This window comes from Paenibacillus guangzhouensis, assembly GCF_009363075.1.
Classification (GTDB): Bacteria; Bacillota; Bacilli; order Paenibacillales; family Paenibacillaceae; genus Paenibacillus_K; species Paenibacillus_K guangzhouensis.
In genome coordinates, this window is the sequence record NZ_CP045293.1 from 6,300,001 (window position 1) to 6,357,671 (window position 57,671).

The 57,671-nt window shown below is 50.4% G+C and carries 45 protein-coding genes, 2 rRNA genes and 3 riboswitches (2 of these 50 only partly in view); of the genes, 44 read left to right on the forward strand and 3 right to left on the reverse strand.

Annotated elements, in window-relative coordinates; translation table 11 throughout:
• From GCU39_RS28305 to GCU39_RS28415, 23 genes are all read left to right on the forward strand, one after another.
• Positions 1-992 (forward strand): 23S ribosomal RNA (locus tag GCU39_RS28305) (it extends 1,938 nt beyond the left edge of the window).
• Between the two features lie 139 nt (positions 993-1,131).
• Positions 1,132-1,248 (forward strand): 5S ribosomal RNA (gene rrf / locus GCU39_RS28310).
• Positions 1,249-1,709: 461 nt separating this feature from the next.
• A complete protein-coding gene (locus tag GCU39_RS28315) occupies positions 1,710-3,110 on the forward strand; it encodes an FGGY-family carbohydrate kinase (protein WP_152396536.1) in 1,401 nt (466 codons plus the stop codon).
• Between the two features lie 137 nt (positions 3,111-3,247).
• Positions 3,248-3,976 carry a response regulator transcription factor gene (locus GCU39_RS28320; protein WP_152396537.1) on the forward strand — a complete coding sequence of 243 codons (729 nt, stop codon included), beginning with the start codon at positions 3,248-3,250 and terminating at the stop codon, positions 3,974-3,976.
• Complete coding sequence (locus tag GCU39_RS28325; protein ID WP_193726665.1) at positions 3,973-5,088, forward strand: sensor histidine kinase; 1,116 nt, start codon at positions 3,973-3,975, stop codon at positions 5,086-5,088. The genes GCU39_RS28320 and GCU39_RS28325 overlap by 4 nt, the downstream gene beginning before the upstream one ends.
• A gap of 99 nt (positions 5,089-5,187) precedes the next feature.
• Positions 5,188-5,967 (forward strand): ABC transporter ATP-binding protein, encoded by a 780-nt coding sequence (locus GCU39_RS28330; protein WP_152396539.1) that lies wholly within the window; start codon positions 5,188-5,190, stop codon positions 5,965-5,967.
• A complete protein-coding gene (locus GCU39_RS28335; RefSeq protein WP_152396540.1) occupies positions 5,939-7,876 on the forward strand; it encodes an ABC transporter permease in 1,938 nt (645 codons plus the stop codon). The genes GCU39_RS28330 and GCU39_RS28335 overlap by 29 nt, the downstream gene beginning before the upstream one ends.
• Positions 7,877-7,919: 43 nt before the next feature.
• A complete protein-coding gene (locus GCU39_RS28340; RefSeq protein ID WP_152396541.1) occupies positions 7,920-8,201 on the forward strand; it encodes a DUF1294 domain-containing protein in 282 nt (93 codons plus the stop codon).
• A gap of 48 nt (positions 8,202-8,249) precedes the next feature.
• The gene (locus GCU39_RS28345) at positions 8,250-8,684 is read left to right on the forward strand and encodes a universal stress protein (protein WP_152396542.1); all 435 of its coding nucleotides are present in this window, start codon (positions 8,250-8,252) and stop codon (positions 8,682-8,684) included.
• Positions 8,685-9,164: 480 nt separating this feature from the next.
• Positions 9,165-11,312, forward strand: a complete 2,148-nt coding sequence (locus GCU39_RS28350) for a DNA topoisomerase III (RefSeq protein ID WP_152396543.1) — start codon at positions 9,165-9,167, stop codon at positions 11,310-11,312.
• 118 nt (positions 11,313-11,430) lie between these two features.
• Positions 11,431-11,531, forward strand: a riboswitch (purine riboswitch).
• A gap of 249 nt (positions 11,532-11,780) precedes the next feature.
• On the forward strand, positions 11,781-12,266 hold the full coding sequence (purE, locus tag GCU39_RS28355; RefSeq protein ID WP_152396544.1) for a 5-(carboxyamino)imidazole ribonucleotide mutase: 486 nt from the start codon (positions 11,781-11,783) through the stop codon (positions 12,264-12,266).
• The gene (purK, locus tag GCU39_RS28360) at positions 12,263-13,444 is read left to right on the forward strand and encodes a 5-(carboxyamino)imidazole ribonucleotide synthase (protein ID WP_152396545.1); all 1,182 of its coding nucleotides are present in this window, start codon (positions 12,263-12,265) and stop codon (positions 13,442-13,444) included. Before purE ends, purK begins: the two co-directional genes overlap by 4 nt.
• Positions 13,445-14,740, forward strand: coding sequence for an adenylosuccinate lyase (gene purB, locus GCU39_RS28365; RefSeq protein WP_152396546.1), 1,296 nt, complete (start codon positions 13,445-13,447; stop codon positions 14,738-14,740).
• Between the two features lie 24 nt (positions 14,741-14,764).
• Positions 14,765-15,646: a phosphoribosylaminoimidazolesuccinocarboxamide synthase gene (locus tag GCU39_RS28370; protein WP_152396547.1), complete on the forward strand. Its 882-nt coding sequence runs from the start codon at positions 14,765-14,767 to the stop codon at positions 15,644-15,646.
• Between the two features lie 800 nt (positions 15,647-16,446).
• Positions 16,447-16,692, forward strand: coding sequence for a phosphoribosylformylglycinamidine synthase subunit PurS (purS, locus tag GCU39_RS28375; protein WP_152396548.1), 246 nt, complete (start codon positions 16,447-16,449; stop codon positions 16,690-16,692).
• A 4-nt stretch (positions 16,693-16,696) separates the two neighbouring features.
• Positions 16,697-17,386, forward strand: coding sequence for a phosphoribosylformylglycinamidine synthase subunit PurQ (purQ, locus tag GCU39_RS28380; protein ID WP_152396549.1), 690 nt, complete (start codon positions 16,697-16,699; stop codon positions 17,384-17,386).
• Positions 17,364-19,607, forward strand: a complete 2,244-nt coding sequence (purL, locus tag GCU39_RS28385; RefSeq protein ID WP_152396550.1) for a phosphoribosylformylglycinamidine synthase subunit PurL — start codon at positions 17,364-17,366, stop codon at positions 19,605-19,607. The genes purQ and purL overlap by 23 nt, the downstream gene beginning before the upstream one ends.
• The gene (gene purF, locus GCU39_RS28390) at positions 19,592-21,088 is read left to right on the forward strand and encodes an amidophosphoribosyltransferase (RefSeq protein ID WP_152396551.1); all 1,497 of its coding nucleotides are present in this window, start codon (positions 19,592-19,594) and stop codon (positions 21,086-21,088) included. The genes purL and purF overlap by 16 nt, the downstream gene beginning before the upstream one ends.
• 59 nt (positions 21,089-21,147) lie before the next feature.
• Entirely contained in the window at positions 21,148-22,194 is a 1,047-nt protein-coding gene (gene purM / locus GCU39_RS28395) for a phosphoribosylformylglycinamidine cyclo-ligase (RefSeq protein ID WP_152397472.1), read from the forward strand.
• Positions 22,194-22,805 (forward strand): phosphoribosylglycinamide formyltransferase, encoded by a 612-nt coding sequence (purN, locus tag GCU39_RS28400; protein ID WP_152396552.1) that lies wholly within the window; start codon positions 22,194-22,196, stop codon positions 22,803-22,805. The genes purM and purN overlap by 1 nt, the downstream gene beginning before the upstream one ends.
• 17 nt (positions 22,806-22,822) lie before the next feature.
• Complete coding sequence (purH, locus tag GCU39_RS28405; protein ID WP_152396553.1) at positions 22,823-24,370, forward strand: bifunctional phosphoribosylaminoimidazolecarboxamide formyltransferase/IMP cyclohydrolase; 1,548 nt, start codon at positions 22,823-22,825, stop codon at positions 24,368-24,370.
• Between the two features lie 236 nt (positions 24,371-24,606).
• Positions 24,607-25,872, forward strand: a complete 1,266-nt coding sequence (gene purD / locus GCU39_RS28410; RefSeq protein ID WP_152396554.1) for a phosphoribosylamine--glycine ligase — start codon at positions 24,607-24,609, stop codon at positions 25,870-25,872.
• A 325-nt stretch (positions 25,873-26,197) separates the two neighbouring features.
• Positions 26,198-26,377 carry a hypothetical protein gene (locus tag GCU39_RS28415; protein WP_152396555.1) on the forward strand — a complete coding sequence of 60 codons (180 nt, stop codon included), beginning with the start codon at positions 26,198-26,200 and terminating at the stop codon, positions 26,375-26,377.
• A gap of 59 nt (positions 26,378-26,436) precedes the next feature.
• Here the strand turns inward: GCU39_RS28415 and GCU39_RS28420 are convergent, their stop codons facing one another.
• Positions 26,437-27,111 (reverse strand): phosphatase PAP2 family protein, encoded by a 675-nt coding sequence (locus GCU39_RS28420; protein ID WP_152396556.1) that lies wholly within the window; start codon positions 27,109-27,111, stop codon positions 26,437-26,439.
• A 234-nt stretch (positions 27,112-27,345) separates the two neighbouring features.
• Here GCU39_RS28420 and GCU39_RS28425 point away from each other — a divergent pair, with 234 nt between their 5' ends.
• Together GCU39_RS28425 and GCU39_RS28430 are read left to right on the forward strand one after the other, a co-directional pair.
• On the forward strand, positions 27,346-28,182 hold the full coding sequence (locus GCU39_RS28425) for an alpha/beta hydrolase (RefSeq protein ID WP_152396557.1): 837 nt from the start codon (positions 27,346-27,348) through the stop codon (positions 28,180-28,182).
• A 90-nt stretch (positions 28,183-28,272) separates the two neighbouring features.
• Positions 28,273-28,572: a hypothetical protein gene (locus GCU39_RS28430; RefSeq protein WP_152396558.1), complete on the forward strand. Its 300-nt coding sequence runs from the start codon at positions 28,273-28,275 to the stop codon at positions 28,570-28,572.
• A gap of 74 nt (positions 28,573-28,646) precedes the next feature.
• Here GCU39_RS28430 and GCU39_RS28435 read toward each other — a convergent pair whose 3' ends face one another.
• Positions 28,647-28,943: a DUF3784 domain-containing protein gene (locus GCU39_RS28435; protein ID WP_407671610.1), complete on the reverse strand. Its 297-nt coding sequence runs from the start codon at positions 28,941-28,943 to the stop codon at positions 28,647-28,649.
• Positions 28,944-29,127: 184 nt separating this feature from the next.
• Here GCU39_RS28435 and GCU39_RS28440 point away from each other — a divergent pair, with 184 nt between their 5' ends.
• On the forward strand, positions 29,128-31,476 hold the full coding sequence (locus tag GCU39_RS28440) for an S-layer homology domain-containing protein (protein WP_152396559.1): 2,349 nt from the start codon (positions 29,128-29,130) through the stop codon (positions 31,474-31,476).
• A gap of 60 nt (positions 31,477-31,536) precedes the next feature.
• Here the strand turns inward: GCU39_RS28440 and GCU39_RS28445 are convergent, their stop codons facing one another.
• Positions 31,537-32,040: a DoxX family membrane protein gene (locus GCU39_RS28445; protein WP_152396560.1), complete on the reverse strand. Its 504-nt coding sequence runs from the start codon at positions 32,038-32,040 to the stop codon at positions 31,537-31,539.
• Between the two features lie 257 nt (positions 32,041-32,297).
• Here GCU39_RS28445 and GCU39_RS28450 point away from each other — a divergent pair, with 257 nt between their 5' ends.
• From GCU39_RS28450 to kdpB, 18 genes are all read left to right on the forward strand, one after another.
• Entirely contained in the window at positions 32,298-33,404 is a 1,107-nt protein-coding gene (locus tag GCU39_RS28450; protein WP_227793365.1) for a DUF3048 domain-containing protein, read from the forward strand.
• 211 nt (positions 33,405-33,615) lie between these two features.
• Positions 33,616-34,227: a DUF47 domain-containing protein gene (locus tag GCU39_RS28455; protein WP_152396562.1), complete on the forward strand. Its 612-nt coding sequence runs from the start codon at positions 33,616-33,618 to the stop codon at positions 34,225-34,227.
• A 119-nt stretch (positions 34,228-34,346) separates the two neighbouring features.
• Entirely contained in the window at positions 34,347-35,351 is a 1,005-nt protein-coding gene (locus tag GCU39_RS28460; RefSeq protein ID WP_152397474.1) for an inorganic phosphate transporter, read from the forward strand.
• 133 nt (positions 35,352-35,484) lie between these two features.
• Positions 35,485-36,804, forward strand: a complete 1,320-nt coding sequence (locus GCU39_RS28465; RefSeq protein ID WP_152396563.1) for a hypothetical protein — start codon at positions 35,485-35,487, stop codon at positions 36,802-36,804.
• 98 nt (positions 36,805-36,902) lie between these two features.
• A complete protein-coding gene (locus GCU39_RS28470) occupies positions 36,903-37,919 on the forward strand; it encodes an NAD-dependent epimerase/dehydratase family protein (RefSeq protein ID WP_152396564.1) in 1,017 nt (338 codons plus the stop codon).
• Entirely contained in the window at positions 37,919-38,989 is a 1,071-nt protein-coding gene (locus GCU39_RS28475; RefSeq protein ID WP_193726666.1) for a dihydrodipicolinate synthase family protein, read from the forward strand. Before GCU39_RS28470 ends, GCU39_RS28475 begins: the two co-directional genes overlap by 1 nt.
• Complete coding sequence (locus GCU39_RS28480; RefSeq protein WP_227793366.1) at positions 38,937-39,914, forward strand: Gfo/Idh/MocA family protein; 978 nt, start codon at positions 38,937-38,939, stop codon at positions 39,912-39,914. Before GCU39_RS28475 ends, GCU39_RS28480 begins: the two co-directional genes overlap by 53 nt.
• 216 nt (positions 39,915-40,130) lie before the next feature.
• Positions 40,131-41,747, forward strand: coding sequence for an extracellular solute-binding protein (locus GCU39_RS28485; RefSeq protein ID WP_152396566.1), 1,617 nt, complete (start codon positions 40,131-40,133; stop codon positions 41,745-41,747).
• Between the two features lie 181 nt (positions 41,748-41,928).
• A complete protein-coding gene (locus GCU39_RS28490) occupies positions 41,929-42,813 on the forward strand; it encodes an ABC transporter permease (protein ID WP_227793670.1) in 885 nt (294 codons plus the stop codon).
• Positions 42,807-43,670: a carbohydrate ABC transporter permease gene (locus GCU39_RS28495; protein ID WP_152396568.1), complete on the forward strand. Its 864-nt coding sequence runs from the start codon at positions 42,807-42,809 to the stop codon at positions 43,668-43,670. Before GCU39_RS28490 ends, GCU39_RS28495 begins: the two co-directional genes overlap by 7 nt.
• 25 nt (positions 43,671-43,695) lie before the next feature.
• On the forward strand, positions 43,696-45,960 hold the full coding sequence (locus GCU39_RS28500) for a helix-turn-helix domain-containing protein (protein ID WP_152396569.1): 2,265 nt from the start codon (positions 43,696-43,698) through the stop codon (positions 45,958-45,960).
• Positions 45,961-45,977: 17 nt separating this feature from the next.
• Positions 45,978-46,973: a zinc-dependent alcohol dehydrogenase gene (locus GCU39_RS28505; protein WP_152397476.1), complete on the forward strand. Its 996-nt coding sequence runs from the start codon at positions 45,978-45,980 to the stop codon at positions 46,971-46,973.
• A 45-nt stretch (positions 46,974-47,018) separates the two neighbouring features.
• Positions 47,019-48,218 (forward strand): GNAT family N-acetyltransferase, encoded by a 1,200-nt coding sequence (locus GCU39_RS28510; RefSeq protein ID WP_193726667.1) that lies wholly within the window; start codon positions 47,019-47,021, stop codon positions 48,216-48,218.
• Between the two features lie 21 nt (positions 48,219-48,239).
• The gene (locus GCU39_RS28515) at positions 48,240-49,892 is read left to right on the forward strand and encodes an S-layer homology domain-containing protein (RefSeq protein ID WP_152396571.1); all 1,653 of its coding nucleotides are present in this window, start codon (positions 48,240-48,242) and stop codon (positions 49,890-49,892) included.
• Positions 49,893-49,908: 16 nt separating this feature from the next.
• A complete protein-coding gene (locus tag GCU39_RS28520) occupies positions 49,909-51,333 on the forward strand; it encodes a dockerin type I domain-containing protein (RefSeq protein WP_152396572.1) in 1,425 nt (474 codons plus the stop codon).
• Complete coding sequence (locus GCU39_RS28525) at positions 51,330-54,539, forward strand: cohesin domain-containing protein (RefSeq protein WP_152396573.1); 3,210 nt, start codon at positions 51,330-51,332, stop codon at positions 54,537-54,539. The genes GCU39_RS28520 and GCU39_RS28525 overlap by 4 nt, the downstream gene beginning before the upstream one ends.
• A 347-nt stretch (positions 54,540-54,886) precedes the next feature.
• Positions 54,887-55,074, forward strand: a riboswitch (cyclic di-AMP (ydaO/yuaA leader).
• 72 nt (positions 55,075-55,146) lie between these two features.
• A riboswitch (cyclic di-AMP (ydaO/yuaA leader) is annotated at positions 55,147-55,314 on the forward strand.
• A 337-nt stretch (positions 55,315-55,651) separates the two neighbouring features.
• A complete protein-coding gene (gene kdpA / locus GCU39_RS28530) occupies positions 55,652-57,331 on the forward strand; it encodes a potassium-transporting ATPase subunit KdpA (protein WP_152397477.1) in 1,680 nt (559 codons plus the stop codon).
• Positions 57,332-57,356: 25 nt separating this feature from the next.
• Positions 57,357-57,671, forward strand: the 5' end (the start) of a protein-coding gene (gene kdpB / locus GCU39_RS28535) for a potassium-transporting ATPase subunit KdpB (protein ID WP_152396574.1). The gene runs 1,725 nt beyond the window's last position; 315 of the gene's 2,040 nt are visible here — the first part of the coding sequence; its start codon is at positions 57,357-57,359; the stop codon falls past the right edge of the window.

Below are 57,671 nucleotides of genomic sequence, written 5' to 3' on the forward strand. Positions count from 1 at the left end.
AACGGCGGCCGTAACTATAACGGTCCTAAGGTAGCGAAATTCCTTGTCAGGTAAATTCTGACCCGCACGAATGGCGTAACGACTTGGGCGCTGTCTCAACGAGAGATCCGGTGAAATTTTAATACCTGTGAAGATGCAGGTTACCCGCGACAAGACGGAAAGACCCCATGGAGCTTTACTGCAGCTTGATATTGGACTTTGGTACGATCTGTACAGGATAGGTGGGAGCCTTAGAAGCCTGAGCGCCAGCTTAGGTGGAGGCGCCGTTGGGATACCACCCTGATCGTATCGGAGTTCTAACCTAGGACCGTGATCCGGTTCGGGGACAGTGTCAGGTGGGCAGTTTGACTGGGGCGGTCGCCTCCTAAAGAGTAACGGAGGCGCCCCAAGGTTCCCTCAGAATGGTTGGAAATCATTCGAAGAGTGCAAAGGCATAAGGGAGCTTGACTGCGAGACATACAGGTCGAGCAGGGACGAAAGTCGGGCTTAGTGATCCGGTGGTACCGCATGGAAGGGCCATCGCTCAACGGATAAAAGCTACCCTGGGGATAACAGGCTTATCTCCCCCAAGAGTCCACATCGACGGGGAGGTTTGGCACCTCGATGTCGGCTCATCGCATCCTGGGGCTGAAGTAGGTCCCAAGGGTTGGGCTGTTCGCCCATTAAAGCGGTACGCGAGCTGGGTTCAGAACGTCGTGAGACAGTTCGGTCCCTATCTGTCGTGGGCGTAGGAAATTTGAGAGGAGCTGTCCTTAGTACGAGAGGACCGGGATGGACGTACCGCTGGTGTACCAGTTGTTCCGCCAGGAGCACCGCTGGGTAGCCAAGTACGGACGGGATAAGCGCTGAAAGCATCTAAGCGTGAAGCCCCCCTCAAGATGAGATTTCCCAATTAGTAAGACCCCTTGAAGACGACGAGGTTGATAGGTTGGAGGTGGAAGCGCAGCAATGTGTGGAGCTGACCAATACTAATCGGTCGAGGGCTTATCCTAAAATCACCCCAAAAAGTGACGCGAGGCTTCGAAGGTAATTCCGATTACTTTTCGGGGACCCCGGTACTGAGTAAGGGATCTAATAACGCAAATTATTTCGCATCCGGTTTTCAGGGCTCAAAGCTCTGCTAGAAATTCGTTTGGTGTCGATGGCGGAGGGGTTCCACGCGTACCCATCCCGAACACGACCGTTAAGCCCTCTAGCGCCGATGGTACTTGGACCGCAGGGTCCTGGGAGAGTAGGACGATGCCAAGCAGCTAAGACCGCTGTTGAGACGCAGTTCTCGATAGCGGTCTTTTTTGTGTCCACATGTGAATATCTGAAGTGAAAAACGAGACGAAATGAGTTATCCCTTGTGGATAATGCATTTATAGTCTTCCATCCACAGCAATTTCGGAGAATAATCCACGTTTTGCTCCACAATTCATGATTTTTCCACAATTCGCACAAGTTATTATACACATATTCCTTGATTATCCACGGGTTCATCCACACATCCCACATAGCTTATTCACGTCCTGTGAATGGTGGCATTTTCATGCCTAATAATTATCCACAATTCATAAATGTTAGATTAAATGTGTCAAAACGAAAATATGAAGTGCATCTTCTTGTGATTTGCGATATTCTATTCTTATTGTGTTTAAAACCATACCGTTCGAAAGAGAGCAAATGATAAACATCCAGAATATGTAAATAATAACGAGGTGCATGACATGTTGATGATCGGGATTGATGTAGGAACAACGAACAGTAAAGTAGGGGTAATGGACGCCAAAGGACAAGTGCTAGCGATTGCGAGCCGTCCGACGATTTCATATACGCATGAAGAAGGATTCTCGTATTATGATCCAGAACAAATGTGGGATGATATTGCGAGTATGATTCAGGAAGTCACGAGCAAGGTCGATGCTGCTCAGATCGCTTCGATTGGGATTACGAGCATGGCGGAGAGCGGCCTAATCTTGAATGAATCCACAGGCAAACCCCAGTCGACATTTGTGCCGTGGTTCGATACGTGTTCTGGGGAACAAGCGCGCCATATCGCAGCAGAGTCGGACCCGTTAGAGCAATTCACGAAATCAGGTCTGAATCTGTCCTTCAAGCTGGGTCTAGCTAAAATTCTATGGGTCCGCAGTCGCAATCCCGAAGCGCTTGAACACGGAAAATGGCTGACCGTATCCGGCTATATCGCCTATCGCTTATCGGGCATCATGGCCTGCGACTATACCCTTGCTGCTCGTACGTATGCATTTGATATGAATACGAAATCGTGGGATCGTGCATTTATTGCGCATTTTGGCATCAACCCTGACTTATTCCCGGCACTGGTCCCAAGCGGTGAGCCTCTTGGCACTGTGATAGAGGAAGTACGTTCTCTGGGATTGCCTGATCATACGGTTGTTGCGATTGCAGGACATGATCATGTCAGTGCAGCGCTCGCTGTTGGCGCTATTGCATCAGGTGATGTATACAATTCCATGGGGACGGCTGAGACTTTAGTAGGGATTATCCCGGAGCGTAAGCTTGGAGCTGAGGAATATCATTCAGGATTGTCCTATGGCGTACATGCGGTACCTGGACAGCATTTCTGGATGGGCGGAAATTCATCTTCTGGTGGATCGGTTGAATGGATCCGGAAGGTTATCGGCGTCAATATATTAGACTACATGACGATGAAGAGCGAAGTCGCTTCTTGCTCACCGGGGCCGACAGGGATTCTCTATTACCCGTACCTCTCCGGCTGTGGGGCGCCGACACCCGACTCAGGGGCTAAGGCAGCATTTATCGGCTTATCCAAAAGCCATGGACGTCCGCAAATTCTCAAAGCTTTGTTGGAGGGGACGGCCTATCAGCAGGAATACATTCGCCGGAGCGCCGAACAAGTCACAGGTCAACACATTGAGCAAGTGCGCGTCATTGGCGGCGGGACACGTCTCGAGCCATGGATGCAGATTAAAGCAGCTGTATCCGGTGTCGAATTAATTTTGCCGGAGGTCGATGAAGCGGCTGTGGTCGGCGCAGCGATGATTGCTGCGATTGGCGCCAAGCAATATGCGAACGCGGCCCGAAGCGGTAGCTGCCATCCAGCATGCGGGGAACCTCAGACGTGTTAGCTACGCAGCGGAAGAGCATGAAGCTTATCAACAGTTCTATACTGATAAATTCGTTCCGATTCAACAAGCGTTACGAAGTTGGAAAATATAATAACAATAGTACAGCAGGATCACTGCAGAAAGAGGATGACACGAGGATGTATCGAATTCTCATTATTGAAGACGATGACAAAATTGCAGCCATTCTAAAACGAAATTTAGAGAAATATAACTACGAAGTGATTCGTGGAGAGAAATTTGATCAGGTGAAGCAGGAAGTGATCGAGCATGAGCCGCATCTTGTGCTCTTGGATATTAACTTGCCGCATTTCGATGGGTACTATTGGTGCCGTCAAATTCGGACGGTATCCAATGTGCCGATTATTTTCGTATCTGCGCGGACGAGCAATATGGAGCAGGTGATGGCAATCGAAAATGGCGGAGATGATTTTATCACCAAACCATTCGATCTGGATGTCGTTCAAGCCAAAATTAAAGGTACTTTGCGCAGAGTTTATGGAGAATACGCGCCTGCGCAGGCGGCAGAACAGGAGTCAGATGAGGACAAGCTTCAGCTTCACTACAAAGGTTTGCAGCTCGATCGGGGACGAAATGTCCTGTCTTGGAAGGATCACCGCACGGAATTGACCAAGAATGAGAGTCTGCTGCTGCAGCGTTTGTTATCCACGCCTGGGATCATTGTCAGCCGGGAAGAGTTATTAGAGCTCCTATGGGATGATGTGCAATTCGTCGATGATAATACGCTGTCGGTTAATGTGGGACGTGTTCGGAAGAAGCTCGAGGAATTAGGAATTACAAATGCCGTCGATACGATACGTGGACAAGGGTATCGGTTCGTACAAGAATGGGAGGGAACGCAGTCATGAAGCGCATGGTGCTGCAGGTTCTACGTTCCTATCTGAAAGACAGGGCCGTTCTCATTATTACGTATTACGTGGCGATTCTCCTTACTGTTATTTTAAGCTGGTTAGATATACTAGGTCAGGATCTCGGCTTCATGAAGCCGGAGAACCTGATCTATTTGCTTATTTTATCGACATTTGTGCTCAGTCTTGGACTGGCGTATGACTTCGTAAGGCAGTACAAATTTCTGATGACGATCTATCAAATGAGCAACAACGTGAATACAGACTTGCAAGAAGTGATCGGCATGGCTGCGGGGACGACTGAGGAACAGAAATGGACGCATGGGGCGCTCCACCAGCAATACCGCGCATATATGGATCAACTGAACGGGTTGCAGCTCAGTCAGGAACAGCAGCACCATTTCACCAACCAATGGGTACACCATATGAAGACGCCGGTCTCTGTGATTGATCTTCATCTTCAAGAGACGAAGAACAGTGATCAATTGGAGGAGATGAAGGCAGCCCTGTCGAGTATCCAAGAGGAAAACGAGCGAATACGCCTCGGTCTTGAGATGATGCTGCACACGGCTAGGCTCGATAAATTCGAGTTCGATCTTCATGTTCAGCGGATCGCTCTGATTGAAATGGTTCGGCAAGTGATCAATGAGCATAAGAAGGCATGTATCCATGGCGGGATTTTCCCGAAAATCGAATGTGAGGATCCGTTGATCGAAATCGAGACCGATGAGAAGTGGATGCGGTTTATTTTAAACCAATTAATTATCAACGCGGTTAAATATTCCAAACTAAAACCAGGGACGAAGCAGCTTACGATTCGAGTCGAATGCTCAGCAGACGGGGAAGAGACCATCGTCCAAGTCATCGATACGGGGATCGGGATTGCGGCACATGATTTACCTCGTGTGATTGAGCCGTTTTTTACAGGGGAGAATGGTAGAAAAGGACCGGAATCGACGGGCATGGGGTTATTCCTCGTCCATCAGGTGATCCAGAAGCTTGGCGCACAAATCGCATTCGATTCGATCGAAGGAGAAGGTACAACCGTCACCCTGCGGTTCCGCTCCACAGGAATCTTTCATGAAGTGTTGAAGAAACCAATCTTTCAATAATGTAAGCTATTCGGATTGAATATGAAAGATGGATCAATAGGTGAACAGGATTGTTGTCCATATAATAGGACACATAAGGGATGAATGGAGGGACAATTCATGACCGTGCTGCAAGCAGAGCAGTTATGCAAAATCTATGGTTCGAGCAAGAGCGTTCAATACCGCGCACTGAACAATTTCGGAATAAAGATCGAGGAAGGTGAGTTCGTCGGGGTTATGGGACCCTCGGGTAGCGGCAAAACAACACTCCTCAACATCCTCGCGACAATGGATAAGCCTACCTCGGGGCGGGTCTGGATTAATGGACAAGATCCAGCAACGCTCAGCAATAAACAATTAGCCTTATTCCGGCGCCGGGAGCTCGGATTTGTATTCCAAGATTTCAATCTGCTCGATACACTATCCATGAAGCAAAATATCATTCTGCCGCTTGCGCTCGAGAAGATGCCGGCGGCCGAGATTGATCAGCGGCTGCATGCGATTGCTGAGCTGCTCGGAATCGCTCCTATTCTCGATAAAAGAACATATGAAGTGTCCGGGGGGCAGAAACAGCGTGCGGCGATTGCGCGTGCGATGGTTCATACACCATCGCTTATTCTCGCCGATGAATTAACGGGGAATCTCGACTCCAAAGCGGCGAAAGATGTGATGGAGTCCCTGAAGGATGTCAATCAAAGGTTGCGCGCGACGATTTTGATGGTTACGCATGATCCTTTTGCAGCAAGTTATTGTGATCGGATTGTCTTCATTAAGGATGGGAGCTTCTTCTCTGAAATTCGTCGCGGTTCGAATCGCCCTGCGTTCTTCCAGCAGATTCTGGATGCGTTAAGCGTGTTGGGAGGCAATTTCGATGACCTTTCGCGAACTCGCCATTCATAATATTAAGGGCAATTGGCATCGGTACGGCGCGTATTTCTGGAGCAGCGTCTTCTCCGTCATGGTCTTCTTTATCTATGCGTCGTTCCTCAATCATCCAGACATCGTCCACGGTGTGATGCGTGCCGCGAAATCCGTGAAGAACAGTCTTATCATCTGCCAAGTTATCGTTATGGTCTTTTCTTTCTTTTTCGTCCTCTACGCGATTACGTCATTTATCCGAACCAGGAAGAAGGAATTCGGTCTATTCAGCTTGTGTGGAATGACGTCAGGTCAATTAAAATGGATGATCCTCCTGGAGAATATGTTGATCTCCATACTTGCGATCTTGGTCGGCATCGTGTTCGGGCTGATGTTCAGCAAGCTATTTTATATGGGGATCGGCGTTCTGCTTGGCATTGAGCTGCCGTTCCGATTTGCGGTGTCGATGAAGGCGGTGCTGCAGACGGCTATCGGATTCGCCCTGCTGTTCATGACGATAACCGTCTATTCCATCTTGAAAGTCGGTCGCGCAGAGATTATTGAACTGATCCAGGCGTCGCGACAGCCCAAGAAGCCACCGATGGCGTCGAAATGGCTGCTCCTCGTCACGGTGCTCAGCCTTGGCGGATGCTATTACATGGCGTATATCATGTCTTCACAGACAGCTCTCGCCTTCGTTATGCCCATTATGACGCTGGTGATGATCGGGACATATTTCTTGTATACCCAGGGCAGCGTTGCGATTCTGAATCGACTGCAGCGAAGCCGCCGAATCAGTTATCGCGGAACGAATCTCGTCACGCTCGGTCAACTGCTCTTCAAGGTTAAGGATAATGCGCGCGTCCTATTTATGGTGTCCATTCTAAGCGCTGTCGTGATGACAGCGTCGAGTACGGCGTACATTATGGAACGACAAACATATGAACAGTTGATCAACAGCTTTCCACTGACCTATAGTTATATGGAGCAAGGACTGAATACGCATCAAGTCGCAAATCCTCAGGAGATCGTTCGCGTGCTTCAGGAGAGCAGGCATACCTTAAGTTATGAACTGCATACAGCAGGGTTCAAGGTCCGACCCGAGTTGCTGAACTATCCGGGGGAGCGGAGTGAGCAAGATAATTTCGTCATTTCGGCGCGAGATTATAATGAGGCCGTATCCCATAAAGGAAAGCAGACGATCCAGGTGGAGAAGGATCATGCAGTACTTGTGCTGCCTTTTGATGATATGGGTGCTTATCAAGCCGTGTATCCAGGAGAGGTCGTGAAGAGCGTTCGTAGTGACGGCAAGCCGCTCATGCTAACGGTTGATGAGCAGCGTGGTGGATTTCCATTTGCAAGACACTCGGGATTCTCTCAGTTTCTTGTTATGAATACGGAGCAGCATGATCTGTTGATGAAAGGGATCGCCGATCAGGACAAGTTCGTGAACTATGCTCTTGAGGTGAAGGACTGGGAGAGAATCTCGTATCAGACGAATCGGAAAGTAATGGCGCTGGTGAAGGATGAATCGACATTTGAGAACCGTTCGACCTACTACTTGAATGTGAAGCAGAATTCCGGCGTTATGATATTCGTCGGGATTTTCGTGAGTCTCTTGTTCGTGATTGCGACAGGAAGCATCCTCTACTTCCGATTATTCACGGAGATTGATGAGGACCGTGAGCATTATCGGGCGCTTGCACGGATGGGGATGACCGGAGTTGAGATTCGGAGAGCGGTCAGCACGCAGGTGGGAATCCTATTCTTTTTGCCATGCATTGTAGGGTTGGTTCATTCTGCTTTCGCAATGAAGGCACTTGCTAATCTTCTATCCATCCGTACATGGGGATATGCGTCGATTGTGGCAGGGATTTTCGTGGGCGTACAATTTGTATATTTTGTGGCAGCGAGACGGAACTACCTTCGTCGCGTGATGGGAGAGCACTAGTGTGATATAATAGAGGCAGCAGGTACGAGATTTGGGGGATAAGATGAATTCAATACAGATTGTCTTGTGTGTGGTTTACCTCTTGATGAACATCGTAAGCTACCAAGTGATGGCGGCGGATAAAGTTCGGGCCAAGAAGCATAAGCAGCGTGTGCCTGAGCGTACGTTATTTACACTTGCGGCGCTTGGCGGCGGGTTAGGTTCTATGCTCGCCATGCAGCGTAAACGGCACAAAACGAAGCATTGGAGCTTTCGGATCGGAATGCCTTTCTTATTTCTTGTGAATGTCGTGGTATATGGTTATTTATTTCAGGTGATAGTATAAACTCCCGAATCCCTTCTGCTTAATTCACACTGGAAGAGAGTGATAGGTATGTTATTCACCAACGTATTAGTGCCTTATGACGGAACAGAGCAATCGAGGAAAGCACTTGAAACTGCGATCGACATGCTGAAGCTTAATCCGTCGGCCAAGCTCTTCGTACTGCATGTCTATGACTTCAAGAAAATGTACATGGCGGATTCGGTTCTTACCGTACCTGTCAGCATGAACATGGAGCAGTACGAGATCGCTGAGCAAATCGTAGAAGAGGCGAAGCAGCGGGTAGCATCGGTTACGCATGAGACGCATGTTGAGCTTCAGCAGGGTACGCCTGCTCAGATGATTCTTGACTTTGCGAAAAAGAACGCCATTGACTTCATCGTCATTGGCAGCAGAGGCCTGCGCCCGATCGGTGAATGGGTGCTCGGCAGTGTCAGCCACCATGTGGTGCAGCATACGCAAGTACCGGTTCTAGTTATAAAATAATAGTTGTAATATTCACAAGCTGGCGTCTGATTATCAGGCGCCAGCTTTGTTATGTATAACCCCGGGCTAATGCTATAATGGGGGGGATAAGGTTGCTTATGGTTGAAAATTTTCTAAGTTCAATAGGGGGCAAAAAGTTGACTTATCAGCACCTGAAAGTTTCCGTAGGAAACTGCATCGAAAGCGTAAGCTCAGGTTACTTGAAGTTGAAGCCAGGCTTCCGAAGAGAGTTTTTCTTCGAAAAACTTTGAGGAGGAGCGGAGTTTAGGAGTAGCCTAAATGAGCACCGGAGTTCGAGGCTGAAAGTAAGATTCGATGTCGATCCGACTTCATGAGTTATCTTCGTGATGAGATAAGCCCTGATCGAAGCGTCTCGAAGCTGAGCGACCGCGTTAATAGGTGGGCTTATTCGCCAATCAGTAAGGAACTTACTGGTGTGGGCATAAGGTAACTTTTTGACTACCATTAAAGGAGTAGGGAATGAAGACATTAGTATTGGCTGAAAAACCCTCCGTCGCGAGGGAAATTGCAAGAGTCATGGGGAGCAACCAGAAGCACAAGAGCTATTTCGAAGGCCCGAAGTATATCGTTACCTGGGCGCTTGGGCATTTGGTCGGTCTGGCAGAGCCGGAAGACTATGACGTGAAGTACCGGACATGGGAGTTGGAGCATCTGCCAATCATGCCGGAGAAGATGAAGCTGAAGGTGCTGCGTGAGACATCGCATCAATTCAAGGCAGTGCAGCAGCTGGCAGGCCGTCAGGATGTGGCGGATCTTATCATCGCAACGGATGCGGCGCGTGAAGGGGAGCTCCTCGCACGCTGGATTATGGCGATGGTGAAGTGGAAGAAGCCGTTCCATCGGCTGTGGATCTCTTCACAGACGGACAAGGCGATCCGCGAAGGATTTGCGAATTTGAAGCCTGGCTCGCAGTACAACCGGCTGTATGAGTCGGCTCGCTGCCGTGCGGAGGCGGATTGGCTCATTGGACTTAATGTGACGCGTGCGCTCACTTGTAAATTCAATGCACAATTGTCGGCTGGCCGTGTGCAGACGCCAACGCTAGGGATGATTATGGATCGCGAGAACGAGATTCGTAATTTCCGTTCCGCAGAGTATCAGACGCTTCAAGGGGAGTTCGAAGGATTCCAGGCACAGTGGCGGCCTCGAGGCGGTCAAGGGGATGGCCGGATGTTCGATCCGAATCAAGCGGAAGCGCTGCGTAAGAAGGTGGACGGCAAGAAAGGCAAGGTCACCTTGGTGAAAAAATCCGAGAAATCGGAGCCGCATCCGCTCGCGTATGACTTGACTGAATTACAGCGGGATGCGAATAAACGGTATGGGTTCTCTGCTAAGCAGACGTCGAACGTGCTTCAGCGACTGTACGAGCAGCATAAGCTCGTCACGTATCCACGTACGGATTCTCGCTATCTGTCCAGCGATATGACGGACACGCTGCCAGAGCGCATCCGGTCCGTAGCTGTTGGACCGTATGCCGCCATCGCCAAACCGCTCTTGCGCGGCAAGCTGCCAATCACGCGCCGTGTTGTTGATGATTCGAAGGTCTCGGATCACCATGCGATTATTCCGACGGATCAGACCGTTCTGCTGAATGCGTTATCGAATGAAGAGCGGAAGCTCTATGATCTGATCGTGAGACGGTTCTTGGCATTATTCTATCCAGCAGCGAAATACGAGTTAACGGCCTTAACGATTGAGGTCGAAGGCGAGACGTTCATGACACGCGGCAAGACGGTCATCCAGAACGGTTGGCGTGAAGTGTACGGGCAAGAGGATAGCTGGGACGATGACGAGGACGAGTCTGGTGCAGATCGCGACGACGACCGATCCGGCATTCAGCTGCTGCCAAGCTTGCGTGAAGGGGAAGCTGTTCAAATGAAGCGGGCTAACCTTCGCAAAGATCGCACGCAGCCTCCGAAGCGGTATACCGAAGCATCGCTACTCGGTCAGATGGAGAAATACGGTCTCGGCACACCGGCGACGCGCGCGGATATTATCGAGAAACTCGTGTCGAGCGATACGATCGAGCGGCAAGGGGCTTCCTTACATCCAACGGGTAAAGGCGTTCAGTTGATTGAGCTTGTGGCAAGCGAACTGCGGACACCGGAGTTAACAGCGAAATGGGAACAGGAGCTTGAGAAAATTGCACGCGGTCAAGGCGGGACAGAACCTTTCATGAAAGGGATTCGCGACATGGCTCAGAGCCTCGTCAGCGGTGTGAAGACAAGCGATGCTGCGTATAAACCGCATAACTTGCTGAACAGCCGTTGCCCAGAGTGCGGCGAGAAGATGATGGAGAAGAAGGGCAAGCGCGGTAAAATGCTCGTCTGCTCCAGCGGGGATTGCAGCTACCGTCGATCCGGCGAGAAGCAGCTCTCCAACAGACGCTGTCCGCAATGCCATAAGAAGATGGAGCTCAAAGACGGGAAGGCTGGCAAGTATGTGCAATGCCTCGGCTGTAATGTCATCGAAGTGCTGGATGGGGAACGCGGCGGCCGTGTGAATAAGCGAGAGCAGCAGAAGCTTGTGAAGCAATTCGAGAAGACAGAGTCGATGGGTTCGAGTCTCGGTGACGCACTGCGGGCAGCGCTTGAGCGAAAAGAGTGAATTATCTGAAAAGTGAATTGTCAGAAAATACGAACTTTAATTTAATGTAAACAATTTAATGTTCGTCTTTAAGTTGACATCTCATGTAATGGACTGATAATATAGGGATATAAAGTGGCGAGCCACGAATAAATGATCTCGTATAATTGTGGGGATATGGCCCAAAGTTTCTACCCAAAGACCTTAAATTTTTGGACTACGAGTGAAAGCCTAGCATCTGGCGAGGACAGCGATGATCCGTGGGTTACTGCTGTCGAAATTTACTGTCGAATATCGCATCATAAGGCCTGCGTTAGGCACAATGCTTGCGAATCTGCAGTGATGCGAGTGTGCAAGACTCTTTCATTTTCTTATTCCTAAAAAAACGGTCCGAAGATAGAACGAAGTGTATGCTTGGCGTACACGCCTATCCGAGGACCTTTTCTTATATTTATTCCATTACTGAATCGATAGAAAGTGGGTTATGACATGTCAGTACAAGTAGGCGTCATTATGGGCAGTCAGTCCGATTGGGAGACAATGAAACATGCATGCGACGTGCTGGATGAGCTAGGGATCGCATATGAGAAGAAGGTCGTATCGGCTCACCGTACACCAGACCTGATGTTCCAATATGCAGAGAGCGCGGTAGAGCGAGGCTTAAAAGTCATTATTGCTGGCGCAGGCGGCGCAGCGCACCTCCCAGGTATGGTGGCAGCGAAGACGATTCTTCCAGTGATCGGAGTGCCCGTGAAGTCGTCTACACTGAATGGTCTGGATTCCCTTCTATCGATTGTACAAATGCCAGGGGGCGTTCCAGTTGCTACGGTAGCGATTGGAAATGCAGGAGCAACGAATGCAGGACTGCTCGCAGCCCAAATCATCGGCGCATTCGATCCAGCGGTACAGCGGCGTGTGCAGTCACGACGCGATGCCATTCGCGATCATGTGCTTGAAGGCAGTGATTCACTATGATCGAGAAGAACATGATTACATCGGTTGAGAGAATCATCGCTCCAGGCTCGACCATTGGTGTACTAGGCGGCGGACAATTAGGCCGGATGATGGCGTTATCGGGCAGTAACCTCGGTTATCGCTTCGTGACGCTCGATCCGATGCCGGATGGCCCTTGCGGTCAGGTCGCAGAGCAGATTATCGCTGCTTATGATGATCAGGATGCAGCTCGGAAGCTCGCGGACGAAGCGGATGTCATTACGTATGAGTTCGAAAATGTGGATGCCGGCGTGGCGGCGATGCTGATGTCGGAATCCTATGTTCCACAGGGCAGTGAGCTGCTCTACACGACGCAGCATCGACTGCGGGAGAAGCGGGCGATTGAAGCGGCTGGCGTGCGCGTCGCGCCTTACGCGGAGATTACGAGCGAGGAGGACCTTCGCGCTGCGGTGGATCGCTTTGGATTGCCTTGTGTATTGAAGACGGCTACTGGCGGATATGATGGCAAAGGGCAATGGGTCATCCGTTCAGCGGATGAAATCCCAGAGGCTTATGCAACGCTTGCAGCGGCGAAGACAGAGCTCGTGCTCGAACAATTTATCCGGTTTACAAAGGAATTGTCAGTCATTGCAGCTCGTAGCCCACGAGGAGAGGTTAAAGTATTCCCTGTAGCAGAGAATATTCATGTGGACAACATTCTGCATCAATCCATTGTTCCAGCTCGGGTATCGTTCGATATACAGGATAGAGCAGAAGCGCTAGCGATTCGCATTGCGGAATCGATGAATGTCGTCGGGTTGATCGCGGTAGAGCTCTTCTTAACGGAAGACGGTGAATTATTCGTCAATGAATTAGCACCAAGACCACATAATTCTGGGCATTATACGATGGAGGCCTGTCGAACGTCACAGTTCGAGCAGCATGTGCGGGCCATTTGTAATTTACCTCTTGGAGATACGATGTTGTTGACGCCCGTCGTCATGGTCAACGTGCTAGGAGAGCATGTTGAACCGCTGCTTGCCCATATGGTGCAGGAAGATGAAGCGGCTGAGGCGTTCAACGTCGCTCCGAAAGTTCACTTATACGGCAAAAAAGAAGCAAAAGTAAAACGAAAAATGGGCCATGTGAATGTCTTGGCAGATCATCTAGATGATGCCCTCGCATGGATCGAGAAAACACAAATTTGGAGGAATCATTAGATGTTAGAACGTTACAGCAGACCGGAAATGAGAGCAATTTGGACGGAAGAGAATAAATTCAATTCCTGGTTAGAAGTTGAGATCTGTGCGTGTGAAGCGTGGGCAGAGCTAGGCGTCATCCCGAAAGAAGATGTTGCGACGCTCCGTAAGAACGCAAGCTTCAACATTGACCGGATTTATGAAATCGAGCAGGAGACACGTCACGACGTGATCGCGTTCACGCGCGCGGTATCTGAGTCTCTAGGCGAAGAGCGCAAATGGGTGCATTACGGATTAACGTCGACAGACGTCGTGGATACAGCACTTGGTTATGTATTGCGTCAAGCGAATGAAATTATTGAGAAGGACATTCTTCAGTTCATCGACATTCTGAAGACGAAAGCTCTCACTTACAAACATACGCCGATGATGGGTCGTACTCACGGTGTGCATGCGGAGCCGACAACATTCGGACTCAAAATGGCGCTCTGGTACGAAGAAATGAAGCGCAACTTGGAGCGCTTCCGCCATGCAGCGAACGGTGTACAGTATGGTAAAATCTCCGGTGCAGTCGGCACATACGCGAATATCGATCCGTTCGTTGAGAAGTTCGTGTGCGAGAAATTAGGAACAACGGCAGCGCCGATCTCGACGCAAACGCTGCAGCGTGACCGTCATGCCGAATATATGGCGACACTTGCGTTGATCGCAACGAGCTTGGATAAATTCGCGACAGAAATTCGTGCTTTGCAGAAGAGTGAAGTGCGTGAAGTGGAAGAGGCTTTTGCGAAAGGTCAAAAAGGATCATCAGCAATGCCGCACAAACGCAATCCAATCGGTTGCGAAAATATTTCCGGTCTTGCGCGCGTCATCCGCGGCTTCATGGTATCGGCTTATGAGAACGTACCGCTCTGGCATGAACGCGACATTTCGCACTCCTCCGTTGAGCGTGTGATTCTGCCGGATGCGACGATGCTGCTCAACTACATGTTGAACCGCTTCGGGAACATCGTGAAGAACTTGACGGTGATGCCAGAGAACATGAAGCGCAATATGGAAAGAACATTCGGCGTACCGTTCTCAGGCCGCGTGATGACGAAGCTGATCGACAAAGGCATGAGCCGTGAGCAAGCGTACGATACGGTTCAACCGCGCGCGATGCAAGCATGGGAAGAGCAACGCAGCTTCCGTGAGATTATTGAAGCAACACCTGAAATTGCAACGGTATTAAGCGCTGAAGAGATTGCGGATGCATTCAACCCGGCTTGGCATTTGAAGCATGTGGATACGATTTTTGCGCAATTAGGATTGGAATAGTAGAGGGAGAAGGGGAGGAATAAGGTGTCTGTCAGAGCGATTTCGACTGCTGTTGATCTAGTGAAAGCGCCGCTGCTCTATAAAGGGAAAGTGCGCGAGTTGTATGATCTTGGGGAACATTATTTAATCGTCGTGACCGACCGTATTTCCGCTTTTGATTATGTGCTGGAGCCGGCGGTACCGGAGAAGGGCAATGTACTGAATCGCCTCACGGCATTCTGGTTCGAACAGACGGCGGCGATCGAGCCGAACCATGTCGTTCATACCGATGTCGAGAAGCTTGGCGATCTGGTGACGGAACCAGAATTGTTGAAGGACCGCATCATGGTAACGAAAAAAGCAGAGCGCATCGATATCGAATGCGTGGTCCGCGGCTATATTACAGGCGGCGGATGGCGACAGTATCAGCAATCCGGTTCGGTGAACGGGATTGCGTTACCAGCTGGCATGAAGAAGAACGAGCGCTTCGCAGCGCCAATCTTCACCCCGGCGGCGAAAAATGATGTGGGGCATGACGAGGACATCTCCTTCGATCGGATGAAGGAACTCGTCGGCGAAGAGCTTGCGCATGAACTGCAAATGAAGAGCCTTCAGCTCTACAGCTTCGCACATGCTTACTGCGAGAAGCGCGGGATCATCCTTGCGGACTGCAAGTTCGAGTTCGGCTTGATCGACGGCCAAGTCATTCTGATCGATGAATTATTCACCCCGGATTCCGCTCGGTTCTGGGTGAAAGAAAATTATGCATTGAACATCGAGATTGACAGCATGGATAAAGAGCCTGTGCGCACGTATTTGGCGAACAGCGATTGGGATAAGAACAGCGTGCCGGATCCGTTGCCAGCCGAAGTAGTGGCGGAGACGACGCATCGGTACCAAGATATCTATCGGAGATTGACGGAGTAGTCGCGAGGCGTGGCGATGATGCTGGACATAGGGGGGCGGAACGCAGGTGTATCGTCTTCCATCGCTGTTGAAATCGGGAAAGGTTTGATTGGATGTTATGGTATTTTCCCGATTTCAAAGGCGAGCGCTATCGCTCTCCAGCCGCTACACCCGCTTTTCCTTCCTGAGTCCAGCATCATCGCAGCTTGCCCCTCCCCATCACGGGGAGGGGGCAGGGATGCACCGTTCAGCCATAGGCAAGAACGGTGTCGTGAACAACGCTGAGAGCGAGTGCGCCGAGAATCGGCCGCACGGCAAGCGAGAAGCGCTGGGAGCAGTTGTTCAGGCATAGCCTGAAATAGCCCCGCGTCTAGCGAAAAAGGTAGTAGGGTTTAGGTGTTATAGCCGCAGTAGAGCGTGTGCGACGGGGTTGCCTAGCACAACCCCACGCACAGTAGCGCTCCTAGCACACTGTGACGCTCGAGGCACGTACTCACGCATCTCCACCGATAGATTTGAAGTTACTAGATTCGCACGCATGGCAAGCGTATGTGGGACGATGTTTCGGCCGTGCTAGAGAGCACGATCGAAACATCGTCCCACATGGGAGCGATCATTGCACACAAGTAGATAGATTCCGCCGCAGTCCGTCATCAGGCCGATTTCGGGGTCCAGGGGCGTAGCCTCTGGGGTCCCCTTTCCAGATGGAAGGGGGATTTAGGGGGATGGTAAAAAGGTTTTATCAAAGAGGGCCCCTGCCCAAAAAGGGAATAAACAATCTCCATTTTTATATTATTTTTCACTCTAGGAGGAAATAATCGATGTTCAAAGCAACCGTGTATGTCACTGTGAAGGAAAACGTATTGGATCCACAAGGTGTAGCCGTTCAAGGCGCATTGCATTCGATGGGATTCAGCGAAGTTAGCAAGGTTCGAATCGGGAAGTATATGGCGTTTGAAGTCGATACGACAGATCGCGCAGAAGCGGAAGAGCGCGTACGTCAAATGTGCGAGAAATTGCTGGCGAATACGGTGGTTGAAGACTATCGCTTTGAGTTGGAGGGTTAATAGCATGAATTTTGCAGTTATCGTATTTCCAGGTTCCAACTGCGATATCGACTGCTACAAAGCCGTAGAACAAACGGTGGGGCAGCCAGTCGATTACGTATGGCATACCGCGACGGACTTATCCAAATATGATTGCATCTTGATTCCGGGTGGCTTCTCCTACGGTGACTACCTTCGCAGCGGCGCGATTGCACGTTTCGCACCTGTTATGACTGAAGTAGCGAAAGCAGCGGCAGCTGGCAAATATGTAATGGGTATCTGCAACGGCTTCCAAGTGCTCACAGAAGCGGGACTGCTGCCAGGCGCACTTCGCCGGAACGTGTCTCTGAAATTCCGCTGCCATTCGACGATCTTGCGTGTGGAGAACAACCAGACAGCATTCACGAATCAATATGAAGTTGGCGAGTTGATCGATATTCCGATTGCGCACGGGGAAGGCAACTATTATTGCGATGAAGCAACGCTAGAACAACTGAAGAAGAATAACCAGATTATTTTCCGCTATTCGGATAATCCGAACGGCTCCTTGGAGGATATCGCAGGAATTTGTAACGAGCAGGGCAATGTCCTGGGTCTTATGCCGCATCCAGAGCGCGCAGTGAACCAACTGTTAGGCTCGGAAGACGGTAAGAAAATGTTTACATCGATTTTGAATGCATGGAGGGAACAACATGACGCAGCAAGTATCGGCTAAGGAGCCAACAGCACAGCAAATCGCTGACCAGCAAATTTATAAGCAATTTGGCGTATCCGAATCCGAGTACGCATTAATCTGTGGATTTCTAGGCCGTCAGCCGAACTATACCGAGATTGGCGTATTCAGCGTTATGTGGTCGGAGCACTGCGCATACAAGAACTCGAAACCGCTGCTTCGCCGCTTCCCGGTAACGGGAGAACGCGTCCTGATGGGACCGGGCGAAGGCGCAGGGATCGTCGATATCGGCGACAATCAAGCGGTTGTATTCAAAATCGAAAGTCACAATCACCCTTCCGCGGTTGAGCCGTATCAAGGCGCAGCGACAGGGGTGGGCGGGATTATCCGCGATATTTTCTCCATGGGCGCAAGACCTGTGGCGCTACTAAATTCACTCCGTTTCGGTAAATTAGAATCCGAGCGGGTCAAATATTTGTTCGAGCATGTCGTGTCCGGGATTGCGGGATACGGGAACTGTATCGGGATTCCAACGGTTGCAGGCGAAGTCATGTTCGATGAGAGCTATGAAGGCAATCCACTTGTCAATGCGATGTGCGTAGGGTTAATCGACCACGATAAAATCCAACGCGGCGTAGCCAAAGGGATCGGCAACCCGGTGTTCTACGTTGGTCCTCCAACTGGACGCGACGGAATTCACGGTGCGACGTTCGCATCGGAAGAATTGACGGCTGAGACGGAAGCGAAGCGTTCGGCGGTGCAAGTCGGCGATCCATTTATGGAGAAGCTGGTTATGGAATCCACGCTTGAGCTGATCAATGCAGGAATCGTCGTCGGGATTCAAGATATGGGCGCAGCGGGCCTTACATGCTCGAGTGCTGAGATGGCAAGTAAAGCAGGTAATGGCTTAGAGCTATACCTGGATGAAGTACCGCAGCGCGAGCCGAACATGACGGCGTATGAGATGATGCTCTCCGAGTCGCAAGAGCGGATGCTGTTCGTCGTTGAACCGAAGGACGAAGCGCAAGCGATGGAGATTTTCGAGCGTTGGGGCGTGATTTGTGCCAAAGTCGGTAAAGTAACAGACGACGGACGTCTGCGTCTGATCCACAAAGGCGAAGTGGTCGGCGATATGCCGGTTCAAGCGCTTGTTGACGAGTGTCCGGTATACAACAAACCATCGGCAGTACCAGCGTATTACACAGCGAACGAGAACGTAGACACGACGCGTTACGAAGAAGTGACGGATTTGAACCGCGCATTGGAGCAAGTACTTGCTTCTCCAACGGTAGCGAGCAAAGAATGGGTCTACAATCAATATGATCACATGGTACGCACGAACACAGCAGTTCGTCCGGGTTCGGATGCGGCTGTCGTGCTCGTAGAAGGCACGCGCAAAGGTCTGGCAATGACAACGGACTGTAACGGCCGTTATGTCTACCTGGATCCAGAAGTCGGCGGACGGATCGCAGTCAGTGAAGCAGCGCGCAACATCGTATGTTCCGGTGCTGAGCCGCTTGCGATTACAGATAACCTGAACTTCGGCAGTCCGGAGAAGCCGGATATTTTCTGGCAAATGGAACGTGCTGTAGACGGCATGGCAGAAGCTTGCCGCGAGCTCAATACGCCGGTAATTGGCGGTAACGTGAGCTTGTACAACGAGAATAAGAAGGGCGCGATCTATCCGACACCTGTTGTAGGGATGGTTGGCCTTGTACATGATACGGATCATATTACGACTCAAGCATTCAAGAACGAAGGCGACGTGATCTTCCTACTCGGGGAGACGCATGCAGAGCTTGGCGGAAGCGAATTCCAATATGTCGTGCATGGCGTAACGGAAGGCAGACCTCCGCAGTTGGATCTGGCCACGGAACGTACATTGCTGAACTCGGTGCTTGGCGCGATTCAGCAAGGACTAGTGGCATCGGCGCATGATTTGTCCGAAGGCGGTATTGCTGCAGCGGTAGCAGAGAGCTGCATTAGCGGCAGCATCGGCGCATCGGTCAATATTGCAACGGAGTTGCGTCCGGATTTCGCGCTATTCAGCGAGAGCCAATCTCGTATTCTATTGACGGCATCGGCAGCACAGGCAGAAGCATTAGCGGCTTATGTACGTGAACAAGGTGTTCCTGTTCAGCGAATCGGAACCGTGCAAGGCAGCGATCTGACGATCACAGTGAACGGCAAACCAGGGGTCGCGGCACCTGTATCTCAATTTGCGAAGGTCTGGAAGGATGCGATTCCATGTCTCATGAAATAAAATCCTCCGAAGCGATCGCTCCGAAGTTATGGGTCGGCGATTACTACAACGAGGGAATGGGCCGGGACGATATTTTCGATAAGTTAAAAGAAGAATGCGGCGTGTTCGGGGTGTTCGGTCACCCCGACGCAGCGTCCTTGTCTTATTATGGTCTCCATGCCCTGCAGCATCGCGGCGAAGAGAGCGCGGGAATCTGCACGACGGACGGCGGTGATTTCAACTATCATCGCGGGATGGGTCTTGTAAAAGAAGTGTTCGATAAGGATCGCTTGGCGTCCTTAGTCGGCTCTCGATCGATCGGCCATGTTCGTTATTCGACGTCAGGGGAGAGTAAGCTGGCGAATGCGCAGCCGCTCGTATTCAAATATCGGGATGGCGATCTGGCGATCGCAACGAACGGCAATATCGTGAATGCCAATCAAATCCGTCGCGAGCTCGAGTCTTCGGGTTCGATCTTCCAGACGTCGAGCGATACGGAAGTACTGGCGCATTTGATCGCACGATCGCCGAAGGATTTCGTAACGGCGACGAAAGAAGCCCTGCAGAAGCTGGTCGGCGGTTTTGCCTTCCTCATCATGACGAATGATAAGCTGATCGTTGCTTCCGATCCGAACGGACTTCGTCCGATAACGATGGGACGACTCGGGGATGCGTATTTGTTCGCTTCGGAGACTTGTGCATTCGAGGTTGTAGGAGCGGAGCAAATTCGTGACATTCAACCGGGAGAAATGCTCATTCTGGATGCGACAGGGATGAAGGAAGATCGTTACACCGAGATGCAGCGCCGTTCGTTATGCGCGATGGAGTATATTTATTTCTCCCGTCCGGATACGGATTTGAACGGTTCGAATCTTCACGCGGCTCGCAAACGGATGGGCAAGAAGATGGCGCAGGAATCCTTCGTGGATGCAGATATCGTCACAGGGGTACCGGATTCCAGTATCTCCGCGGCGATCGGATATGCAGAAGAGACAGGTATACCTTATGAGTTAGGGCTCATTAAAAACAAATATACTGGCCGTACCTTCATTCAACCGAGCCAAGAGCTGCGGGAGCAAGGCGTGAAGATGAAGCTGAGCGCCGTCCGCAAAGTCGTGGAAGGTAAACGCGTCGTCATGATCGACGATTCGATCGTACGCGGCACCACGTCTCGCCGGATCGTGAACTTGCTGCGGGAAGCGGGTGCGACGGAAGTGCATGTGCGGATTACGTCGCCGCCGTTTAAGAATCCATGCTTCTACGGGATTGATACCCCAAGCCGCAAGGAATTGATCGCCTCTTATCAATCGATCGATGAGATTCGCCGGGAGATTAATGCAGATTCGCTTGCTTTTCTAACGAAAGATGGCTTGATTGAAGCGATTGACAGCTACTCGACGAACGAGATGAACGGCGGTTTGTGCCTGGCATGTTTTGATAATGATTACCCAACAGAAGTGGAGTTCCACGGAACAGAGAAATTCGGTTGCGGATGCGACTGATCGAATAGATATGACGAGTACAAAGAGAAAGACCACCAGAATGTAAAGGAGTGTACATGATGTCCTCAGAAGCCTACAAAGAAGCCGGCGTCGATATCGCGGCAGGAAATGAAGCGGTCGAGCGCATGAAGAAGCATGTCAAAAGAACGTTCCGTCCTGAGGTGATGACTGACCTGGGAGGATTCGGCGGCTTGTTCGGATTGAACAAAGACAAATACGAAGAGCCAGTTCTCGTATCCGGTACCGACGGTGTAGGGACGAAGCTCAAAATTGCATTCGCGATGGATAAGCACGACACGATCGGGATCGATGCAGTGGCGATGTGCGTCAACGATATTATCGTGCAAGGGGCAGAGCCATTGTTCTTCCTCGATTACTTGGCTTGCGACCGTGTCATTCCGGAGAAAATCGAAGCGATTGTCAAAGGAATTGCAGATGGCTGCGCAGAATCAGGTTGTGCGCTGATCGGCGGCGAGACAGCAGAGATGCCGGGTATGTACGCAGAAGGCGAGTATGACATTGCGGGCTTTACGGTCGGGATTGTCGATAAAAAGAAAATCATTGACGGCTCCACGATTGCACCTGGGGATGTTGTTCTTGGTCTAGCATCGAGCGGCGTACACAGCAACGGATTTTCGCTGGTTCGTAAGCTATTGCTAGAGAAGCATGGTTATCAATTGACAGATGCGCTGCCTGAGCTTGGTGGTGCAACACTCGGCTTGACACTGCTCGAGCCGACGAAGCTCTATGTGAAGCCGATCCTGAAACTGATCGAAGAGGTACAAGTGAAAGGCATGGCTCACATTACGGGCGGAGGCTTCATCGAGAATATTCCTCGTATGCTTCCTTCGAACGTGAACGTGAATATTGAATACGGCACATGGCCAATTCTGCCGATCTTCCAGTTGATGCAGCAGAAAGGCGAGATCACGAACCGTGACATGTTCACGACGTTCAACATGGGGATCGGGATGGTTATCGTCGTACCTGCGGATCAGGCTGATCAAGCTGTTGCTGTACTCAATGTGCAGGGCGAGCAAGTCTATCGCTTAGGCTCCGTTACTGAAGGAGAGCGTGTGGTCACCTTCACAGGAGCGGACGTGTAATGGAACGATTGCGTGTGGCGGTGTTTGCTTCCGGGAACGGAAGCAATTTTCAAGCGCTGGTCGACGCGATCGAGGCAGGACAGCTCCATGCGACCATGGAGCTGCTCGTCTGTGATCGGCCGTCCGCCCTCGTGGCGGAGCGAGCAGCGCAGGCAGGCGTGGACACCTTCTTGTTCTCGCCGAAGCAGTACCCGAATCGCGAAGCGTACGAAGCGGAAATCTTGAAGCAGCTAGAGGCAAAGAAGATTGATCTCGTCGTGTTGGCGGGGTATATGCGGATTATTACCGATACGCTCGTCAAGCCGTTCTATGGCCGTCTGATCAATATCCATCCGTCGCTGCTGCCTGCTTTTCCCGGCATGAACGCGATTCAGCAAGCACTGGACTACGGAACGAAGGTGACGGGGGTCACGGTTCATTTCGTTGATGGCGGCATGGATACAGGTCCGATCATTGCACAGCGTGTTGCCCTGATTGAAGAGGGAGCAGGGATAGAAGAGGTTACACAGTCGGTTCAACGTATCGAACGCGAGCTGTACCCGCAAGTGGTGCAGTGGTTCTGCGAAGAACGTATACAACTAATCGATCGAATTGTTCATATAAATTCATAGCATGGGAGGAATCAGACGTGGCTATTCGTAGAGCGCTGATCAGCGTATCGGATAAGACGGGGATTGTAGATTTTGCACGTGAGCTTGCGGCAGCAGGGGTAGAGATTATTTCGACGGGTGGCACGAAGAGCCTGCTCGAGAAGGAGAATGTTCCTGTGATCGGGATCTCCGAAGTAACAGGATTTCCGGAGATTATGGACGGCCGTGTCAAAACATTGCATCCAGCGGTTCACAGCGGCTTGCTCGCAGTGCGTGACAATGAAGAGCATACGGCACAGATGAAAGAGCTTGGGCTTGATTATATCGATATCGTGGTCGTGAATTTGTATCCGTTCAAAGAAACGATTGCTAAACCGGGCGTCTCATACGAGGATGCGATCGAGAATATCGATATCGGCGGACCGACGATGCTGCGTTCCGCTGCGAAGAATCACGCGTTCGTCACCGTGGTTGTGGATGCAGCGGATTATGCGCAGGTGATCGAGGAAGTACGTGCTGGCGGCGATACGACACTTGAGACTCGTAAACGCTTAGCGGCCAAAGTATTCCGTCACACGGCAGCATACGATGCGCTTATCTCGGACTACCTCTCCAAGCAAGTCGGCGAGCCATTGCCTGAGACGTTCACTGTGACGTATGAGAAGGTGCAGGACCTACGATATGGAGAGAATCCGCATCAGAGCGCGGCGTTCTATCGCAAACCGCTCGCAGGCCTAGGCAACATTACGACAGCAGAGCAGTTGCACGGCAAAGAACTATCCTACAACAACATCAACGACGCGAACGCAGCGCTCTCGATCGTACGTGAATTCGATGAGCCTACGGTTGTCGCGGTGAAGCATATGAACCCATGCGGCGTGGGCATCGGCGAGACGATCCACGAAGCGTATCAGAAAGCCTACGCAGCTGACCCGACTTCAATCTTCGGCGGTATCGTGGCTGCAAACCGTGTGATCGGCGCAGAGACAGCATCGTTGCTTGGCGAGATCTTCCTTGAGATCGTGATGGCGCCAGACTTCACACCAGAAGCATTCGATATTCTGGCGAAAAAGAAAAACATTCGTCTATTGAAATTAGGCGAGTTCTCGGCTTCTGCTGATCGCAAGACCGAATTCGCGGTGACATCGGTTGATGGCGGCATGCTCGTCCAAGAGACAGATATCCGTCAATTGGATGAGTCAGACCTGAAAGTAGTAACTGATCGTCAGCCAACGGCAGAAGAGCTGAAGCAGCTCTTGTTCGGTTGGAAAGTTGTGAAGCACGTAAAATCCAACGCAATCGTATTAGCCAAAGACGATATGACAATCGGTGTAGGTGCAGGCCAAATGAACCGCGTCGGTGCAGCGCGTATCGCAATTGAACAAGCTGGAGAGAAAGCGCAAGGCTCCGTACTCGCTTCCGACGCATTCTTCCCGATGGGCGACACCGTTGAACTGGCTGTCAAAGCTGGCGTAACGGCAATCATCCAACCAGGCGGGTCGATCAAGGACGAGGAGTCCATTCGCGTGGCGAACGAGCACGGCATTGCGATGATCTGCACAGGTGTGCGTCATTTCAAGCATTAAGATATAGGTTTAGGCATTTACATGGTTCATGTTCAATACGTGGCGAGTGTAGCGCAGGGGACGGAATCGTGCTGGAAAAGCGAAAGCGTTCGCCTTTGTCCTCGGATTTCAACCATTAGGTATTAGTTAGATCAAGAAATCCGAGGACAACAGCGATTGGGAAGTACGATCCGTACCCGGAGCGGTTGGCTCGCAAGGTATACGAGATTTAATTTATAAAATGTGAGGTGAGCTTGATGCGTGTTATGGTAATTGGCCGCGGCGGACGTGAGCACGCGATCGTGTGGGCCTTGAAGAAGAGCGAGAAAGTGAAGCATCTCGTCTGCGCGCCAGGAAATGCAGGGATTGCGCAAATCGCCGAGTGCGTCGATATCGCAGAGAGTCAGTTCGAAGAGCTTGCTCAATATGCGCTGGATCAAGCGATCGACCTCGTGGTCGTCGGACCGGATGATCCGCTCGCAGCAGGCATTGTAGATGTGTTCGAGGCGAAGGACATTCCCGTCTTCGGACCACGGAAGAACGCAGCCATTATTGAAGGCAGCAAGACATTCATGAAGGATTTGCTGCGCAAATACAACATTCCGACGGCCGCATACGAGAAGTTCGATAACTACGAGGATGCACTTGCCTACCTGCGTCAGCAGTCAGCACCGATTGTTATCAAAGCTGACGGATTAGCAGCAGGCAAAGGCGTCATCGTCGCGCAGACGATGGAAGAGGCGGAGCAAGCATTGCAGGAGATGATGGTCGGCAAAGTATTCGGCAATGCCGGCAATCAAGTCGTTATCGAAGAATTCATGGCCGGTCAAGAGATGTCGATTCTCGCATTCGTCGATGGGGAGACTGTCCGTCCGATGAGCCCGGCACAAGACCATAAGCCTGTCTACGACGGCGACAAAGGACCGAATACTGGTGGGATGGGGACGTACTCCCCGCTGCCACATATTCCCCAGTCCATTATCGATGAGGCGATTGAGACGATTGTCATTCCAACAGCTAAAGCAATGGTTGCGGAAGGACGTCCTTTCCGCGGCGTATTGTTCGCGGGTCTGATGATTACGCCGGACGGCAAGCCGAAGACGGTCGAATTTAATGCACGCTTCGGTGATCCTGAGACGCAAGTGGTGCTGCCTCGTCTGAAGACGGATCTCGTCGATATTTTCATGGCAGCGGTGAACGGGACCTTGCATGAGCTTGAGATCGAGTGGAGCGATGAAGCAGCGGTATGCGTCATTCTGGCTTCCGGTGGTTATCCGGCATCGTATCCGAAAGGATTGCCTGTGAAGGGATTGGATGAAGTGCAGGAAGCGCTCGTGTTCCATGCCGGAACAGCGCTTGATGATCAAGGGCAATTCGTCACGAACGGCGGTCGCGTATTCGGGGTTGTGGGCCTTGGATCGACCATCGCGGAAGCGCGTGCGAAGGCCTATGCCGATGCGGAGCGCATTCAATTCGAAGGCAAGCAGAATCGTACAGATATTGCGAACAAAGCGCTCGTCTAGTCGCGATTACTCTTTGCGGAACAACAGAGCACGGTGGGTATAGACATAGAGAGTAGCCAGTAAAACAATAAGAATCAGGAAAACCGACAGCCAATGAGTACGTAGAAAATCTAGAAAAGTCATAGTTAACGGACCCTCCTCTGTGAACTGTGAATTGCCCCTATTGTTGCCGATCGAGGGCAGAACTATCCAGATCACCAATGGAATCCGATGAAGCTTAAGCAGATGCTTAAGCTTTTTTTCTTGCCCGTATGCATAGAATACGGGACACTTTTGCCACACTAGCGAAGAAGCAATGTACAGAACTAAAGTGGGGTGATGGAGCATGGAACGTTATGACGTAGACTATGGTGAGCAGGAAGAATCCGCAGCAGCTGCCCAAGCGGTGCAGAATACAGCGGATGCGACGAATGCAGTAAGTTCGGAAGCGGATCAAGCAGGAGTCGAAGCGAACCACAACGATACGGATTTCTTGTTGAAGCAATTCTACGGGATGTACGAATAAGATTCGAGACATCTTAAGGAAGTTCTTCAGACAGAGCCAATGGATCTGACAATGACACGTCAGGGCATTGGCTTTTGTTGTTCTTGGACACGAGGTACAGCAACCGCAGGTCGATAGCCAAATAACTGGCGGAGCAGCAGGGCCGCGAATCGAAAGACGATTTCTGCGAGGGCGATCGCACCGACCGCATCCAGTAAGGCATGCTGCTTCACGAAGAAGGTTGATAAGATGATCGACCACGAAATCGCACCAATCATAGTTTTGACGGAGGAAGGGATGGCATGACAGGATCGGGCACCAATCCAGAGCAGATAGCTCGTCATGACATGAATGCTGGGAAAACAGTTATATGGGCCGTCCAGCGTATAGATCCCTTGCACCAATTGAATGAGTATCCCATTGCCGTGTAGTTCGGGTCTCGGTACGGTGGTCTGAAAAACATAATAAATGAGATAGCTCCCGATCAGCCCGAGGATGACTGCGAGCAGCGTCTGGTAATAGATCGAACGGTTTTTAAGGCATAACAAGACGAAGCCGCCAATCAGGAAAGGGTACCAGAGCACATAAGGGACGATGAAGACCGGTAGGAACGGAATGGCATTGTCGAGGTCTGTCATGAGATTGTATACTCGCTCTCCGCCGTGGTTCAGCACCATGTAGAAGACATTCAGTACAGGAATCACGAGCAGCCAGAGGAGCGGGAGCAGGGATTGCAGAAGCGTGTTTCGTTTCACGATAGATTCTCCTTTTTTGCATGCCGCAGCATGTTGATGGCTCTATCCTAACGTGAGAATCTGTAGATTCGGCTAAGAGCGAACTAAAGAATATCTGAAGATACAGCGCGTCACAACGATTGATATTCGCCCCGTTGACAGTTCTCGGAGGTTCATGATAAGATGTCTTTAATAATTCATAGTAAGTTTATCGGAATTAATGGTTAATGGAAATTGAAGTAAGGGGATGAGCGTATGGAACGTCATATTACGATCAAACACGAGGATTTGCAGCTGGCAGGAACGATTCATTATCCGGAGGGTGTCTGCTCTGCAGGGAAGCAAGGCCAAGAAGGCTTTCGGGTTCCGCTAGTTGTCATCTGTCATGGGTTCGTGGGCAACCGGATCGGCGTCGATCGGTTATTCGTGAAGACCGCGCGCGAGCTCGCGCTGGCAGGCAACCTGGTGCTGCGATTCGATTATGGCGGATGCGGGGAGAGCTCAGGGGAGTATGGCGACTTAGGGCTGGAATCCATGATCGCTCAGACGCGTACCGCACTCGACTATGCGCTGGATTGCTGTGATGTGGATCTGTCGCGTGTGACGCTGCTTGGCCACAGCTTAGGCGGAGCGGTTGCGCTGCTCACGGCGGTGAAGGATCGCCGGGTGAAAAGGCTCGTGATGTGGTCGGCGGTAGGCTATCCTTTTAACGATATTGTGAAAATTATTGGACGCAGCGGGTATGATGAATCGAAGCTCAAAGGGAAAACGGATTATGCGGGGTACAGCTTTACGCCCAAATATTTCGATTCACTCGGGCTCTATCAACCTTTTCAAGAGACGAACCGATTCGCTGGCGACGTCCTCTTGATTCATGGCACAAGTGATGACGTCATTCCTGTCGATTATAGCTTCTTGTATGAGAAAACGTTCTGGCTGCGCAGTGATGGCCGGTGTGATAAAGAGATCATTTTTCAAGCGGATCATACGTATTCGACAGGAACGCACCAGACGCAGGTGATCGGCAAGACGAAGATGTGGCTGCGCGCGCTGGAGGAACGCCAGTCCGATTGGCAGCATTGGAGCATTTAAGTCGAGGGCGACTGCAGGGGCTGATTTCATCACCATTTCCTAGTACAATAGAGCTTAGTAGTTATGGAAATCGCGTGAAGGAGTCGGCAGATGAATAGACAAGAAATGGAACGTCAGATGGTAGAGCAATTTGAACGGGATGAGCGCATGATGATTCTCGTCTTTGCACAGTGGTGCATCAATCATGATCTGGACCCGGTTGCATTGTATACGCGGGCATACCCGCAGCAAGCGGATAACGTGGAACTGCGCGAAGCGCTGAAGATTGCGGTGCCGAAGGAAGAAGCGGGACCGATCGGGGAGCATATCGTGCTCGGCATGCTGGCGGCGTACAACAATGATGAGCTCGCGGCTGTCGTGACGGAGGAAATTGCGAAGCTAAAGAAGTAGTTATGATGACGAAAAAAAGAACCTTCGGTTCCTGTCCCCGTAGTAGATGAGGAAGGATCGAAGGTTCTTTTGCATTAATCGCGTCGTTTCATCTTCGCCATGAAGCTTGCTGCACCGATGACGACGACCGCCGCATAAATGATGCCGGCCATGGAGCCGATATAATCGAGCCCAAAGGGGAGTAATAGCGTAAGTATACCGATAATCACATATGCCATGCCAACCGTTTTGGCTAGCTTGTCTTTATTCCCCGTAAACGTCTCTTCACGATATCCCGCGATGAGCACGAGCATTTTCTTCACAGCAATGAAATAACCAAATACGATAAATACCAATCCGAGCAGTCCCATAACGACCATCGAAGAACTCAAGCGATACCACCTCGTGATATTAAGAATCTATATATTATAAGTGCAGCGACTTAAGAATGTCGAGGGGAGACTAACCACGAAAAATCTAGTGATTCTATCAAAGAACTGTTATTATTTAACTATACGAAATACCTATATTGGGTGTAATGGGTATTTTTAACTATGATTTGGAAGGGGAAAAAGAATGCTTCAAGATATTCGTAAAAAAATATCAGCAATACTTGTTTCATCTATGCTATTTGCTTCTTTTATGTCATCCTTTGCGTTTGCGGACAGTGCATCGGAATCAAAAAACGCCTTGAACGACATCGATGGGTCCTATGCTAAGAAGGAGATCATATCACTAGTCAATGCTGGGATTATTGCAGGATATGAAGATGGGACGTTTAAACCTGGAGAAGCCATGACTCGCGCGCAATTAGCAAAGGTTCTAGTGCTGTCATTAGGTATCGAGCAAGACACAAGTTCGGCGAAGGTCTTCCAAGATGTGCCGAGTAGTTCATGGTATGCAGGTTATGTTGGTGCTTTGGTGAAATTAGGGATTACACAAGGGTCTTCGCCTACTAGTTTTTCTCCAAATGCTTCTGTTAGCCGTGAGGAACTTGCGGTGTTGTTTATACGTGCATTGAAGCTAGAGGATACAGCAAAGAAAGCAACGTTTGATTTAAATTTAGTTGATATCAACGAAGTTGCTCTATGGGCCAAACCCCATGTATCGCTTGCTTATCAAATTGGATTAATAAAAGGGATTAGCGATAAAGATGGCGTTCGATTTGCTCCTCAAGCCAAAGCTGATCGCCAGGCACTAGCAAGGCTCGTCTATGAAGTGAAAAACAATCAAGCGAAATATATTGAAAAAGCAAAACTTCAGGATAAAGATACTTCTACTACCAAACCAGCACCGAATAAAGAAAATGATAAAACTACACCGCCTCCAACTAGCAACACAGGATCAGCTGGAAATGGCGGCAGCACTGGCGGATCGGGTGGATCTGGCGGTGGCGGGGGAGGTGGCAATAACGGTGGTCAACCTCCTGTGACAGGTGCTTACATAATTAATCAAGCGGGTACATACACGTTGGGACAATTGAATAGAAACGTTGAGATACTTGCTGGAAAAGTGATTTTGAAAGATACAAAAATAAATGGAAATCTATTGTTGAGTAAAAGTGTTGGAGACGCTCCTGTTGTTCTTGATCATGTTGAAGTGACGGGAACCATTACGGTTAATGGTGGAGGCATTTTAGAAAACGAGATCGTTCTAAAAGACTCAAAAATAAATAAAGTGGTCGTATTTAAAGAAAATGGCTTGATGTCGTTGAGCGCCGAAGGATCTACGAATGTAGATCATTTAACTCTACAATCAGGCGCGAACATTATTGAGTACAGTATCTCAGAAGGTTCAACAGGATATAAAAATATTGTAATTGAACGTAAAGGTACATACATGTTACATGTGAATATAGATGAGATGGATGTGAAAGCTGAAGATAGCATTATTATGTTTGGTGGAGGATCGAAGGTACATCTTCTTCATATTTCTAAAACAGCTACGGGGAACTTGTTCGGTTTTGATCCAAATACAACGGTTGAGAAGTTAGTGGTGAACGGAGATTACACAAGTATCGTTGGGCCAGTAAGCATTCGATATGCTGAAGTTGATGCTGAGCATACTAATTTTAATGGTAATGATCCTGTTGTCATCTTGGATAAATCCGTAACAAATGTTGTCTATAACACGGAGGATGTATTATTAACAACGATCGGGTCCACACATCAAATCGCGTTAGCGGCAAAGTATAAAAACGGAAGTACGAGAGATGTCACCAAACTAGGTGTATGGAATACTGCTGACCCTGGGGTCGCAACCGTTTCTAAAGGGCTGGTTACAGCAAAAAGAGAAGGGCAGACCCTTATAAAAGGGGAATACAGCGGTTATACGGTTACGATTCCTGTAAAAGTAGAAGTGATTGACGGGGTACCGCAATTAAAATCTATTTCTCTAGAGCGCGATACGATTCATTTGAGTTTTAATCAATCCGTTGCAGCTAATGTCTATGACGATCTAGAGGTTATTGGAATTGTGAACGGTGAGCCACAAGAGTTAAAGATACTCAGTCGTTCCAAAGATGAACTGACCTTGGTTTCTCCGTATTCCAATGATAAACTCTACGGAAAAATGCTGCATATCAATGTCAAAGCGAAGAGTGGAAGTCAACTCGCTGCAGGTAGTCAAAGTGTTTCCGTTTTATTATCCGCAATTGCTGGGCGAGTGACTGAAATGGATGGAGCAGCAGTACCGGGATTAGAGATCCGCTTCAGGGATGGGAAGTATGATGATCCTAAAAATGGAGAATTTGTGGCGACTGTCACAACAGATCAAAACGGATACTTTTTCGTCAATTTACCTTCAGGTTTATATGTTGGTGAATATGGGGGAGAGGGAACAGACTTTGTGACTTCCTATGTGGAATGTTATGTACCAGACAATCGCTTTGAAGATAATATTTCAGCTAAAGCGTCAAGACGCTAAATAGGCCAATACCAAAAAACGCCCCCCGCATGAAGCGGAGGGCGTATTTCCTATGTGCCGTTATTGGTAGGTATTCGCTCGTTCCTTACGGCCGAAGAGGCGGCGGATGTAAGGGATGACGAAGTAGTCAAGTCCGATGCGGCCTGCGTTGAAGCCAGCGACGACGATGAAGATTTCAAGGACTAACATTTGAGCGTTGGTGCTCACGGTTCCTGCCATCAGGAAGGCGAAGTTCATGATCATACCCATGAGGACAGCGAATGTTGTGAATGTACCAAGGATGAGTCCAAGTCCGACTAAGAATTCGCCCCAAGGAACGAGGACGTTAAAGAGTTTGACGTTCGGCAGTGCGAAATGCTCTAGGAAGTTCGCGAACCACGTTTGAACAGCGGGATGATCGCCTGTTGCTTTCGCGATTGCGCCTTGCATAAATCCTGCGGCATCGAAACCTCCGCCTGTGATTTTGCCCCAGCCGCCCGTGATCCATTGATAGCCGAGATACACGCGAATGATGGTGAGCAGCCAAGCTGCGACGATGTTGTTTCTTAACCAATGTGTGAACATTGATACCAGCTCCAGTCCGTTTTGTAGTTAATATTGTTTATCTCTATGGCTTTATCATACATCCAGTTTTCTCCTCGACATGTGATTTATATCACATAAATACCCCTAATTTGAAAATTTCGAATTCAAAGTACACACTTTGTTCAAATTTTCACAAGCGCAAATGTCACACTCGTCCAAAAACTTTTTTCCACGGCCATCTGTCGTCTAAAGAACAGACAAATCTTCCATTTTATGCTTAAATAAAAACCATGGACATGCCGTATCCAAAATATTGCCATTTGAAAGGGGTCTTCATGAAGTCGAAATCATTCTATCGTACATTTGGTGTTCTCATTATTCTACTGACGCTGCTGCTAAGCGCTTGCACGAGCAAGTCACCTGAAGCAGAGAACACGCCTGAACCGCAATCCACTGAACAACCAGCACCGGAAGAAGAATCTTCACAAGAGCCGGGTGCATCCTATATCGCGCCACTAACGGGATTACCGATGACCGAGCAAGTTACAGCGAGACCGATCGCTGTGATGATCAATAATATGTCCAAGGCAAGACCACAGTCTGGCCTTACGCATGCGGATATGCTGTATGAAGTGCTGGCGGAAGGCGGCATTACACGGATTGTGGCCATTTTCCAGAGTGAGCAGTTCCAAGAACCGATCGGCCCGATCCGCAGCATTCGTCCCTATTTGATCGATATCGGGGACAGCTACCAGGGGGTGCTGGTGCATGCCGGGGCGAGTACCGATGGGTATGCCATTCTCCAACGTCAGCGCAAGGAGCATCTAGATGAAATATCAAACGCGGGGCCGTTCTTTTTCCGAGATAAATCACGTAAAGCGCCGCATAACCTGTATTCAACCTTAGAGAAACTGCGCGAAGGCGCGGACAAGAAAAAATATAAGACGAATGTGCCGGTGACGACGTATCCTTTTGCCAAGGAAGAGGATATGCCGGTAGGGGACGATGCGACGAAGATTACCGTCAACTTCCTGCTCAAGAATTATAAAGTCTCTTATGATTATGATGCAGCAAGCAAATTGTACACCCGTTCGATCAACGGGCAGCCGCATATCGATCTGAATACGAAGACGGCGATCACCGCGACGAATGTTGTGGTGTTGGGCGCGGATCATCGCACGCTTGACGATGTAGGTCGATTGGATGTGAACTTAATGAAAGGCGGAGAAGCCATCCTCTATCAGCGTGGCAAAGCGATCTCGTGCAGGTGGTCGCGCAGCAAGACAAACGATGTCATTCGATTGTACAAAAACGGACAAGAATTGCCGCTCTATCCAGGCAAGACGATTTTCAATATTGTCCCGAATAATCCAACATTTGCAAGCCATGTCCAAGTGGGGTAATTTGACAAATCCGGCAGGGATTCCTTGTCGGATTTATTTTTGTCGAAGGGACTGGATAATTGTAGGCGAATATCGACAAACTGTAAAAAGAATTTCACGATTTTGCTTTACAATTCCTTTACAAGCCCTATGTCACATGTGATAAGATAACAAAGGTTATATTTCTCATTATTAAGGTAATCTAAGCAATTTGAAGCAGAGGGGACAGCGTATGTTTAAGAAGAACGATGTATTTTTTCAAAATCTGCAAAACATGGCCGATGCCATTGTCCAAGGTGCGGATGTGTTTGCGAAGTATGTAGCTAAGCCAGGAGACACGGCAGCGTTCACCAAAGAGATGAAAGAGCTGGAGTCGAAATGTGACGTATTTACGCATACGATCATTAAAGAGTTGAACAAAACGTTCATTACGCCAATCGAGCGTGAAGATATTATGTCGCTTGCTACTTCGCTGGACGATGTGTTAGACGGGCTTGAGGCTTGTGCATCGCGCTTTGATATGTACCATGTGAAGGAGTACGATGCTTCGATCGACCAATTTGGTAAAGTGCTGCTTGAGAGCGCATTTGAGATTCAAAAAGCGATTCGACTATTATCACAGAAAAAATTGCTCGCGATTCGCGAACATACGATCCTTATTAATGACCTTGAGAACCAAGCAGACGACATTCTGCGTAAAAGTATCAAAGATCTATTCGCAGCGGTGAAAGATCCGATTGAGCTAATTAAGAAAAAAGAAATCTATGAGCGTCTGGAACAAACGACGGATAACTGTGAAGACGTTGCTAATATTCTTGAAACCATTATTATGCGCAACTCCTAAGGTCGCGTGAACGATAGGTGAAATAAAGGAGGACAGAGTTGCGCGGGAACACCTACATAGTGTGTTTCAAAAAGGTACCTTTTTGAAGTACCTCTAGTCGTTCTGTGCAATACATTTCTATGGATCAGACCATGATCGTTTTAGGTATTGTTATCTTTCTAGCTCTAGCATTTGACTTTATTAACGGATTCCACGATACTGCGAATGCCATCGCGACTTCCGTCTCGACACGCGCGCTGAAGCCTCGCCATGCGATTCTGCTCGCAGCGACGATGAACTTCGTCGGCGCCTTGTCCTTTACCGGGGTTGCGAAGACCATCGGAGGAAGTGTGGCCGACCCCTCCAAGCTGGATAATGGGGTAGAGATCGTTATTGCAGCCCTCATCGCGGCGATTATATGGAACCTTGTGACCTGGTGGTTCGGTATTCCTTCGTCCTCATCCCACGCACTCATTGGTGCACTCGCGGGTGCTGTCTTTATAGGAGCAGGTTCGGACAGCTTGAACTATGGCGGATTTACGAAGATCGTCGAAGGACTTATCTTCTCGCCGCTCATTGCTTTTGCGGTTGGTTTTATCGTGATGTGGATCCTGAAGATCATATTCGGTCGGATGAGCCCTCATACCGTCAACAAAGGCTTCCGTACGGGTCAGATTATGACGGCGGCACTTCAGTCTTATACACATGGTACGAATGACGCCCAGAAGGCGATGGGAATTATGACCTTCGCACTCGTCGCGGCAGGTATTCAAGATCATCTAGAAGTTCCGTTCTGGGTTAAAATTTCAGCAGCAACAGCGATGGCGCTCGGTACGTCTGTCGGTGGTTGGAAAATTATCAAGACGATGGGAACGAAAATTTTCAAAATTGAACCGATTAACGGTTTTGCAGCAGACTTGTCCGCCGCATCCGTTATTATGACAGCGACACTAACACATTTGCCGGTAAGTACAACGCATGCGATTACATCCGCGATTCTGGGTGTAGGTTCTGCGAAGCGTTTTTCCGCGGTAAAATGGGGCGTAGCAGGTCGTATCGTCATCTCTTGGATCGTGACGATTCCAATTGCATTCGTGCTTGCAATGGGTGTATTCAAATTAATTGATCTTTTCTATATACATTAAAAGTGGAGAGAAGCTAACCTTCGATGAAGAGGGTTGGCTTTTTTTGTATGCGGCGTTGCGATGACCGGATGCCATATGAGAAGATGATAGAATAGCAAGTCATCGCTGCTAGAGAGAGGAGTTATGGGCTGTTATGCAAATCAAGATAGGCATCATTGGCTTGCAGCAAGTCGTGGATAAGCTGCTCAAAGTAATCAAAGCGTTCCCGACGTTCGCTCCGGTAGTCCGGATTGTGAGCGATGTAGAGGAAGTCTCTTCAGCTGCCGAGTCATTGGCGACAGAAGTAGAGGTGCTTCTTGTCTTCGGCGCGCATGCGCATCGTCAGATCAAAGACCATGTGGACGTCACGATTCCTGTTCACTATGTCCCGTTAACAGGCGCAGGTCTGTACAAAACTTTATTTCGTGCTTTGCAGACAGGTCGCCTAAACGGAGGGTTTTCCATCGATTCGCTCACCAAATCCATGGTGATGAATGTGCTGCAAGACCTAGGAATCGAGTCTGCCAAGTGCGTCGTCTATAATGGCCCCGCACATGCGTCACCGGACAAGCTGTACGAATTTCACCACCAACTCCTAAGCACGGGGGCCTGTGAATTCGCTATTACCGGGGTGGAATCGGTCGCCCGAAGATTGTCAGCCGATCAGGCAGCGAATGAATGGCTTGTTCCCTCAGATCAAGATATGAGCGTGACGCTGGAGCGTGCGCTGCTGTCGACAGAATCGCGTCGTATCAAAGAATCGCAGATTGTCGTCGGCATGATCAAGGTGGACGAGTTCGGCAAGCTGGTCATGAAACGCAGCAACGAACATGAGGTACAGAAGCTGAAGCTCGACATTCACCGCATGGTATTGGATTACGTCGAATCGTTGGACGGTTATTTGACGCCGATCGGTGGAGACGAATATTTATTTTTTACGACGAGGGGGATTTTTGAACGGGAGACCGGCGGCTACAAGACGATACCACTCGCGAAAGACGCCAGTCAATCGCTAGGCATCTCGCTCAGCTTCGGCGTTGGATTTGGAACATCGGCCAATGAGGCGGGGACCAACGCGCGGGCAGCGCTCCGCAATTCGAGGGAAGCCGGAGGGAATACCTGCTTCATTATCCGCGAGGATCAGACGTTGATCGGGCCGCTCGAAATGTCGGATCCGATCCAGACCGCGCTGTCGCCGACGCATACGGCCTTGATCAAGCAAGCGGAGGATGCCGGCATGACCAGCGCTTATCTAAGCAAGCTGTTATCTCATACCGCGAAATTCGGCAAATATGAGTACACCGTCCATGAGTTAGCCACGCTGCTGGATATTACCGTAAGAAGTGCACACCGACTGCTGCTCCTCTGGATGGATAATGGACTCGTCGATATATCCGGTATGGAGAAGGTGCCGAAGGGACGGCCGCGTCAAATTTTCCGTTTTTCTTTTTTGAAGGATAAGACGATAACGTAGTTCATTTGCCGATATAAAGACGATTTAAAGATTTGTCTTTATATCACTCTTGTCGCTATGATGGAGACAGATCCACATGGCGAAAGGGGAAGAGTACATTGCGAACGATAGAGGAATTGGAAGCCAAGTTAGCTGAGCCTTCTGAGGCATTGATCAAGGATTTATCTTCCGTAGACGGCGACATCTTAATTCTTGGTGTTGGCGGGAAAATGGGACCGAGCCTTGCTCGCCTCGCGAAAAATGCGATTCGTGAAGGCGGATTGAACAAACGCGTGATCGGTGTATCGCGGTTCTCGAATGAAGAAGCGAGACGTGAGCTGGAGGATGCGGGAATCGAGACGATTTCCTGCGATTTGTTGAATGATGATGAGTTGATGCAGCTGCCGCATGCCGACAACATGATTTATATGGCGGGCAATAAATTCGGGACGACAGGCAGAGAGCATTTCACGTGGGGCATGAATACCTATTTGCCAGGCAGAGTATCGGAGAAATATAAGGGCTCCCGAATCGTCGTCTTCTCTTCGGGCAATATTTACCCGTTCATGCCGATCGGCAGCGGCGGAGCCAGCGAGTCGGTAACGCCCGAGCCGCTTGGGGAATATGCTCAGTCTACCTTGGGCCGCGAACGCATCTTCGAGTTCCATTCCCACAAGAACGGAACCCCAATGGTGTTCTATCGCTTGAACTACGCCATTGATATGCGGTATGGTGTGCTGCTCGAAATTGCAAAATCGGTGAACGAACAACGTGCCATTAATCTAACGATGGGCCATGCGAACGTGATCTGGCAGGGGGATGCCAATCAGATGGCGCTGCGCTGCCTGACGGAATGCACGAATCCGCCGAGCATTATGAACATTACAGGGCCGGAGACGATGTCTATTCGCTGGGCTGCCGAAGAATTTGCCAAGCGGCTCGCGAAGGAAGCGATATTCGAAGGCACGGAATCGGAGCTGGCGCTGCTGAATAACGCCTCGAAATCGCATCAGCGCTTTGGTTATCCATCGGTATCTATGCTCCAGATGATCGACTGGGTCGCAGAATGGATTCAAGCCGGCGGCACAACGTGGAATAAGCCTACGCACTTCCAGGAACGAAAGGGGAAATACTAGTGGCTGCAACTACACTTTCATCTGAATTGTTCAGCGCGCTGCATGAGGGACTGGTCATTCCGGCGCATCCCTTAGCACTGGATCAGAACCGCCAATTGGACGAGCGTCATCAACGCGCTTTAACCCGTTATTATGCGGCTTCGGGAGCGGGCGGGATTGCGATTGGCGTTCATTCGACGCAATTCGAAATTCGCGACGAACCATACAATTTGTATGAGCCTGTCCTGCGCATGGCGGCGGAAGAAATCGCAAAGGCGAACATCACGCGTCCGTTCTTGAAGGTCGCGGGCGTGTGCGGACTGACGGAACAGGCCATCCAGGAGACCCGGTTAGCTGCGTCGCTTGGCTATGATGCGGCGCTGCTGAGCATGGGCGGTCTGGTCGACTGGAGCGAGCAGGATGTGCTGGAGCGTACGAAGCAGATTGCAGCGATCATGCCGGTCATCGGTTTCTATTTGCAGCCATCCGTGGGCGGCCGTATCTTCAGCTTCGACTTCTGGCGCCAGTTCGCGGACATACCTAACGTCGTGGCGATCAAGATGGCGCCGTTCAATCGCTATCAGACGATTGATGTAGTCCGCGCCGTGTGCAATTCCAGCAGGCGCGATGAAATCGCGTTATATACCGGAAATGATGACAATATCATCAATGATCTACTAACGACCTATCGGTTCGAAGTAGGCGGAGAGACGGTCGAGAAAGCCGTCGTTGGCGGATTGCTGGGACACTGGGCCGTCTGGACGAACAAGGCCGTGGAGCTGCTGGAGGAGATCAAGCTTGCAAGAGCGAACGGAGAAATCGCAACAGAATGGCTAACGCGGAACGTAGAAGTGACGGATGCGAATGCGGCATTCTTCGATCCGGCGCACCATTTCGCAGGCTGCATTCCCGGCATTCATGAAGTGCTGCGACGTCAAGGGCTGCTGCAGGGCATATGGTGCTTGAACCCGCATGAAACCTTGTCTCCGGGACAACGTGAGGAGATTGATCGCGTCTATCAGGCGTACCCGCATCTGAATGACGATGCGTTCGTATCCGAGCATCTGGCGACGTGGCTTGGCGACAAGTAGAGATCCGAAAGGGGAGAACATCGTGGATGTGATGAACATAGGTCTTGTCGGTACGGATTCCTCTCATGCCGTTGCATTTACGAAGCTGCTGAGCGATCTAACCGACGCGAATCACGTGCCAGGAGGGAAGGTTATAGCAGCTTTTTCAGGCGGATCCATCGATTTCCCGCTTAGCGCAGATCGGGTAGAGGGCTTTATGGCGACGCTGGTAAGCGAGTTCGGCGTTCGGAGAGTGCAGACGCCTGAAGAAGTTGCTGAAGCCTGCGACGCCATATTGCTAACATCCGCAGACGGCCGGGTCCATTTGGATCAATTCCGGCGAATCGCGCCATACGGCAAACCGGTCTTTATCGATAAGCCGTTAGCGTTAACTAGTAGGGATGCCGATGAAATCTTTCGGATCGCCCGGCAGCATCAGGTTCCGTTCATGAGCAGTTCAGCTTTACGATATGTCCAGCCAATTGCTGACGAGTTAGAACTGAGAGGCGCTACGGCGGTCACTGGCGCTGACGTCATAGGCCCTCTGGCTGTGGAACCTACGCAATCCTATTATTTTTGGTATGGCATTCATTCGGTAGAGCTGCTGTATGCCCTGATGGGTAGAGGCTGCTCAGAAGTCCAGGTAACCACGACGGACGCCTATGATCTCATCACTGCGACTTGGGAGGACGGGCGGTTGGGGACGGTCAAGCTCAGCCGCTTGCCAGAGACACCCTTCAGCGCCATCATCCACCGGGAGGGACAGAGCTCGGCAGTCGAGATAGACCTGGTTCGAAAGCCTCTTTATGCCGGTTTGCTAGAGCAGATCATCAGGCTGTTCCACACGCAAATCCCTCCGCTGGATTGGGTAGAGACCTTGGAAGTTATCCGTTTCGTGGAGGCGGCAGAGGAGAGCAGGAGATCGGGGCGTCCTGTGCGTTTATAAAATCGAGCATTTTCCACCACTTTAGCAATTTCCACACCCGAAAATGCTTGATATATAAGGGTTTTTCTGAATTTCTATCATCATATGAACCGAAAAATCACGATAAATGAAAACGCTTCATTTACGGAATTTGATGCCCCGTCTATCATTTGAATTGTCCGAACGAACGCTTCGGGCGAGGGGGAAAAATCACAGATTACAAGGGGAGGTACACACATGTCAAAAAGGATTCTCAGCATGGCGCTTGTCCTGACGCTGGCGGGTTCGCTGCTCGCTGCATGCGGCTCGGGAAGCGACAACAAGAATGAGAAAGCTTCAGATGGAGGAGCGAATGCTCCAAGCAATACGGTGGTGGAAGATACTTCGAAACAATATGGCGATACGGGTGGTCTAAAACTTCCGCTCGTCGATAAGCCGACGAAGATCACTTGGATGGTCGTGAGCGAGACGCCGCTGAACGATAAGCTGGTGGCGAAGGAAATCGAGAAACGCACGGGGATCACCGTCGATTTCCAGAATTATTCTTCGGCGACGTTCCAAGACAAACTTCGGTTGATCGTCGCATCGGGTAAGCTTCCGGATATTTTCCACGGACTTAAACCGGCTGAGCTGAAGAAAATCGGTCAACAAAAAGCGGTCGTAGCTATCAACGACTACGTCGATATGCTGCCGAACTTCAAAAAATTGTATGTCGATGAGAATCCATGGGTTGCCAATTCGTTCGGTGATGAGAATAACAAGCTTTATTCATGGCCGATTCATAATATGAACCGCGACGTGAACCACGGCATGATGTATCGTAAAGATATTTTTGATAAAAACAATATTCCGGAATGGACCAATACGGAAGAGTTCTATCAGGCGCTGAAGAAATTAAAAGAAATCTATCCGGATTCCTATCCGATGGCTTCCAAGACCAAAGAAAATATTTTTAGCGATCTTGCTTACGGCTGGGGCATCGGCGGCTTGAGCTACCCTGCTTATTATGCTGAGAAAGATAAAACATGGAAATTCGCAGGCACACAGCCGGAGTATAAAGAAATGCTCGATTTCCTGAAAAAGCTGTATAACGAAGGCTTGCTGGACCAAGAATTCCTGACCGATACAAGTGAATCTTGGACGTCCAAAATGACGACGGGTAAATCATTCGTAACATGGGATTGGATCGGACGTCTGGATCTGTTCTACAACCAAGTCAGCGCGCAAAATCCGGAATACAACCTGCGTTATGGCAATCCGGTCGGGCCTACGGGCAATATCCGTACGCTGCCGAGAATCGATGCGGATTTCGGGATCACGGTTGCTAATAACGCGAATAAAGAAGCTGCACTCAAATTGCTCGACTATTTGACGAGTCCATCGGGTTCAGAACTGATTACGCTTGGCGTGGAGGGCGTCAACTTCAACTTCGATGACAAAGGGAAACCGGTCTATCCGGAGCTCAAAGACCTTGCAACCGTAGAGATCAAAGCATTGGAAGAGCATTACGGTATGTGGGTAGAGGGCATGTATCTGAATCCGGATCATCGCTCCGTCTACTACAACTACACAGAGAAAGAACAAGAGGCGCAGGACAAGATTGTCTCTGCCAAGAAATTCGAGCCGCTGGATCCGGTGCTCAATCTAACGGAGGACGAAATTGCAACCGTTGCCGAACTTCAGACCTCGATTATGAAATCGCAGAATGAGTTTAATGCGAAGTATATCTTGAACAAGAGTTATGGCGACAAGGAATGGAATGATTGGTTGGTAACAGCTGAGAAGATGGGTGCAGCTCAATATGCAGACGTGTATAACCAGGCTCAAAAACGTTATGATGCGAACCAAAAATAGATAAATTTACGATGATTGAAGAGGGTGAATGGCGCGAAGGACTTGTAATTCCAGCGTGCCATTCACCAGCATCCAGGAGGGAAGAAACGTGCCAAACCCTAACACGGAGAAGATCCTTACAAGGCATAAGCCATCGCTTGCGTCACGGATTTCCGTCTCGCTGATCGGGACGCTGAAGCATATGAAACGGGACAGACAGTTATTGGTTCTCTTTCTGCCATGCCTCATCTTTTATATTGTTTTCAGGTACGGGCCGATGTTCGGCTTAACGATTGCGTTCAAGGACTATAACGTATTCGAAGGCATTTTGGGCAGCAAATGGGTCGGTCTTAAGCATTTCATCAAGTTTTTCTCAAGCAATGATTTTTGGCTGCTGTTCAGAAACACGCTGGCACTAGGATTTTTCTCATTGATCTTCGGATTTCCGGTTCCAATTCTTTTGGCGATCATGCTGAATGAACTTCGGGTGAAATGGATGAGAAAATCAATTCAGACGCTGACGTATTTGCCGGCATTTTTGTCCGTTGTCATTATTAGCAGCATGGTGATCGACTTTTTGTCACCAAGCAGCGGCTTGATCAACAAGCTGATGGCCGCGCTAGGGTTTGAGAAAATTTACTTTTTGATCATGCCGGAATGGTTCCGAACCATTTATGTCGCGTCGGATATTTGGGCGAACATGGGCTATGAAGCAATCATCTATCTCGCTGCGATCGCAGGCATTAGCCCGACGCTGTACGAAGCGGCCAGGGTCGATGGATGCAGCAGGCTTCGGAGTCTGTGGTACATTACGATCCCAAGTCTCATGCCGACGATTCTCATTATGTTCATTTTGAAAACGGGGAACATGCTTCGGATCGGATATGAGAAAGTGTTGCTGCTCTACACGCCGACGACGTACGAAGTAGCGGATGTATTCTCTACTTATGTATACAGAAAAGGATTGCTTGAATCCAATTACAGCTATGCTGCCGCTGTTGGCATGTTCGAAGCGTTAATCGCCATGATTATGCTGCTGTCGGCAAACTTCATAAGCAGAAAGGCTGGAGGTAAGGGGCTATGGTAGGAGAATCCAAGCTTAATCTGTTCGGAGTCATCAACGCCCTGATCCTATGCTGCATTGGACTGATGACGGTCTATCCGATCATTTATATTTTCTCGATATCGATCAGCGATACGGCTTCCGTTGTTCAGGGGAAAGTCACGTTGCTACCGCGAGGCATTAACTTTGATGCTTACTTGGAGGTTCTCAAGGACAAACGGATACCGAGAGCGTACCTGAATACGATTTTTTATACGGGATTCGGGACCTTTATCAACTTGTTGTTGACTGCGATCGCGGCGTATCCGTTGTCCCGTCCAGATTTCTTCTGGCGTAAATATTGGATGATCGGGATCGTGCTCACGATGTTCCTCAATCCGGGCATCATTCCGAATTATCTAATCGTACAAGGGCTGGGACTTACCGATACCGTGTGGGCGCTCGTCATTCCAAATGCGATCTGGACGATGGAGCTTATTATTCTGAAGAGCTTCTATGAGAGCATGTCTTCGCAGGTCCGCGAATCGGCATTGATCGACGGGGCCTCGGAATACAGGATTCTGTTCAACATCGTCATTCCGCTATCCAAACCGGCGCTCGCGTCGATCGGGCTCTTCTATTTCATGGGACACTGGAACAGCTTCTTCCTGCCGATGATCTATCTAACAGATTCAAGCATGTATCCGCTGCAGGTCGTTCTACGGGATATGCTCATCTTCGATGATGGCGCCAAGACAGGATTGGTCGATGCGGCGGCACTCGCGCCTCAAGCGAAGAAGAATGCAACGATCGTATTGTCGATGATCCCTGTCTTATTGATGTATCCGTTTGCCCAAAAGTACTTTGCGAAAGGAATTATGTTAGGTTCCGAGAAAGGGTGACTCATGTATAATTGGATAAACAACAATGAGAAAGGATGGCTACGACTTGAAGCGTTTATTTACGAATACGGGTATCGTGCAAATTTTTTGTTCGCTGCTCCTAGTCATCGGCATCATGTATGTATCCAATTATATTGTCTATAAGAACTCTATCTCCGGGATCTACGAGAAGGTCGCGCAGAACAACAATCTTGCGGTCAAAACGATGATTCAGTCCTTCGACGACAGCTTTCGGTCGGTCAACAACATCATCCATGCCATTCACGGGCTTCCTTACAGCAGCCTGGAATCGGAAGAAGACGGGCGTATTGACATGGCCAAGGTATATACGATGCAGGACAGCATTTCCACACTTGTCTCCTCCGTGGATTTCATCGAGGAAGTGATCGTATTCTACGACGATATGGATCTCGCCATTACCTCCATCGGAACGAGCAGCCTCAACCAATTGTTCGATAAGAAATACAAGCATGATCTGTATAACGAGAACTATTGGCGCACGTACGTGAAGGGGAAGCACGGCTTCAAGGTGATGCCCGGACAATATTTCAAGGTTGCAACGGATGCATCGTGGCAGCGCAAGAAATTGATGGTCGCTATCGCCGGAAATAAGATCCGTATCTCGAACAAGAACATCATTATTCTCATGGATGAGACGGCTCTGCTCAAGCATCTGAATCAGAAGATGATACCGGGCGCTTCGCTGATCGTGCTCGATCAAGACCGCAGCGTGGTCATGAGCACGGATGCGAGCACCGATTTATCGGGCGTGATGGACGAGGTTTATTTCAATGCGTCCGATGAAGGGTCGTTGACGAAGGAAGATTATCAATACAACTTCTACAAGTCGGAATTCAACGATTTTGTGTATATCAACAAAGTGCCGTACCAGTTCCAGAATATCGATTCCGTCATCAGTGCCAATGAGATGATTATGATCTCGGCCATCATCAGTGCGATCCTGTTGTCTGTGCTGCTCAGCATTTATTTGAACAGGCCGGTCAAGAAGATCATTCGTCAGCTTGGCGGCACCAGCAGGGGAAATGATTTCCGCAAAATATTGAGCGGTGTCGTGAAAATGCAAATGGAGATCGATGAGACGAAGCAGCAATTGAAGGTAGCGGAGTCAGAAGCGCGTCGAAGCTTATTCCTGCAGGCTGTCGATGAATACGCTTACGCTGCCGATCCTGATCTGCAGCCGCAGAGCATCTATAGCGATCCGGTGCGCAGCAAATATTTCGCCATCACGATGGTGCATTTGGATCCGAAGGATAAAGAGCAGCAGCCGATGTTACCGGTGGAGAAGATCATCGAGGTTCTGCATCAAGTTCTGCAGAAGGTAAGCGACGATGTCCATGTGTTCTATGACAAGAACCTGCACTTCATAACGCTCGTCGGCATGGAGCAGCCGAATGATCGGTCCCTGCTGTTGAAGCGCTTGAAAGGGATGTTCGCTCAGCTGGAACAGGAGGAGCTGCAAGGGTATTCGGTGTGGGCGAGCGTGAGCAAGCTGTACACTGCCGAACTGGTGAACTATAAGCCGGCCTATCGCAGTGCGATGAATGGCTTGTTATACCGGGCCGTGAACGAGTCGTCTCATGTGCTGGATGTGGAGAAGATTCATTACGGATGGAGCCTGTATTTCCCGTTCGACCGCATTGAGAAGCTGTCCAACTACATGGCGAACGGCAAGCTGCAGGAGGCCAAAGAGATCATCTCCGAGACGCTCCGGGAGAACGCGAATCGCAATGTTCATCATCATCAGATGGGGCATATCGCCAAAACGATGTTCCTGTACATGCTGCGGCATGCGAGCGTAACGGCCAATGCAGATGATGAAATGTATAAGCTGGAGCAGCGGTTCCTGCACAGGATCGATTTCGCCCATGACTATCTGGATATCGAGCAAGCGCTGATCGAGGCGGCGAAGCATATTGCCAAGCACAGCAAGCAGGAGGAGACGAACCGACTCAATCCGAACTTCATTTCGCAGTACATCGAGCTGCACTATATGGAGAATTTATATCTGGATCATATTGCGGAGATTGTGGAGACGTCGCCGAAATATTTTTCGAGTTATTTTAAAAAGACGTTCGGGATCAACTACGTGGAGTATCTCAATAAGGTGAGACTGTCGCATGCCAAAGAATTGCTGAAGGACAGTTCCTTGTCGATTAGCGAAATCGGAGAGAAGACGGGATATCTGAATTCTTCTACCTTCACGACGACATTCAAAAAGTATTACGGCATTTCACCGAGCGAATATCGTAAACAAAATTCGAGCGAATAAGTTGGAGTGACGACGTGATGAAGACGATTGCAACACAACATGGAAAAATAATCATTGCGGAGAAAGAGAAGCCGGCATTGCTGAACGGACACGTACTGATCCGGACGACGTACTCGGCAATTAGTCCGGGCACGGAAATGATCTTCGTCCGGAAAGCCTCGGATCAGCTCGCAACGCTTGGCTATAATGCGGTCGGTGTGGTCGAGCGGGTAGGAGAGGGTGTGGAGCATATTCAGGTTGGCCAGCTGGTCGCTTGTTATGGCGCGCCTTATGTCCACCATGCGGAATGGCTGGCAGTTCCGGCGAATTTGGTCGCCGTCGTGCCGGATCACGTTGATCCGCAGGAGGCTGCCTTTGCCGGTCTTGGCGCGATTGCGATTCATGCGCTTCGTACGGCGGATTTGCGGTTCGGCGAGTCGGTCATTGTCGTCGGGCTCGGCATTCTCGGCAACCTCATCACGCAGATTGCGGGTGCGGCTGCATACCGAACCGTAGGTCTCGATGTCAGAGGCGACCGGGTCGCGATGCTGCAAGAGCAGGGATTCACGCACATGTATCAGGACCAAGCGGAGATGGAGGAGCGGCTCAAGGAGGCGGTCGGGCGGTTCGGGGCGGATGCCGTCCTGCACTGTGCCAGCGGTCCAGGGGAGCAGCTTATCAATAGCTCGATGGGATGGATTCGTGATCGCGGGAAAATCGTCATTGTCGGCGATTTGACGGCCGAGTTCTCCAGGGAGCTCATGTTCGGGCGGGAAGCGCAGGTGCTGATATCGCGCGCAGGCGGTCCTGGACGGTATGACGCGCAGTATGAGCGGGAGAATCGGGATTATCCGATCGGCTATGTCCGCTGGACGGAGGGCCGCAACGTCGAGGAATACATTCGTTTATTGGCGGAGGGACGCATCTCGATCAAGAAGCTCATCACGAATGTGTATGCGGTCGACGATGCTGCAAAGGCCTATGAGAATTATCGACAGCCAACAGAGACGATCGCGACCGTCATCAAATACTAGATAAGAGAGTTCACGCTTCTATAGCACCGGGAGGGCTAGATGTTCATGACAAGAGAGCAGCCAGAAATTCGAAGCATCACGAACCGCGCTGAATTGGAAGCCGTATACGATGTGCTCGGCGACGCATTTCCTATTGGGAGAGATTTCTTCCGACAGCGCATGGAACATGATTCAACCTATGATCTATCCACGACCTGGATCGCCGCGCAGGGGCCGGATATTGCATCTACTGTGCAGCTGTTCCCTTTCATCGGCCGTGTGGACGATGCAGCGGTGAACATCGGAGGGATCGGCAGCGTGGCGACGGTTGCCGCCTATCGGGGACAGGGGCATTGCAGGCACATGCTGCACGATATCACGGCATGGATGGAGGAGCAGGAATATGACCTTTCCTTGCTATTTGCCGTGATCAACCCGTTCTATGAGAAGGCCGGTTGGAGTACCGTCCCGGAGACGATGTACGAACTGGACCTCGCAGGGGTGACGACCGGCAGCAATGATAGCTACGAGATCGTTCCGTTCGATCCGTCCGATACGGATGTCGTTGCCAGCATTTACGAGCAATTTAACGAGCATCGAACCGGTACGGTCATTCGCCCATCCAGCTATTGGCTTGATCGGCTGCATTGGCCGAAATGGCGGTCGACGACTTGCCTGCTCGCGAAGCGGGAAGGGGTTGTGGTTGCTTACGGCCATATCACCAAACCGGAGGAGGACGGAACCGTCTATCTCGATGAATTATGTTATCGCAAGGGCGAGGAGGGCGCAGCTATCCCGTTGTTCTATGCACTGGCCGAGCAGCGGCCGGAAGCGAAGTGTATGCTGGCTAATCTTCCCGCCGACCATATACTCGCCGAACATTTACTGGTACAGGGTGCCGTGAAGAAGACGCTAACGTACATGATGTGGAAGATCATCCGGTTTCAGCTGCTGCTGGCGAAGCTGGTTCCCGTCTTCCAGCGCAGGCTGCAGCATCATGGAGCACTTGCAGATCAGCCATTGCTTATCGAATGGGAATGCGCAGGGCAAAAAGCCTATTTTCATGCCTTGGATGGGCAAGTTGCTGTCGCCGCTGTTCCGCGCGAAGGAAGTGAATACGTACGCATCAGCATGACACAGCAGGAATTCATGCGTCTGCTGCTGCATGGGATTGACGAAACCGCTCTGGATGAGCAGCATTCGCTTGTGCTCGAAGCGCTATTTCCGAAGCAAAACACCGTTTTCTACCTGATGGATCGATTTTAACCGAAGAAAGGAGAAATAAGGATGAAAAAGATGATTTTCACCCTATGCCTGATTTTGTTCAGTTCTGCGTTCTTCACCATGGGAAGTGCAGACGTAAAGGCAGCTGAAGGTGCACAGATTACAATCAGCAGCCCATCGAACAGCGTGCGTATCGGGGATACGTTCAAGCTGCAAGTGAGCGGAGAAGGGTTCAATGATCTATTCGGCGTTGAGGTTGCGTTAACCTATGATGCCCAGGCGCTGAAGGTGCAAGGTGTTGCAGCTGGTGAGGCATACGATGCCTTCGATGCCTATACGATCAATGCCAGTGAGGGGAAGCTGTTCCTGCCGCTTGTAAGGAAGCAGTTGCAGTCTACCCCGCAGGCGACAGTCCGTCTAGCTGAGATTACATTCCTAGCGCAGCAAGTGAAAGACGCGGTGATCACAATCCAGAGTGTTAAAGCTGTGAGCAGCGAAAGGCTCATCAATGCCCAAGGATACAAAGATTTGAAATCGCTTACAACCGGGATGGGTGACGCGGTTACGGTTAAAATTGCAAAGCAGGACAGTACGGCGCCAGGGGGGACGCCAGGAGGGAACGGACCTAGTCAACCATCAACGCCGTCAACATCCACAAATCTGACTGAGCGTCTGAATGCCGTCTTGAAGGAAAAGGATGCGGTTCGGGCCGCAGAGATGCTGCAAGCGCTGCTGAACGGGATGACATCGGAGCCGGCCGCTGCGGATAAGGAAGCACTGCTGAAGGCTGCGGCATCGATTGTTAAGGATCTTTCCCAAGTTGCTGTGAGCCAAGATGGGACGGGAAAAGATGCGGTCTATGCCATTTCTGCGGACGATGTGCGTCAACGTGATGCGTTACTTCACAGCGTTCAAGCTTCACTGTCCAAATGGAATATGAATGCTCCACAAATCTCGCAGGCCCAGCTGAAGGCAGTAATGGTCTATACACTGGCTGGTCGGGATGCCAGCAAGCTCGGCGTATATCGATATAACGAGAATGCCGGAACATGGGAATATGTACGGGGAGCCGTTCATCAGATCGATGCCGCGACATTCACGATCGGTGTGAAGCAGGCGGGGAAATACCGTATCCAGGAATACGTCAAGACCTATACAGATACATCCCGTATTTATGAGGAGGCTCGGTATGCGATCGACGTATTAACGGCAAGACATATCGTGCAAGGCACATCGGAGACGTTATTCACTCCGGAGAGACCAGTGACCCGCGCCGAATTCTCCACCATGATCGTGAACGCGCTTGCCTTGGATCAGCTAGCTGCGCAAGGTGGCACGTCTGGGACCGCCTATGCTGACGTTGCAGCGGATGCGTGGTATTCCCCATCGATTAAGACGCTGCGTGAGCTTCATATCATCAACGGATTTGAAGATGGTACCTTCAGGCCGAATGATCAAGTGACGCGTGAGCAGATGGTTGTTATTGCGATGAATGCATGGAAGGCCTTGAAGCCTGTGCCGGACAGCACCTTGGGATCTGGCGAGAAGTTCGCGGATGACGCAGCAATCAGCGGCTGGGCGAAGGAAGCCGTGAGCAAGGCAAGAGGCATGAACCTCATATCGGGTACAGGACAGAACCAATTCATGCCGAAGCAGTCATCGAATCGAGCAGATACGTCTGTGTTCATTTGGAAGATGCTTCAGCAATTGAACTAAGGGAGGAGAATCACACATGATAGACTCCAAATATAAAAAGGTGCGCAAAATCGCATGTATGGCGATGTTAACGGTATTGCTGGCACTGCCGTCGTTCATGATGGCTCCCGGCCCGATTCAGGCTTCTACGTCGAATCAGGAACAGCCGACGGATGGGCAAGTGGGTGAATCTACCGATCCCCAGATCGATGAGTCAGGCAATACACCGGATGATGCGCAAGTTGTAGAAGATGGTGAAGCGGCTCCGCTAGTCGAGCTAGCAGAACAGGCTGCTTCGGTGACCCAGACGGTCTATACCAATATTCCTCTCACGAACCATGACTTTGAGACGCCGCTGAATACCAATGGAACGATCCCAGGCTGGAGCATGTTTTTCGCCGCGAATGAGGCAACTTCCCATGGAATCACACAGGATGTGCGGTATTACGGCAGTTCGAGCCTCAAGCTTGTCGATAAGTCCAATACACTTCCGATCTATTTGCAGAGCGATCCGCGCCGAGTCACGCCAGGCTATTCGTACAACGGTTCAGCGATGATTTATATCGCGCCAAATGCGGGGAATGCAGGCGGGGCCAGTCTCGTGCTACGGTTCTACGATGAGGCAGGCAAACAGGTCAATACTGATAAGGACGGGGAGAACATCGTTCATTTAAGAAAAGTCGGAGAGTGGACGCGGGTGACCGTCACGGGGATTGCCCCAGCCAATGCGGCATATGCAAGAATGGCGGCCTCGATCTCTAACTATTTTACGGCGGAATCCGGGGCATTTTATGACGATTTCACCTTAACTTCGCCACAGGAGGAGAAGGCCCCAGGCACCCTGCACTTGCAAATGCCGACAGGGATTATCGGCAGTCAGCTCCTTGAAGCGAAGGTGATGCTGAGCCGAGGGATTGACGTTCAGACGGCATCTGGAAGCTTGGCCTATGATCCGGCGGTGCTTACGGTGATAGATGTTGCTGTAGCCGATGATTTTAATACGGGCGGGGCGGCCGAGATGCATTGGAGTGCCCAAGATCCAGGTCTGCTCACCTTCGATGTGTCGAGACCAGCAGGCGCTACCGTGAGCGGCGACAAGCAAGTCTTGAATGTGACTTTCCGATTGTCAGGAGATGCGGAGACAGCAGATGTCACGCTGTTGCAAAGCTCCGGTGTGCAGGATACGGACGGGGTTCAGAATAACAAGATGTATGTCCGCGCTGCGGATGAACGATCAAGCGCCCATGTTCGCAGAGCATCGCTGGATGTGAACGGCGACGGCAAGGTCGATCTCTATGATGTGATGGCCGTAGCCAAGCTGACAGGCCAAATGGTGACCAATGAGAACTGGAAGTACGATATCAATAACGACGGCAGAGTGGATCGGTCGGATGTTGACATGCTGACCCATGCGATCTTGTCGAAGCTGCTGAATTCGAACGAAGGAGGGCACAGTCTATGAAACTGCGTGGTTGGAAGAACTGTTCGCTCGCCGTATTACTCATGGCAGCGCTGGGACTGAGCTTGTTCATGCCGCCTAGGGCGGATGCAGCAGCAGAACAAGGGAGTCCATTGTCCAAAATCAAGTTCGGCACGCCCGAAAATATGGGCTATCCGATTCGTACGGTTTCGATTAACGATGGCGTGATGGGGAAGGAAGACGGGAAGAACGTGCTGTACACCACCGCATCGACGACGCCGGCCGTATTTAACGTGATTGATGTGAAGAATAATCAGTTGATTCGCGATTTCGAGCTGGAAGGTGTAGCCCAGTCTTGGCGACATGTCATCGCACCGGATCAGACCGTCTATATCGGTGCCATCACTTCGTCAGGCACGGGCGAGCTCTGGAGCTATTCCCCGGTGACCAAGAAGGTGCAGAAGCTGAAGGTGCTCGGAAGCGAGAAATCCGTATGGTCCATGACGACCGATCCGGACGGCAATGTCTATATCGGGACCTACGATCATGGCAAGCTGTTCCGCTACAATCCGAAGACACAGGAGCTTAAGGATTATGGCAGCTTGCTGGCAGACCACAATTATATCCGTTCCATGGCGTATCACGACGGATACATTTATGCCGGCATGGCGCTGCCGTTCGAGGTTGTGAAGGTGAATGTGGCTACAGGAGCTTCGGAAGTCATCTCCGATGCGGTGCCGGGCATTCTCGGCGTCCCCCATGAAGATCTGGAATTCGCCTATGACATGGCTGTCGTGGACAAATACCTGTTCGTGAAGGCGAGCGGCAAAGCAGGCTTGATCATGGTGTACTTCAATCTGGAGACACAGCAGTGGGAAAATAAATCGATCGGCATCGATCCGGTAAGCGGCCGGGGTGTGATGAGCTACAACCAAATTCCCGTGGCTGACGGCAAAGCTTATGTTCCTGCGCACGGCGGCATTCTGGAAGTTGACCTCGGGACGCTTCAGACGAGAAATACCGGTATCAGCTTCGCGACGTCGCTCCGAGGAGCGGCTTGGATCGATATGGGGGACCCTGAGCTAACCCCGGATCGCACCATTGTTACGATTCAAGCGAACGGCAAATTGTCGGCGCTGGATGTGAAGAAAGGCATTCGTAAAGATATGCCGGGCGTCGCCGCCAAAGGCGGACCGCTTCCGATCCATAACATGGAGAAGGGAACGGACGGACGCCTCTACATGTCGGCTTATCCGGGCGGCGTCGGCGGTGTGTTCGATCCGAGAACGAAGCAATCTTCGAATTTCTTGATCGGGCAGGCGGAAGGCATCGTGTCGGTTGGCAATAAGGTCTACTACGGCATCTATCCTGGCGGATATATTTATGAGGTGGACATCTCCGGCGGCAAGATGAGCGAACCGAAGCAGCTGTTCCAGATCGGATCAGACCAAGATCGGCCTTACAAAATGGCGTATGCCGACGGCAAGCTGATCATCGGTACCATACCGGATTATGGGCAACTAGGCGGGGCGATAACGATTTACGATTTGGTGAGCGGAGAGAAGCAAGTCTACCGCAATCTGATCAAAGATCATAGCATTATTGGGCTCGCATACAAGGATGGCAAGATTTATGGCTCGACTACGAAATCGGGCGGATTGAACACGACAATGCCAGAGAGCAATCCAGAAGTGTTCGTCTTTGATATGGCGACAACAGAAATGACGATGCATAAAGAGCTTACCGGGCTAGCAGGGCTCGGCAAACATCGCATGATCAGCGGTCTGACCTTCGGGAAAGACGGATTGCTGTGGGGCGGTGTCGATGGTATCCTGTTTGCATTAAATCCGAATGATCTGTCGATTGCGAAACAGAAAAATATCTATCCGGATGTAAAGGATTACGGCATGTGGCGTCCATACTACTTCCGCTGGGGCGAGGATGGTCTCCTCTATGCCGGACTTGCGAATCGGATGACGGTAGTGGATCCAGACACGCTAGAGTATCGCTCGCTAACGCCAAGTAATTTCGAGATGAGCTTCATGACGCTGGCCAAGGATGCGGAAGGACAAGAGCAAATCTATTACACCGACGGCACGAAGCTGATGATGATTCCAATCTCCGCATCGACGAGCGTGAAGCTGCCGGTGCGTAACGGATGCTTCGAAGAGCCGCTCAAGCCAGATAACAGCATTCCGGGCTGGAGCAATGCTTATACGACAACGGTGACAGAATTTAGTCTCTCGAGCGAGCAGAGTTATTGCGGAGATCCGGGACAGAGCTTGAAGGTCGTAGACCAAGCGCAAGGTAGTGCGGGAACGGGCAGCTATCTCAGCGATCCAATCCCAGTCGTCCGCGGCGCTGAATATACGGCCGCTGCGAAGCTCTATATTGAGCAAGGACTCATTGAAGGGTCAAGAACCGATGATTCTGGCATCATACTCTATTTTTACGACAAATCCGGCAAGCAGATCAGTACAGTAGCAGGTACGGTTATTAAAGGCATGCCGCAAAAGCAATGGGTCGATATCTCTGCATCTGGTGTGGCTCCGGAGCAAGCAGCCTATGCGAGGATTGCTTTGTATTCGTCGGCATGGAACATGATGATCGGCTACTATGATCAAGTCACCTTCGAGGGACAATCGCCAGGCAGCTTGAAGTTGAAGGTTGATGGCCAAGTCGCTGTCGGGGAATCGTTCAAGGTTACCTTGCAGGCGCAAGATGTGACCGACTTGGCTGCCGTGCAGGCATCCTTGGCATTCGATCCGGCACTCTTCGAAGTCGTGGATGTGCAGATGGCTAGCAGCTTCGGTTCTGATTCCAACGCCTATCTCGGCTGGAACCAGGATCAGACGCACGGCAAGGTCAACATCATCGCTACGCTATTGGGAGCAAGGGCGCTTGGCGGCAGCGTGGACGTGGCACAGATTACGCTGAAGGCGAAGCAATTCGGAGATCCAGCGGAAATCGTGCTTACGAAGGAGTCGCTATTTGCCGACAAGAATGCAGATCTGACAAAGCTGTCTTACACGCTGCCTGCAGATGTGAAGCTTGGCGTACAGTTCGCGTACGATGTAGAAGACGTGAACCAAGACCATCAAGTGAACGCACAGGATGTCACGCTTGTTGCCCAGCAATTAGGCAAATCGCTGGAAGAAGGTAATCGCATGATGGATCTGAACGGCGATGGAAAAATCGATATCAGTGATTTGTCGCTGGTCGTATTGAAAACGCTGGAACAGAAGTAATAGGAACAAGGAATTTCTGAGCATCTCCTCTCGGTGAACGGTGTGCGACCACTGGCCGAGGGGAGATTTTTGTGTGCTGCAGAAGCAATCGAATCCAGGTAGTTAGCATACATGGAATTGGATTGATTTGGATAGATTCAGAGTATGGAAAAAAACGACAAACTTTTAAGCTAGCAGTGTGTATTCATCCTGAAATATGCGTGAACGTGATCTAACGAGCGAAAATAGGAGATTTCGAGAGATTCACCTCATTCATAACGCTTTCATGGTTATTTCCAGTATTTTCAGATTCTATTTACGCGATTTATTCGGTTTTACAAGTTGCAACGCGAGGAGTATGATACGATTCATGAACATTGCTGAGTCCTTGCATGAGCAAGGAGCGGGGGAACCAAATAAGTCATGAACCTGTTGTTCGTGTGAGAGCGAGCGCGGGTACATGTGGGGTGAATCCTGGGTACAACGGTACCGAGGTAGGGTGACTCTCACCATCCGAATCCGACAGCTAACCTCGTAAGCGAATGAGAGAGGATGAAGGAAAGTGTAGATGTATGCTGGCTGTAGCAGCGAAGGCGCTGCAGCTTCGATCATGCAATTCGAAATGAACATGTCTTTATCGCTGAGTCTTTGCTATAGCAAAGAGCGGGGGAACCAACGGTCGGCAGAGCTGACCATGGGGTGAATCCAAGGCACCGTCTTGTACGGCGCTAAGGTAGGGCGACTCTCTAGGCCCGAATCCGACAGCTAACCTCGTAAGCGTCTCGAGAGAGGCAACTTGAACGTATTCAATGCACAGGTGCATGGCGATTTGCCGTGTCCTTAATTGAAGCCGCGATGGATAACCTCCCCCGCAGGCTTCTTTTTTTATGCCCAAATAAGGAAGTTCAAAAGTTAACTCCTTATGACGAGGTGCTTCAAAGATGTTAATTCGACGTCGAATCTTGCGTTCACCCTCGAAGTCCGGTGCTCATTTAGGTTTCGCCTAAACTCCGCTCCTCCTTCTTCGGGTTCACGCAACCTTCTCGGTCCTAAGAAGCCAACTTTTGAACAACATCTGAACAGAACATGAAAACCTGAATTCTTGAAAAGGGAGAATGAACATGAACGTCCTTATGGATATATTGCAAATCGTGATTGTCATCGGGCTATTGCTCTTGATCGTGAAGCCGCTCGGGACTTATATCTATCATATTTTTTCGAATGAGCCGAATCGGTCGGATCGGATTTTCGGACCGGTGGAGAAGGGCATCTACTGGCTGATTGGGCTCAAGAACAAAGGCGACATGTCGTGGAAGCGATACGCGCTTAGTCTATTACTAACCAACCTCGTATTGACGCTCATCGGATTTGGGGTCTTACTCGTGCAGCGCTGGCTGCCGCTCAATCCGAACGGGATCGACAATATGGAGCCGACGTTATCTTTTAATACGATTATCAGCTTTATGACCAATACGAACTTACAGCATTACAGCGGGGAATCGGGTCTATCGTATTTCTCGCAAATGATCGTCATCATGATGATGATGTTCACCTCGGCGGCGACGGGAATTGTGGTGGCAATTGCCTTTATCCGCGGATTAACGAAGAAGGGCACAGGCCTTGGCAACTTCTTCACAGACTTCGTGAAGGCTCATACCCGGTTGCTGATTCCGATGGCGATCGTGATGACGCTGGTGCTCGTTGGACTGCAAGTGCCGCAGACGCTGAATGCGACGGTGGAAGCTCATACGATTGCAGGAGAGACGCAGCAGATCGCGGTCGGGCCAGTCGCTTCGCTCGAATCGATTAAGCATCTAGGGACGAACGGCGGGGGATTTTTCGGAGCGAACTCTTCGCATCCATTCGAGAATCCGAACCCGTTAACGAACGTGCTCGAAATGTTAATGATGTGGTGTATCCCAGCATCGCTGACGTATACGTACGGACGCTTCGCTCGGAATCAGAAGCAGGGCTGGATCGTGTTCGCGGTCATGGGCATTTTGTTCGCAGCGTTCCTAAGTCTTGTCTATGTCTCGGAGAGCAACGGCAATCCAGTCTTGAATTCGATCGGCGCCGATACGTCGCAGGGCAGCATGGAAGGGAAGGAAGCGCGATTCGGTATTGCGCAATCCGCTCTGTTCACAACTGTAACAACCTCGGCCACGACGGGGACGGTCAACAATATGCATGATACATTAACGCCGCTTGGCGGTCTCGTACCGATGTCGCTGATGATGCTGAACGTGGTGTTCGGCGGTGACGGCGTAGGGCTTGTCAACATGCTGATGTATGCGATCCTTGCGGTATTCTTGGCAGGCTTAATGGTCGGTCGTACGCCGGAGTTCTTGGGTCGCAAGATCGAACCGCATGAGATGAAGCTCATCGCGATTGCGATTCTGGCGCATCCGCTCATCATTCTCGGACCGACGGCGATTGCGTTTTTAACGGATCTCGGATCCGGCGCGATTACCAATCCTGGGTTCCACGGGATCTCGCAAGTGCTCTATGAATATACCTCCTCGGCAGCCAATAACGGCTCGGGCTTCGAAGGCTTGGCGGATAACACGCCGTTCTGGAATATCACAACTGGGATTGTCATGTTCCTCGGACGTTATGTCTCAATTGTGGCCTTGCTCGGCGTCGCAGGTTCACTCGTGCGCAAGAAATGGGTGCCTGAGACGATCGGGACATTCCGTACCGACAACAAGCTGTTCGCAGGGGTACTGCTCGGAACGGTCATTCTCATTGGCGCACTGACATTCCTGCCGGTGCTCGTCCTTGGACCGATTGCAGAGTACCTGACATTAGGGTAGAGATCATTTAACGAGGTGAAAGAACATGGATCAGACCATGAAACGAAAATCATTAATAACTTCAGATATTGTGAAATATGCGCTAGGCCAGAGCTTCGTCAAATTAAACCCACTGATCATGATCAAAAATCCGGTCATGTTCGTGGTCGAAGTAGGGACGTTCATCGTCCTGCTGTTAACCTTATTCCCGTCCTTATTCGGGGCGGAAGCGAATTTCGGTTTTAACTTAACGGTATTCATCGTCTTGTTGTTCACCGTGTTGTTCGCGAACTTCGCTGAAGCAATTGCGGAAGGACGCGGGAAAGCCCAGGCGAATGCGCTCAAGCAGACGAAGAGTGAT

Coding starts and splice junctions, on each gene's coding strand:
- GCU39_RS28345 (WP_152396542.1), top strand. CDS start 8,250: ATGTTATTCACCAACGTATTAGTGCCTTATGACGGAACAGAGCAATCG.
- GCU39_RS28340 (WP_152396541.1), top strand. CDS start 7,920: ATGAATTCAATACAGATTGTCTTGTGTGTGGTTTACCTCTTGATGAAC.
- GCU39_RS28440 (WP_152396559.1), top strand. CDS start 29,128: ATGCTTCAAGATATTCGTAAAAAAATATCAGCAATACTTGTTTCATCT.
- GCU39_RS28495 (WP_152396568.1), top strand. CDS start 42,807: ATGGTAGGAGAATCCAAGCTTAATCTGTTCGGAGTCATCAACGCCCTG.
- GCU39_RS28315 (WP_152396536.1), top strand. CDS start 1,710: ATGTTGATGATCGGGATTGATGTAGGAACAACGAACAGTAAAGTAGGG.
- purM (WP_152397472.1), top strand. CDS start 21,148: ATGTCCTCAGAAGCCTACAAAGAAGCCGGCGTCGATATCGCGGCAGGA.
- GCU39_RS28350 (WP_152396543.1), top strand. CDS start 9,165: ATGAAGACATTAGTATTGGCTGAAAAACCCTCCGTCGCGAGGGAAATT.
- purF (WP_152396551.1), top strand. CDS start 19,592: ATGTCTCATGAAATAAAATCCTCCGAAGCGATCGCTCCGAAGTTATGG.
- GCU39_RS28465 (WP_152396563.1), top strand. CDS start 35,485: ATGCAAATCAAGATAGGCATCATTGGCTTGCAGCAAGTCGTGGATAAG.
- purD (WP_152396554.1), top strand. CDS start 24,607: ATGCGTGTTATGGTAATTGGCCGCGGCGGACGTGAGCACGCGATCGTG.
- GCU39_RS28505 (WP_152397476.1), top strand. CDS start 45,978: ATGAAGACGATTGCAACACAACATGGAAAAATAATCATTGCGGAGAAA.
- GCU39_RS28330 (WP_152396539.1), top strand. CDS start 5,188: ATGACCGTGCTGCAAGCAGAGCAGTTATGCAAAATCTATGGTTCGAGC.
- GCU39_RS28445 (WP_152396560.1), bottom strand. CDS start 32,040: ATGTTCACACATTGGTTAAGAAACAACATCGTCGCAGCTTGGCTGCTC.
- GCU39_RS28520 (WP_152396572.1), top strand. CDS start 49,909: ATGATAGACTCCAAATATAAAAAGGTGCGCAAAATCGCATGTATGGCG.
- purB (WP_152396546.1), top strand. CDS start 13,445: ATGTTAGAACGTTACAGCAGACCGGAAATGAGAGCAATTTGGACGGAA.
- GCU39_RS28450 (WP_227793365.1), top strand. CDS start 32,298: ATGCCGTATCCAAAATATTGCCATTTGAAAGGGGTCTTCATGAAGTCG.
- GCU39_RS28320 (WP_152396537.1), top strand. CDS start 3,248: ATGTATCGAATTCTCATTATTGAAGACGATGACAAAATTGCAGCCATT.
- GCU39_RS28490 (WP_227793670.1), top strand. CDS start 41,929: ATGAAACGGGACAGACAGTTATTGGTTCTCTTTCTGCCATGCCTCATC.
- GCU39_RS28500 (WP_152396569.1), top strand. CDS start 43,696: ATGAGAAAGGATGGCTACGACTTGAAGCGTTTATTTACGAATACGGGT.
- GCU39_RS28510 (WP_193726667.1), top strand. CDS start 47,019: ATGACAAGAGAGCAGCCAGAAATTCGAAGCATCACGAACCGCGCTGAA.
- GCU39_RS28515 (WP_152396571.1), top strand. CDS start 48,240: ATGAAAAAGATGATTTTCACCCTATGCCTGATTTTGTTCAGTTCTGCG.
- purN (WP_152396552.1), top strand. CDS start 22,194: ATGGAACGATTGCGTGTGGCGGTGTTTGCTTCCGGGAACGGAAGCAAT.
- GCU39_RS28425 (WP_152396557.1), top strand. CDS start 27,346: ATGGAACGTCATATTACGATCAAACACGAGGATTTGCAGCTGGCAGGA.
- GCU39_RS28455 (WP_152396562.1), top strand. CDS start 33,616: ATGTTTAAGAAGAACGATGTATTTTTTCAAAATCTGCAAAACATGGCC.
- GCU39_RS28335 (WP_152396540.1), top strand. CDS start 5,939: ATGACCTTTCGCGAACTCGCCATTCATAATATTAAGGGCAATTGGCAT.
- GCU39_RS28415 (WP_152396555.1), top strand. CDS start 26,198: ATGGAACGTTATGACGTAGACTATGGTGAGCAGGAAGAATCCGCAGCA.
- purE (WP_152396544.1), top strand. CDS start 11,781: ATGTCAGTACAAGTAGGCGTCATTATGGGCAGTCAGTCCGATTGGGAG.
- GCU39_RS28525 (WP_152396573.1), top strand. CDS start 51,330: ATGAAACTGCGTGGTTGGAAGAACTGTTCGCTCGCCGTATTACTCATG.
- GCU39_RS28480 (WP_227793366.1), top strand. CDS start 38,937: ATGACGATGCGTTCGTATCCGAGCATCTGGCGACGTGGCTTGGCGACA.
- purQ (WP_152396549.1), top strand. CDS start 16,697: ATGAATTTTGCAGTTATCGTATTTCCAGGTTCCAACTGCGATATCGAC.
- purS (WP_152396548.1), top strand. CDS start 16,447: ATGTTCAAAGCAACCGTGTATGTCACTGTGAAGGAAAACGTATTGGAT.
- kdpA (WP_152397477.1), top strand. CDS start 55,652: ATGGATATATTGCAAATCGTGATTGTCATCGGGCTATTGCTCTTGATC.
- GCU39_RS28485 (WP_152396566.1), top strand. CDS start 40,131: ATGTCAAAAAGGATTCTCAGCATGGCGCTTGTCCTGACGCTGGCGGGT.
- purL (WP_152396550.1), top strand. CDS start 17,364: ATGACGCAGCAAGTATCGGCTAAGGAGCCAACAGCACAGCAAATCGCT.
- GCU39_RS28460 (WP_152397474.1), top strand. CDS start 34,347: ATGGATCAGACCATGATCGTTTTAGGTATTGTTATCTTTCTAGCTCTA.
- GCU39_RS28430 (WP_152396558.1), top strand. CDS start 28,273: ATGAATAGACAAGAAATGGAACGTCAGATGGTAGAGCAATTTGAACGG.
- purK (WP_152396545.1), top strand. CDS start 12,263: ATGATCGAGAAGAACATGATTACATCGGTTGAGAGAATCATCGCTCCA.
- GCU39_RS28325 (WP_193726665.1), top strand. CDS start 3,973: ATGAAGCGCATGGTGCTGCAGGTTCTACGTTCCTATCTGAAAGACAGG.